At 43.7% G+C, this 53,237-nt stretch carries 48 protein-coding genes and 3 pseudogenes (1 of these 51 only partly in view); 28 read left to right on the plus strand and 23 right to left on the minus strand.

Annotated elements, in window-relative coordinates:
- From AAY47_RS03220 to AAY47_RS03260, 9 genes are all read left to right on the plus strand, one after another.
- Window positions 1-8, plus strand: partial view of a lipoprotein gene (locus tag AAY47_RS03220; RefSeq protein ID WP_047766825.1) — the 3' portion only. 571 nt of this gene lie to the left of the window's left edge; the window shows 8 of its 579 coding nt (coding positions 572-579); the start codon falls outside the window, past its left edge; its stop codon occupies window positions 6-8.
- A 71-nt stretch (window positions 9-79) separates the two neighbouring features.
- Entirely contained in the window at window positions 80-1,609 is a 1,530-nt protein-coding gene (gene ampG / locus AAY47_RS03225) for a muropeptide MFS transporter AmpG (RefSeq protein WP_047766827.1), read from the plus strand.
- Between the two features lie 256 nt (window positions 1,610-1,865).
- Window positions 1,866-2,633, plus strand: a complete 768-nt coding sequence (locus AAY47_RS03230) for an outer membrane protein OmpK (RefSeq protein ID WP_047766828.1) — start codon at window positions 1,866-1,868, stop codon at window positions 2,631-2,633.
- Window positions 2,634-2,983: 350 nt separating this feature from the next.
- A complete protein-coding gene (cyoA, locus tag AAY47_RS03235) occupies window positions 2,984-3,949 on the plus strand; it encodes a cytochrome o ubiquinol oxidase subunit II (RefSeq protein ID WP_047766830.1) in 966 nt (321 codons plus the stop codon).
- A gap of 4 nt (window positions 3,950-3,953) precedes the next feature.
- Entirely contained in the window at window positions 3,954-5,936 is a 1,983-nt protein-coding gene (gene cyoB / locus AAY47_RS03240; protein WP_047766832.1) for a cytochrome o ubiquinol oxidase subunit I, read from the plus strand.
- Complete coding sequence (locus tag AAY47_RS03245) at window positions 5,936-6,547, plus strand: cytochrome o ubiquinol oxidase subunit III (RefSeq protein ID WP_047766834.1); 612 nt, start codon at window positions 5,936-5,938, stop codon at window positions 6,545-6,547. The genes cyoB and AAY47_RS03245 overlap by 1 nt, the downstream gene beginning before the upstream one ends.
- Window positions 6,547-6,879: a cytochrome o ubiquinol oxidase subunit IV gene (locus AAY47_RS03250; RefSeq protein WP_047766836.1), complete on the plus strand. Its 333-nt coding sequence runs from the start codon at window positions 6,547-6,549 to the stop codon at window positions 6,877-6,879. The genes AAY47_RS03245 and AAY47_RS03250 overlap by 1 nt, the downstream gene beginning before the upstream one ends.
- Window positions 6,880-6,891: 12 nt before the next feature.
- Window positions 6,892-7,776: a heme o synthase gene (cyoE, locus tag AAY47_RS03255; RefSeq protein WP_047766838.1), complete on the plus strand. Its 885-nt coding sequence runs from the start codon at window positions 6,892-6,894 to the stop codon at window positions 7,774-7,776.
- Window positions 7,777-7,918: 142 nt separating this feature from the next.
- A complete protein-coding gene (locus AAY47_RS03260; protein ID WP_047766840.1) occupies window positions 7,919-9,286 on the plus strand; it encodes an MFS transporter in 1,368 nt (455 codons plus the stop codon).
- 79 nt (window positions 9,287-9,365) lie between these two features.
- Here AAY47_RS03260 and AAY47_RS03265 read toward each other — a convergent pair whose 3' ends face one another.
- A complete protein-coding gene (locus AAY47_RS03265) occupies window positions 9,366-9,857 on the minus strand; it encodes a YajQ family cyclic di-GMP-binding protein (protein WP_047766842.1) in 492 nt (163 codons plus the stop codon).
- A gap of 126 nt (window positions 9,858-9,983) precedes the next feature.
- Between AAY47_RS03265 and panE the strand changes: the two genes are divergently transcribed.
- Window positions 9,984-10,925 carry a 2-dehydropantoate 2-reductase gene (gene panE, locus AAY47_RS03270; RefSeq protein ID WP_047766844.1) on the plus strand — a complete coding sequence of 314 codons (942 nt, stop codon included), beginning with the start codon at window positions 9,984-9,986 and terminating at the stop codon, window positions 10,923-10,925.
- Window positions 10,876-10,977 (plus strand): annotated as a pseudogene (locus tag AAY47_RS22545) (DJ-1 family protein); the annotation flags it as partial. The gene panE and the pseudogene AAY47_RS22545, both read left to right, overlap by 50 nt.
- 83 nt (window positions 10,978-11,060) lie before the next feature.
- On the opposite strand, the gene thiI reads toward AAY47_RS22545, so the two are convergent.
- Window positions 11,061-12,509 carry a tRNA uracil 4-sulfurtransferase ThiI gene (gene thiI / locus AAY47_RS03275; RefSeq protein ID WP_047766846.1) on the minus strand — a complete coding sequence of 483 codons (1,449 nt, stop codon included), beginning with the start codon at window positions 12,507-12,509 and terminating at the stop codon, window positions 11,061-11,063.
- Between the two features lie 252 nt (window positions 12,510-12,761).
- Here thiI and xseB point away from each other — a divergent pair.
- The 3 genes and pseudogenes from xseB (at window position 12,762) to dxs (ending at window position 15,915) form a co-directional block, all read left to right on the plus strand.
- Window positions 12,762-13,019, plus strand: a pseudogene (gene xseB / locus AAY47_RS23255) (exodeoxyribonuclease VII small subunit).
- A gap of 4 nt (window positions 13,020-13,023) precedes the next feature.
- Window positions 13,024-13,941, plus strand: coding sequence for a (2E,6E)-farnesyl diphosphate synthase (gene ispA, locus AAY47_RS03285; protein ID WP_047766848.1), 918 nt, complete (start codon window positions 13,024-13,026; stop codon window positions 13,939-13,941).
- A 108-nt stretch (window positions 13,942-14,049) separates the two neighbouring features.
- Window positions 14,050-15,915 carry a 1-deoxy-D-xylulose-5-phosphate synthase gene (gene dxs, locus AAY47_RS03290; protein ID WP_047766850.1) on the plus strand — a complete coding sequence of 622 codons (1,866 nt, stop codon included), beginning with the start codon at window positions 14,050-14,052 and terminating at the stop codon, window positions 15,913-15,915.
- Between the two features lie 85 nt (window positions 15,916-16,000).
- Here dxs and AAY47_RS20345 read toward each other — a convergent pair.
- Window positions 16,001-16,093 (minus strand): annotated as a pseudogene (locus tag AAY47_RS20345) (IS1 family transposase); the annotation flags it as partial.
- 314 nt (window positions 16,094-16,407) lie between these two features.
- Here AAY47_RS20345 and AAY47_RS03300 point away from each other — a divergent pair.
- From AAY47_RS03300 to pcp, 3 genes are read left to right on the plus strand one after another with little or no spacing between them, the layout of a single operon-like run.
- Complete coding sequence (locus tag AAY47_RS03300) at window positions 16,408-17,136, plus strand: DUF969 domain-containing protein (RefSeq protein WP_047766854.1); 729 nt, start codon at window positions 16,408-16,410, stop codon at window positions 17,134-17,136.
- On the plus strand, window positions 17,133-18,152 hold the full coding sequence (locus AAY47_RS03305) for a DUF979 domain-containing protein (RefSeq protein ID WP_200897733.1): 1,020 nt from the start codon (window positions 17,133-17,135) through the stop codon (window positions 18,150-18,152). Before AAY47_RS03300 ends, AAY47_RS03305 begins: the two co-directional genes overlap by 4 nt.
- A 20-nt stretch (window positions 18,153-18,172) precedes the next feature.
- On the plus strand, window positions 18,173-18,835 hold the full coding sequence (gene pcp, locus AAY47_RS03310) for a pyroglutamyl-peptidase I (RefSeq protein WP_047766858.1): 663 nt from the start codon (window positions 18,173-18,175) through the stop codon (window positions 18,833-18,835).
- 50 nt (window positions 18,836-18,885) lie between these two features.
- Here pcp and pgpA read toward each other — a convergent pair whose 3' ends face one another.
- The 11 genes from pgpA to queA form a co-directional block, all read right to left on the minus strand.
- Window positions 18,886-19,377 carry a phosphatidylglycerophosphatase A gene (gene pgpA, locus AAY47_RS03315; RefSeq protein ID WP_047766859.1) on the minus strand — a complete coding sequence of 164 codons (492 nt, stop codon included), beginning with the start codon at window positions 19,375-19,377 and terminating at the stop codon, window positions 18,886-18,888.
- The gene (gene thiL / locus AAY47_RS03320) at window positions 19,370-20,416 is read right to left on the minus strand and encodes a thiamine-phosphate kinase (RefSeq protein ID WP_047766860.1); all 1,047 of its coding nucleotides are present in this window, start codon (window positions 20,414-20,416) and stop codon (window positions 19,370-19,372) included. Before thiL ends, pgpA begins: the two co-directional genes overlap by 8 nt.
- Window positions 20,417-20,516: 100 nt before the next feature.
- Window positions 20,517-20,933 (minus strand): transcription antitermination factor NusB, encoded by a 417-nt coding sequence (gene nusB, locus AAY47_RS03325; protein WP_047766861.1) that lies wholly within the window; start codon window positions 20,931-20,933, stop codon window positions 20,517-20,519.
- Window positions 20,934-20,962: 29 nt separating this feature from the next.
- The gene (gene ribE / locus AAY47_RS03330) at window positions 20,963-21,433 is read right to left on the minus strand and encodes a 6,7-dimethyl-8-ribityllumazine synthase (RefSeq protein WP_047766862.1); all 471 of its coding nucleotides are present in this window, start codon (window positions 21,431-21,433) and stop codon (window positions 20,963-20,965) included.
- Window positions 21,434-21,519: 86 nt separating this feature from the next.
- A complete protein-coding gene (gene ribD, locus AAY47_RS03335; RefSeq protein ID WP_047766863.1) occupies window positions 21,520-22,626 on the minus strand; it encodes a bifunctional diaminohydroxyphosphoribosylaminopyrimidine deaminase/5-amino-6-(5-phosphoribosylamino)uracil reductase RibD in 1,107 nt (368 codons plus the stop codon).
- A gap of 43 nt (window positions 22,627-22,669) precedes the next feature.
- The gene (nrdR, locus tag AAY47_RS03340) at window positions 22,670-23,119 is read right to left on the minus strand and encodes a transcriptional regulator NrdR (protein WP_047766864.1); all 450 of its coding nucleotides are present in this window, start codon (window positions 23,117-23,119) and stop codon (window positions 22,670-22,672) included.
- Window positions 23,120-23,240: 121 nt separating this feature from the next.
- Window positions 23,241-24,209, minus strand: coding sequence for a protein translocase subunit SecF (secF, locus tag AAY47_RS03345; protein ID WP_047766866.1), 969 nt, complete (start codon window positions 24,207-24,209; stop codon window positions 23,241-23,243).
- 10 nt (window positions 24,210-24,219) lie between these two features.
- A complete protein-coding gene (secD, locus tag AAY47_RS03350) occupies window positions 24,220-26,067 on the minus strand; it encodes a protein translocase subunit SecD (protein WP_072059731.1) in 1,848 nt (615 codons plus the stop codon).
- A 28-nt stretch (window positions 26,068-26,095) separates the two neighbouring features.
- Window positions 26,096-26,434 carry a preprotein translocase subunit YajC gene (gene yajC, locus AAY47_RS03355; protein ID WP_047766868.1) on the minus strand — a complete coding sequence of 113 codons (339 nt, stop codon included), beginning with the start codon at window positions 26,432-26,434 and terminating at the stop codon, window positions 26,096-26,098.
- Between the two features lie 123 nt (window positions 26,435-26,557).
- Window positions 26,558-27,682, minus strand: a complete 1,125-nt coding sequence (gene tgt, locus AAY47_RS03360) for a tRNA guanosine(34) transglycosylase Tgt (RefSeq protein ID WP_047766871.1) — start codon at window positions 27,680-27,682, stop codon at window positions 26,558-26,560.
- 143 nt (window positions 27,683-27,825) lie between these two features.
- Window positions 27,826-28,899: a tRNA preQ1(34) S-adenosylmethionine ribosyltransferase-isomerase QueA gene (queA, locus tag AAY47_RS03365; RefSeq protein WP_047766873.1), complete on the minus strand. Its 1,074-nt coding sequence runs from the start codon at window positions 28,897-28,899 to the stop codon at window positions 27,826-27,828.
- 104 nt (window positions 28,900-29,003) lie between these two features.
- Here queA and AAY47_RS03370 point away from each other — a divergent pair, with 104 nt between their 5' ends.
- The 3 genes from AAY47_RS03370 to ggt all read left to right on the plus strand — a co-directional run bounded on the left by AAY47_RS03370 (window position 29,004) and on the right by ggt (window position 32,322).
- Window positions 29,004-29,591 carry an ACP phosphodiesterase gene (locus AAY47_RS03370; RefSeq protein ID WP_047766875.1) on the plus strand — a complete coding sequence of 196 codons (588 nt, stop codon included), beginning with the start codon at window positions 29,004-29,006 and terminating at the stop codon, window positions 29,589-29,591.
- Between the two features lie 182 nt (window positions 29,592-29,773).
- On the plus strand, window positions 29,774-30,376 hold the full coding sequence (locus AAY47_RS03375) for a peroxiredoxin C (protein WP_047766878.1): 603 nt from the start codon (window positions 29,774-29,776) through the stop codon (window positions 30,374-30,376).
- 185 nt (window positions 30,377-30,561) lie between these two features.
- Entirely contained in the window at window positions 30,562-32,322 is a 1,761-nt protein-coding gene (gene ggt, locus AAY47_RS03380; RefSeq protein WP_047766880.1) for a gamma-glutamyltransferase, read from the plus strand.
- 100 nt (window positions 32,323-32,422) lie between these two features.
- Here ggt and brnQ read toward each other — a convergent pair whose 3' ends face one another.
- The 3 genes from brnQ to phoB form a co-directional block, all read right to left on the minus strand.
- Entirely contained in the window at window positions 32,423-33,763 is a 1,341-nt protein-coding gene (gene brnQ / locus AAY47_RS03385; RefSeq protein ID WP_047766882.1) for a branched-chain amino acid transport system II carrier protein, read from the minus strand.
- 355 nt (window positions 33,764-34,118) lie between these two features.
- A complete protein-coding gene (phoR, locus tag AAY47_RS03390) occupies window positions 34,119-35,444 on the minus strand; it encodes a phosphate regulon sensor histidine kinase PhoR (RefSeq protein ID WP_047766884.1) in 1,326 nt (441 codons plus the stop codon).
- Window positions 35,445-35,463: 19 nt separating this feature from the next.
- A complete protein-coding gene (gene phoB / locus AAY47_RS03395) occupies window positions 35,464-36,153 on the minus strand; it encodes a phosphate regulon transcriptional regulator PhoB (protein WP_047766886.1) in 690 nt (229 codons plus the stop codon).
- A 269-nt stretch (window positions 36,154-36,422) separates the two neighbouring features.
- Here phoB and sbcD point away from each other — a divergent pair, with 269 nt between their 5' ends.
- Entirely contained in the window at window positions 36,423-37,640 is a 1,218-nt protein-coding gene (gene sbcD, locus AAY47_RS03400) for an exonuclease subunit SbcD (protein ID WP_047766888.1), read from the plus strand.
- A gap of 17 nt (window positions 37,641-37,657) precedes the next feature.
- Window positions 37,658-41,338, plus strand: coding sequence for an AAA family ATPase (locus AAY47_RS03405; protein ID WP_047766889.1), 3,681 nt, complete (start codon window positions 37,658-37,660; stop codon window positions 41,336-41,338).
- 313 nt (window positions 41,339-41,651) lie between these two features.
- Here AAY47_RS03405 and AAY47_RS03410 read toward each other — a convergent pair whose 3' ends face one another.
- Window positions 41,652-43,607, minus strand: a complete 1,956-nt coding sequence (locus tag AAY47_RS03410) for a bifunctional 2',3'-cyclic-nucleotide 2'-phosphodiesterase/3'-nucleotidase (RefSeq protein WP_047766891.1) — start codon at window positions 43,605-43,607, stop codon at window positions 41,652-41,654.
- Window positions 43,608-43,926: 319 nt separating this feature from the next.
- Between AAY47_RS03410 and rdgC the strand changes: the two genes are divergently transcribed.
- Window positions 43,927-44,838, plus strand: coding sequence for a recombination-associated protein RdgC (gene rdgC, locus AAY47_RS03415; protein WP_047766893.1), 912 nt, complete (start codon window positions 43,927-43,929; stop codon window positions 44,836-44,838).
- 45 nt (window positions 44,839-44,883) lie between these two features.
- Here the strand turns inward: rdgC and AAY47_RS03420 are convergent, their stop codons facing one another.
- Window positions 44,884-46,032: a porin gene (locus AAY47_RS03420; protein WP_047766894.1), complete on the minus strand. Its 1,149-nt coding sequence runs from the start codon at window positions 46,030-46,032 to the stop codon at window positions 44,884-44,886.
- A gap of 316 nt (window positions 46,033-46,348) precedes the next feature.
- Between AAY47_RS03420 and AAY47_RS23025 the strand changes: the two genes are divergently transcribed.
- Window positions 46,349-46,471 carry a hypothetical protein gene (locus AAY47_RS23025; RefSeq protein WP_255334747.1) on the plus strand — a complete coding sequence of 41 codons (123 nt, stop codon included), beginning with the start codon at window positions 46,349-46,351 and terminating at the stop codon, window positions 46,469-46,471.
- Window positions 46,472-46,674: 203 nt separating this feature from the next.
- Entirely contained in the window at window positions 46,675-47,301 is a 627-nt protein-coding gene (locus AAY47_RS03430; protein ID WP_047766897.1) for a TetR/AcrR family transcriptional regulator, read from the plus strand.
- Window positions 47,302-47,399: 98 nt separating this feature from the next.
- Here AAY47_RS03430 and AAY47_RS03435 read toward each other — a convergent pair whose 3' ends face one another.
- The gene (locus tag AAY47_RS03435; protein ID WP_235428273.1) at window positions 47,400-47,714 is read right to left on the minus strand and encodes a hypothetical protein; all 315 of its coding nucleotides are present in this window, start codon (window positions 47,712-47,714) and stop codon (window positions 47,400-47,402) included.
- A 71-nt stretch (window positions 47,715-47,785) separates the two neighbouring features.
- Between AAY47_RS03435 and AAY47_RS03440 the strand changes: the two genes are divergently transcribed.
- Complete coding sequence (locus tag AAY47_RS03440; protein WP_369813292.1) at window positions 47,786-48,004, plus strand: hypothetical protein; 219 nt, start codon at window positions 47,786-47,788, stop codon at window positions 48,002-48,004.
- Between the two features lie 156 nt (window positions 48,005-48,160).
- Complete coding sequence (nadS, locus tag AAY47_RS03445; protein WP_047766899.1) at window positions 48,161-48,457, plus strand: NadS family protein; 297 nt, start codon at window positions 48,161-48,163, stop codon at window positions 48,455-48,457.
- A 136-nt stretch (window positions 48,458-48,593) separates the two neighbouring features.
- Here nadS and AAY47_RS03450 read toward each other — a convergent pair whose 3' ends face one another.
- The 3 genes from AAY47_RS03450 to AAY47_RS03460 form a co-directional block, all read right to left on the minus strand.
- The gene (locus AAY47_RS03450) at window positions 48,594-49,637 is read right to left on the minus strand and encodes an acyltransferase (RefSeq protein WP_047766901.1); all 1,044 of its coding nucleotides are present in this window, start codon (window positions 49,635-49,637) and stop codon (window positions 48,594-48,596) included.
- Window positions 49,638-49,649: 12 nt separating this feature from the next.
- The gene (locus AAY47_RS03455) at window positions 49,650-50,306 is read right to left on the minus strand and encodes an SGNH/GDSL hydrolase family protein (protein ID WP_047766903.1); all 657 of its coding nucleotides are present in this window, start codon (window positions 50,304-50,306) and stop codon (window positions 49,650-49,652) included.
- Window positions 50,307-50,765: 459 nt separating this feature from the next.
- Window positions 50,766-52,679: a BglG family transcription antiterminator gene (locus AAY47_RS03460; protein ID WP_047766905.1), complete on the minus strand. Its 1,914-nt coding sequence runs from the start codon at window positions 52,677-52,679 to the stop codon at window positions 50,766-50,768.
- 179 nt (window positions 52,680-52,858) lie between these two features.
- Here AAY47_RS03460 and AAY47_RS03465 point away from each other — a divergent pair, with 179 nt between their 5' ends.
- On the plus strand, window positions 52,859-53,173 hold the full coding sequence (locus AAY47_RS03465; protein WP_047766907.1) for a PTS sugar transporter subunit IIB: 315 nt from the start codon (window positions 52,859-52,861) through the stop codon (window positions 53,171-53,173).
- Window positions 53,174-53,237: the final 64 nt, after the last annotated feature.

Raw genomic sequence — 53,237 nt, forward strand, 5'->3', positions numbered from 1 at the left:
TCCACTAACAGGATAATAAACAAACTTTCTGCCTAATTCTGACAAAATTAGATTGTATGCGGAAAGTTTTGGGAGGCCCATGACTAACCACCGTTATTTAAACCTATCTGCGTTACGCAACTATCGAACCCTTCTGTTACTGGGCTTTGCCTCAGGTCTGCCTCTTGCGCTCACGGCTGGAACGTTACAAGCATGGATGACTGTCGAAAATGTCGATATCCGAACTATCGGTTTTTTCACTTTGGTTGGTCAAGCCTATGTTTTTAAGTTTCTTTGGGCACCCGCAATGGATCGGTATACCCCGTCCTTTTTAGGACGCCGACGGGGGTGGATGCTCACAACTCAACTTTTATTGATAGTCAGTATTGCCGCAATGGGATTTCTTCAACCTTCCCAACACTTATGGTGGCTTGCTGCATTAGCTGTTGCTGTCGCATTCTTCTCCGCTTCTCAAGATACTATTTTTGACGCCTATAAAACCGACTTATTGTCACAAGAAGAACGCGGATCAGGTGCCGCCGTTTCCGTACTGGGTTATCGGTTGGCTATGCTGGCTTCTGGTGGATTTGCCTTACTGCTTGCCACCTATATCGGCTGGCAAAATATGTATTGGGTTATGGCAGGCCTGATGCTGATTGGTGTTTATGCCACGTTTACCGCCAAAGAACCGGAAATTAATACAGCACCGCCAAAAACATTACGTCAGGCAGTACTCGAACCCTTGTTTGACTTTTTCGGCCGCAACAATGCCTGGATTATCCTGCTGCTGATTGTACTGTACAAACTGACAGATGCTTTTGCTCTCTCACTCAGCACCCCTTTCCTGATTCGGGGTGTTGGTTTCAATCCAGTCGAAGTCGGCATGATCAATAAAACCCTCGGACTCACCGCAACCATTATCGGCGCATTGTACGGTGGTTATTTGATGCATAGGATGAGCCTGTTCCGTGCCCTGATGATCTTTGGCATTCTTCAAACCATTTCAAATTTGGGTTATTGGATACTTGCTGTTACACCTAAAGACATCTATGTAATGGGAGCGGCGATTTTTCTGGAAAATATCTGTGGTGGCATGGGAACAGCCGCTTTTGTTGCCCTGCTAATGACCTTGTGTAACAAATCATTTTCGGCAACACAGTTCGCGTTACTTTCTGCATTATCAGCAGTTGGCCGCGTTTATGTTGGCCCTGTAGCGGGATGGTTTGCCGAAGCCTATGGCTGGTCAACGTTCTACTTATTTTCTGTTGTTATCGGGTTACCGGGGCTTGTGTTGTTGTTCGCTTGTCGTAAGACACTGGCTTATTCTGAGAAAAATGATAGTTTTATTCCCCGAACACTATTCAAGAATACTTATAAACTTACTTTTATTATCATGGCATTATCTGCTCTGATGTTTGTAACTTGGTTAATTATCAGCAGCATACTGTTTATCATCATTCATTTAGTGTCTCTGATATACACTATATCGCCGGAATATATTCTATATCTGCATAAAATCAGTGAGTGGATATCCCCACTGTTATCCTGGAGCATAATCATAGGAATTTTAGGCCTTCTTTCAGGAGGAATATTGGATTATTTGGCATTAAAGAAAAGTAAGCTCACCTAATCTACTGTCACCACTTAATACCTTTTTTACATCTACCAGCAACGGCAGATTGACAAAATTCAGCCGGCTGTTGCTGGTTTACATAGTGACAAACTTCACAAGACGAGTAAAAACTCACAATTATGTGGCCTGAACAACATCTTTTTCAGGGTGAAATTATTTATATTTGAACTAACAAATATTATTATTTGGGCGCATATTATTTCGAACTATTCGAAATATCGTTCACCATCTTAAAACCATATAAAGGGAATTTATGAAAAGACGTATTTTGACACTCACCGCAATTGCCGCAACCTTAGTTTCTGCTTCAGCCTGCGCGGAATACCAGTGGGGGTTTGGCAATGTCAGCATGAACTACCTTGACTGGAGCAAACATACTACTCATAAAACCGGACAAACCTCGCATAAGGATGATTTTGCTTATTTAGAACTGGAAGGTGGAGCAGGATTTAGCTGGGGCGAACTCTATGGTTTCACTGATTTAGAAAATCCTTTCAACAGTAAAACAGCCCAATCAGGTGATAACCAACGTTACACTTTCAAGACAACGGGTCGTTTCTATCTAGGCGATACGGGTTTCAACCTTTATGGTCATGTGTATGGAACCTATTCTTTACCAGGTAAAGCGAACGGTGGAAACTTCCATGAAGTTAATACCCTCTATGGATTAGGCTATAATGCTAATATTGCTGGCCTATGGTTCAAACCTTTTGTTGCACTGCACTATGTTGACCAAACTTTCTATTCAGGCAATAACGGTTATGTTGTGGGCTGGGTTGCAGGATACGATTTCAACCTTTGGGAACAAAAATTCAGCGTGACAAACTGGAATGAAATTGAATTGAACCGCAATGAACGCTACGGTAACGGCGGACGCGAGGGTATCAATGGCGCTGTTGCGTTATGGTGGACTCCACATCCTTCTTTTACAACTGGGGTTCAATATCGCTATGCGGATAACAAACTGGGAGAAGATTTCTTGCAGGATGGTATTGTTTATAGTGTGAAATATAACTTCTAATAATTAGTTTAATCGATGAGCAGCCTGGTGTTGCTCATCGAAATCAATAAATCATAGTTATCTCTCCGATAACAAGGCATATTTCCGAATTTTTTCTTTGGTTTTTATCACGGCTTTTTCTTTTAAAATAGAGAGTTATTTGAAATTAATTGTCTATTTTGATTTCTTAATTAAGATAACTAACCGAAATTAACGTTTTGTTAAATTTAGAATCACATGTGATCCCTCTAACATAAAAAGCCTACAAGCCAACCTGCTTCTATTACAATTGTTTACACTCCGGTAACCTTACCGTAGAATGCCCGCACTGATGAAACGACAATAAAGCTTTTGTTATCTGGGGTCGATCAATGAGACTTATGAAATACAAAAAAACTATTGGGTTATCGTCATTACTCGCAGCCACCTTAATGCTAAGTGGTTGTGATATGGTATTGATGAATCCCAAAGGGGCGATCGGCGTCGAACAAAAAACGCTGATACTAACAGCGTTTGGTTTGATGCTGATCGTTGTTATACCGGCTATTGTAATGGCAATTATTTTTGCCTTACGTTACCGGGAAGCCAATAAATCTGCAACTTATCGTCCAAACTGGGCACACTCAAATAAAATTGAGCTTGTCGTTTGGACTGTGCCTATCCTGATTATCATCACTCTGGCGACGATTACATGGAAAACAACACATGAACTCGATCCCTATAAGCCATTGGACAGTGATGTCAAACCGGTGACGATTGAAGTTATTTCCCTTGACTGGAAATGGCTGTTCATCTACCCAGATCAGGGTATCGCAACTGTAAACGAAATCGTATTCCCTAAAGATGTTCCAGTTAACTTCAAAATCACCTCAGACTCTGTGATGAACTCTTTCTTCATCCCACAGTTAGGTGGGCAGATTTATGCAATGGCGGGCATGCAGACAAAATTGCACCTGATTGCTAACTCAGCGGGTAAATACGATGGATTCTCAGCAAGTTACAGTGGTCATGGCTTCTCAGGTATGAAATTCACTGCAACCGCGACTGATGATCGTGCAGGTTTTGAAGAGTGGGTACAGAAAGTGAAAGCATCACCGAAAACCCTGGATACCGTACAAGCGTTCAATGAGTTGGCTAAACCTAGCCAAAACAATCCCGTTGAATACTTCTCAAGCGTGAAACCAAAACTGTTCCAAGAGACTATCGCCAAATTCATGGGTGACATGGGTCATGGTGGCATGCATGGTATGGCTGCTCACGGCAAAACAGAACATGGTGAAGCTGCGGGTCATAATATGAATATGAGTCAGCCGGCTCATTCAGGTGTTGAGGAATAAAAGCATGTGGGGAAAATTAACACTGGATGCGGTCCCATTACATGAACCCATTATTGTGGTGACATTACTTGGGATCTTGCTTGGGGGACTGGCAGTTGTTGGTTCCTTGACTTATTTCCGTAAATGGAAATGGCTTTGGAGTGAATGGTTAACCAGCGTTGACCATAAAAAAATTGGTGTCATGTACATCGTCGTTGCCATGGTGATGATGCTCCGTGGTTTCGCTGACGCCATCATGATGCGTGGACAGCAAGCCTTAGCTTCCGCTGGTGAAGCCGGTTTCCTGCCCCCGCACCATTATGATCAGATCTTCACCGCTCACGGCGTTATCATGATCTTCTTTATGGCGATGCCTTTCGTTGTCGGTCTGATGAACATTGTTGTTCCTCTGCAAATCGGCGCACGCGACGTTGCATTCCCATTCTTGAACTCTTTGAGCTTCTGGTTATTTGTTGTCGGTGTCGTATTGATCAACCTCTCTCTGGGAGTCGGCGAGTTTGCACAAACCGGTTGGTTGGCATACCCGCCTCTATCTGGTCTGGAGTACAACCCGGGAGTCGGTGTTGATTACTGGATATGGAGCCTTCAGCTCTCTGGTGTCGGTACATTGCTGACCGGTGTCAACTTCTTTGTGACCATCCTGCGTATGCGTGCACCAGGTATGTCCATGATGAAAATGCCCGTCTTCACTTGGGCTTCACTGTGCACCAACATCCTGATTATTGCTGCGTTCCCAATCCTGACAGTCACCATCGCGTTGCTAACCCTGGATCGTTATCTGGGCACCCATTTCTTTACCAACGATATGGGCGGCAACATGATGATGTACATCAACCTGATCTGGGCTTGGGGCCATCCTGAAGTTTACATACTGGTTCTACCTGTCTTCGGTATTTTCTCCGAAGTCACTGCAACCTTCTCGAAAAAACGCCTGTTTGGTTATACCTCACTGGTGTGGGCAACAATCGTTATTACCATCCTGTCGTTCATCGTATGGTTGCACCACTTCTTTACCATGGGTTCCGGCGCGAACGTTAACGCCTTCTTTGGTATCGCCACAATGATTATCTCCATCCCAACCGGGGTTAAGATCTTCAACTGGCTGTTCACTATGTACCGTGGTCGTATTGAATTCAAAACCCCAATGCTGTGGACTGTTGGCTTCCTGGTCACCTTCTCTATTGGTGGTATGACAGGTGTTCTGCTGGCCGTACCTGGTGCAAACTTCGTACTGCATAACAGCCTGTTCCTAATCGCTCACTTCCATAACGTTATCATCGGTGGTGTGGTATTCGGCTGCTTCGCCGGTACAACTTACTGGTTCCCGAAAGCATTTGGTTTCACGCTGAATGAAAAATGGGGTGTCCGTGCATTCTGGTTCTGGATCACGGGTTTCTTCGTTGCCTTTATGCCTCTGTATGCACTGGGCTTCATGGGCATGACCCGTCGCCTGAGCCAAGATATCAACCCAGAATTCCATCCTTTGCTGGTGGTTGCAGCAGGCGGTGTTGTTCTTATCGCTCTTGGTATTCTGTGTCAGGTTATCCAGTTCTACGTCAGTATCCGTGACCGTGAGCAGAACCGTGATCTGACCGGTGATCCATGGGGTGCTCGTACCCTGGAATGGTCAACTTCATCTCCGCCGCCGTTCTATAACTTTGCGGAAGTTCCACACATCCAGACTCGTGATGCGTGGTGGGATATGAAAGAAAAAGGAACTGAATATAAGCGTCCTGCTAAATATGAAGAAATTCATATGCCTAAAAATACCGGTGCAGGTGTGATCATCAGTGCTTTCTGTCTGACCTTAGGCTTTGCTTTGATCTGGCATATCTGGTGGATGGCTATTGCAAGTTTCGCGGGCATCATCATCAGTTGCATCGTGAAAAGCTTTGACGAAGACGTTGATTATTACGTTCCTGTAGCTGAAATCGAAAAAGTTGAAAATCAGCGTTATGAAGATCTGAGAAAGGCAGGTGTGAAATAATGTCGACTCAAACCCTTAACAACACAGCCGCCCATGATACTCATGGGCACCACGATACAGGAGCCAACAAAATATTTGGCTTCTGGGTCTACCTGATGAGTGACTTGATTCTGTTTGCAAGTCTGTTCGCTACCTATGCCGTGTTAGTTAACGGCACTGCGGGTGGCCCATCTGGTAAAGATATTTTTGAACTGCCATTTGTACTGGTAGAAACCTTCTTGCTGCTATTTAGTAGTATCACTTATGGTTTCGCCATGCTGGGCGTGAACAAAGGTAAAGCGGGTCAGGCTAATTTGTGGCTATTCATTACCTTCCTGTTTGGCCTTGGCTTCGTTTCAATGGAAGTTTATGAATTCCATAAACTGATCACAGAAGGCTTTGGCCCTGATCGTAGTGCGTTCCTGTCTGCCTTCTTCGCACTGGTTGCCACTCACGGTCTGCACGTGACCATCGGTCTGATTTGGATCGTTATCATGATGGTTCAAGTTTCACGCCGCGGCCTGACTGATGTGAACCGTGTGCGTCTGAACTGCCTGAGTCTGTTCTGGCACTTCCTTGACGTTGTCTGGATTTGTGTATTCACTGTCGTTTATCTGATGGGAGCTATGTAATGAGTCATCCAAATACTTCTCATTCCGGCGCAAGCCACGGTAGCTTCAAAACCTATCTAATGGGTTTTGTTCTGTCAGTCATACTGACCGTGATCCCATTCTGGATGGTAATGGATGGCACTACTTCACACAGCACAATTCTGGTGACAGTAGTCGCTATGGCTGTTATTCAGATTTTTGTTCATTTCATCTGCTTCCTGCACATGAACACATCATCTGAAGAGCGTTGGAACCTCGTTGCCTTAATATTCACATTACTGGTCATCGCTATCGTTGTTGTTGGCTCTCTGTGGATTATGTACAACCTGAACATCAATATGATGGTTGATTAAGGGTTGATTTGAATGATTAAGCAATACCTGCAAGTGACCAAACCAGGAATTATTTTCGGAAATCTAATTTCTGCGATTGGTGGTTTTCTACTCGCTTCCAAGGGCGTAATAGATTACCCCTTGTTCTTTGCAACGATGGTCGGGGTATCGCTGGTGGTAGCATCAGGTTGTGTATTCAACAACTATATCGACCGCGATATTGACCGTATCATGGAAAGAACGAAAGAAAGAGTCCTTGTGAAAGGGCTTATCGATCCGAAAATCAGCCTGATTTACGCCTCAGTGTTAGGTATTGTTGGCATAGTGCTGCTTTATGTAGCAACCAATGTCTTAGCAATGCAGTTAGCTCTCATCGGGTTTATCGTTTATGTTGGGATTTATAGCCTCTACATGAAGAGAAAATCTGTTTATGGCACGCTGGTTGGTAGCTTGTCAGGCGCAGCACCTCCCGTGATTGGTTACTGTGCAGTAACAGGGCATTTTGATACAGGCGCGTTGATCTTATTGCTGATCTTCAGCCTGTGGCAAATGCCCCACTCTTATGCCATTGCTATTTTTCGGTTCAAAGATTATCAGTCGGCCAACATTCCAGTATTACCCGTGATTAAAGGGATTTCCGTCGCGAAAAACCACATCACGCTGTATATTCTGGCCTTTATGGTTGCCACTTTGATGCTGACCATCAGTGGTTATGCGGGTTATAAATACCTTATCGTCGCTGCCGCAGTGAGCATCTGGTGGTTGGGTATGGCATTATCAGGGTATAAAACCTCTAATGACCGTATTTGGGCCCGTAAGTTATTTCTGTTTTCTATCGTCGCTATCATGTCATTAAGCGTCATGATGTCTGTAGATTCAACAGCATCTCCAGAAAACCTACTGACTTACGTCTGGTAATATTTAAGATGGCAGGGTAAGCCCTGCCATCTTTTTCCTTTCTTTTATCTCTATTCAATGACAACTTATTCGGTGACAAACGCTTTTTTTTCGTTTGCTCTCACCTAATTGAAATGTCATACCAGATTTTTTTGAGGTATCCGTGAACGATAATAAAATGACTCCGCTTGAACTTCGGGCAACATGGGGCTTAGGTTCTGTTTTCTCCCTGCGCATGTTAGGCATGTTCATGGTTCTGCCTGTTCTGACGACCTATGGTTTAGCGTTACGTGATGCGACTGAAGCGCTTATTGGAATTGCCATTGGCATCTACGGCTTAACACAGGCAATATTTCAGATCCCATTCGGGCTTTTTTCAGACAAAATTGGCAGAAAACCTTTAATCATCGGTGGACTTCTTATCTTCGCATTAGGCAGTGTTATTGCCGCTTTAAGCGACTCTATTTGGGGAATTATTATCGGGCGAGCTTTACAAGGTACGGGAGCAATCTCTGCTGCTATCATGGCATTAATTTCAGACCTGACTCGTGAGCAGAACAGAACAAAAGCAATGGCATTTATCGGCATTAGCTTTGGCATTACATTCGCTTTTGCCATTGTCGTCGGCCCTATTATCACCCACCAAATCGGTTTAAATGGTCTCTTTGGAGCAATTGCAATCTTGGCTTGCTGCGGGATACTTATCACACTATTTGCTGTACCAAATACACATAAGCATTTATTAAATCGTGAGTCAGGTATCGCTCGCGGCAGCTTCAAACGTGTACTTTTCGATCCCCAACTCATCAAACTCAATTTTGGTATTCTCTGCCTGCATACCTTATTGATGTCGAGCTTTGTTGCCCTTCCCCTTATTATGGAAAAAGCAGGTTTTCCGCCACAACAACACTGGAAAGTCTATTTAATTACTACACTTATCTCTTTTGTCGCCGTTTTACCTTTCATTATTTACGCAGAAACAAAACGTCGCATGAAGCAGGTATTTTTGCTGTGTATCGCTATGCTATTCATCGCTGAAGCTGTTTTATGGTTTCAGGGATCGCATCTTTGGGGGATCTTTGCAGGCATTCAAATTTTCTTCCTTGCATTTAATATCATGGAAGCTATCTTGCCTTCACTCATCAGCAAAGAAGCCCCTGCGGGTTACAAAGGCACGGCCATGGGCGTTTACTCGACCAGTCAATTCCTTGGCGTGGCTTTGGGCGGTTTCCTTGGAGGAATACTTTACGAATGGCAAGGTGCATCACTCGTCTTTATGGGAGGCATCGCGCTGACCGCACTCTGGTTTATTATCAGCCTGACCTTACAGCAACCCCCCTATGTCAGCAGCATCAGGCTCATTTTGCCAGAACAACTCAGCAACCCTGGGGTTTTGGAGAAAAAGATATTGGCGCAAGCGGGTGTAAAAGAGATTGTCATCGCACCAGAAGAACACAGTGCGTATATCAAAGTCGATACTAAACTAACCAATCGCAACCAGTTAGAACAACTTGTATTATCCCATCAATAGCTAGGGTATTTATAACAAGTACGGTGTTGCCAAACACCGTACTATGATTAATTGTTCACGATTAGGATAATGACGGAAACTAATCGCGGAAATTAGTAAACTGGAAAGGCTGCCCCAATTCTGCACCACGAACCAATGCCATGACACTTTGCAAATCATCACGAGCCTTACCTGTTACCCGCACTTGCTCACCCTGAATTTGGGCCTGTACCTTCAACTTACTGTCTTTAATCATCTTCACAATCTTTTTCGCTAACGGCGTATCAATACCTTGCTGTAAGGTCGCTTCTACACTGTACGTTTTGCCGCTATGAACCATATTTTCAGGAATATTGATGACAGAACCATCAATTCCGCGTTTAGCAAACTTTTCACGCAGAATATCAACGAGTTGGTTCACCTGAAAATCAGACTCACTGGCAATTTTGATCGATTCATTCTTTTCGTTTAATTCAAAACTCGCGGGGACGTTACGAAAATCCCAACGATTGCTTAATTCACGCTGTGCGTTTTCTACTGCATTACGCACTTCTTGCATATCAACTTCAGAAACAATATCAAATGATGGCATTACCCGTCACCTCCAGCTAATCAATAAATCGGCATGATAACCGCTTTCCATTATTGGCAAAAGCTCTATACTCGGGAAGCTCAACGAGCTTTTTGCGATTATCCTATGTTCAGATCAGGAAGAAATATGAAAATAACTGTTCTTGGCTGTGGTGCTATAGGTAAACTTTGGCTTGCCGCCTTATCCCAACAGAACCATAGTGTTCAGGGATGGCTAAGGGTCCCACAGCCTGTTATTTCCGTCCAGATCGAAAACTTTAATGGTCAGGCTTTTAATCAACAGTTTCCTGCCAATGACGAGAAACACCTTGCTGAAAGCAAACTACTTCTCGTTTGTTTAAAAGCGTGGCAAGTCTCTGACGCGGTCAATCACCTTGCTGACAAACTGTCTCCCCATTGCCCAATCCTGTTATTGCATAATGGCATGGGAACCCAGGAAGAATTTACACCTCTGCCCAACCCCATTTTACTTGGCGTAACGACACATGGAGCCTATCGAAAAAATAACATCGTGTACTATAAGTCACATGGGATGACTCATATTGGTGCCATCACAGCCAATACCACCAAACTTAGCGCTCTGGCCGATATTTTACACAGCGCCCTGCCCGATGTAGCATGGCACAATGAAATACAGGCTATCAGTTGGATGAAACTTGCCGTCAACTGTGTCATTAATCCTCTCACCGTCATCTATGACTGTAAAAATGGTGACTTGCAGCATCACCGGGCACAAATACAGGCATTATGTGACGAAATTTATCAGGTTATGAAACATGACAATATTCATACCACCAAACAAACCCTGATCGATTACGTCATGAACGTGATCGAGCAAACCGCTGAGAATTATTCATCCATGCTGCAAGATATACGGGCACAGCGACATACAGAAATAGACTACATCACCGGTTATTTAATACGTCGAGCCCGTACTCACGGTTTGTCTGTCACCGAAAATACCACTGTTTATCATTATATTAAGCGCAAGGAGGAAGAATATGAACACCTCAGCCCTTATTTGTCTCGCTCACGGCAGCGAAGAGATCGAAGCTGTTACGACGATTGATTTACTCGTTCGGGCGGGAATTCATGTTACCGTAGCCAGTGCAGAAACTGATTGAATTGTTGAAAGGGAAAGAAGATACGACATAGGCTGCTTATCGGATCGATTCCGTAAGCAGCCTTGGGCCTTAAAGGCAAATTAAGGTCGATACACCTTAACATTGCCGAAGCCTTGTTCACGCAGATAAAGTGCCTGTAAACGGCTCATCACACCACGCTCACAATACAGCAGATAAGTTTTTTCTTTCGGCAAATCACCAAACTGGGTGCCCAGTTTATAGAAAGGCAATGACTGAATTTCAATACCTTCTATATTTAACGGACGATTATCCTGTTCATCGGGAGAACGGATATCCAATAACACATCATTAGGGGAAAGTGCAGATACCATTTCCACTTCCACCACTTGCTCACTGGATTGCTCTGCAATCTGGCGGATATCCAGATTCTGGGCTTCACTCACCACGCGTTCTAAGATGTCAAAGTCAAAATTGTTTTCTTCTGCTTCAATTTTGGCTTTAACGGCTTTCACTGTCGGGCTTTTCGAGATAACCCCACAAAATTCCGGCATCGTACGGGCAAAATCTTCGGTGCCAATCTCACGAGCCAGCTTAATAATGTGCTCTTTATCATGGGAAATCAGGGGGCGGAGGATCAACGTATCTGAAACATTGTCAATCAATCTTAAATTCGTCAAAGTCTGGCTGGATACCTGCCCCAGGGCTTCACCGGTTACAATTGCCTGCACACCGTAGCGTTCTGCAACTTTGGAAGCCGCTCTGACCATCATTCTTTTCAGCACAACCCCCATCTGTCCGTCATCAACTTTTTCCAGAATTTCAGCCACGACAGGTTCAAAATTCACAGCAACGAAACGGACCTTATGTGAGCTGCCAAACCGGTTCCACAAATAATGGGCAACCTGCTTTACGCCAATTTCATGGGCTGCGCCACCAAGATTAAAGAAACAGTAATGCACACGGCAGCCACGACGCATCAACATATAGCTGGAAACGCCGGAATCAAATCCACCGGAAATCAATGACAGTACATCTTCCTGCGTACCGATAGGAAATCCACCAATCCCTTCATGACGGGCTTTCACCAGAATCAGCTTATCCTGATCAATTTCCAGATTCACGGTGACATCAGGCTTGGTCAGTTTCACCTTGGCTGATTCAATATGCTGGTTCAAGCCGCCACCAACATAGCGCTCAACTTCATTGGAAGTAAAACTGTGTTTACCACGGCGCTTTACGCGAACACAAAATGTTTTACCATTCAGTAAATGCCCGTAAGTTTCGTAGGTTTGTTCAAAGATATGATGCAGATCACGAAAATCCCGCTCTTCTACTTGCAGGATATGGTGAATGCCTGGAATGCGTGTCAGTGCGTCACAAATTTCCGCACCGAGGTTATCATCCTTAACCCGAACTTCGATATTATCCCAATGGCGAACCACAGCAATGCCTTCTCCGAAGGTTTTCAGCACATTGCGGATATTGCTGGCAAGAATTTTAATAAAGCGCAACCGGACAGTTTGGCTCTTAATCGTAATTTCTGGGAATAATTTAATGATAAACTTCATAGTAAGATATAGTAGTCATTCAATGTTGAACTATCATCAACAATAGCAATGATTGTTCTTAAGTGTTCAGTTGGATAGGGCGCAGAGTATAACACCATCTGGCTTATCACCTGTAAAAAATCGACTGCAAAAACCGACTATAAAAAAATAGTGGTAACACATGATTTATTTTTCTTGGTGTAGTAGGGTACTCTGCAATTCTGTAACGAACTCGCTTTGCTAATTCGTTAAATAACCATATGTTAAGTCATTATGTCTAAAGCAAATCAAACATCAACAACCGAACACATGCCAACATTCGAGACCTCTCTTAAAGAGCTGGAGGACATTGTTATTCGGCTGGAATCCGGGGAACTCCCATTAGAAGATGCGTTGAATGAATTTGAACGTGGTATTCAACTTGCAAGACAAGGATAGAAAACGCTTCAACAGGCAGAACAACGAGTGCAAATTTTACTGAACCATGATGCACAGTCGCCTCTTGATGAATTTTCGTCCGAAGCTGAGTAAATTTATGTCTGAACAATATAATGTTCCTTTTGAAGAAAGATTGCGCACTTGTCAGCAACATATTAATGACAAATTGATGGCAATATTTTCTTCATTGCCCTTTTTAAACAGCCCATTAGGTACAGCAATGCAATATGGTGCAGTACTGGGTGGAAAACGGCTACGGCCATTTTTAATTTACAGCGTGGGAGAAATGTTTGGTCTCCCTAAAAAGAGTCTGGATGCCGCCGCCCTCTCGATAGAGTGCATTCATGCCTATTCATTGATCCATGATGATTTACCCGCAATGGATAACGACGATTTACGCCGTGGGCAACCTACCTGTCATCTCAAATTTGGTGAAAGTCAGGCGATTTTAGCGGGTGATGCATTACAATCACTGGCCTTTGAAATTCTGGCAAAACAGGATATGCCCAGTGTGTCCCTATCCGATCGCCTTGCGATGATCGCTGAACTGGCAAGTGCCAGTGGCTTTGCCGGCATGTGTGGTGGGCAGTCGCTGGATTTGGCGGCAGAAGGTAAACAGATCGATCTTGCTTCACTGGAACAGATCCACCAACATAAAACCGGTGCATTAATACGTTCAGCCGTCCGATTAGGCGCTTATAGTGCGGGACAACGTGGCCGTGAAGTGCTGCCGTTACTGGAGCAATATGCCCAAGCCATCGGCCTGGCATTTCAGGTACATGACGATATTTTGGATGTCATTGGCAATACTGAAATTATTGGCAAGCGTCAGGGCAACGATCAGCAACTCGGCAAAAATACTTACCCTGTATTATTGGGTTTAGCACAAGCCCAACAAAAAGCCAGAGATCTGTATGAAGAAGCGCTCGACGCCCTTACAGAACTGGAAAAACGGTCATATGACACCGCAACCTTAAAGCAACTGGCTGGTTTTATCATTGAGAGAAACAGCTAAAGAAACCGGTAAAGCGTCTTACGGGGTGAACCTAGAAATTACACACGGATAATAACAGGGTTCTTACTATTTAACTTTTACGGATATAGCATTTTACACAGGCATAGCATGAGCATTGATATAGCGAAATATCCAACATTGGCATTGGCTGAGACTCCAGAAGAGCTTCGCCTGCTACCCAAAGAAACCTTGCCAAAGTTATGCGATGAACTGCGTCAATTTTTGCTGAACAGTGTCAGTCGCTCCAGTGGTCACTTTGCTTCCGGCCTTGGCGCTATCGAATTAACCGTCGCACTCCACTATGTTTATAAAACCCCCTTTGACAATTTAGTCTGGGATGTTGGTCACCAAGCCTACCCGCACAAAATTTTGACTGGACGCCGTGATCGCATTGATACCATTCGGCAAAAAAATGGCCTTCATCCCTTCCCGTGGCGGGAAGAAAGTGAATATGACACCTTGTGTGTCGGTCACTCATCCACCTCAATCAGCGCTGGCTTAGGTATGGCGACGGCTGCCAAACACGAGGGCAAAGGCCGCAAGACAGTATGTGTTATTGGGGATGGTGCCATTACGGCGGGCATGGCTTTCGAAGCGATGAACCATGCTGGCGATATCGATCCCGACATGCTGGTTATTCTCAATGACAATGAAATGTCTATCTCTGAAAACGTGGGAGCATTGAATAACCATCTGGCACAGATTCTGTCAGGCAAACTGTATACCACCCTGCGTGAAAGTGGCAAAAAAGTGTTTTCCAACCTGCCTCCAATCAAAGAATTATTGAAAAAAACGGAAGAACATCTGAAAGGCATGGTGGTTCCCGGAACGCTGTTTGAAGAACTTGGGTTCAACTATATCGGGCCGGTTGATGGTCATGACGTACTGGCGCTAACCCAGACTTTGAAAAACATGCGCGAACTGAAAGGGCCACAATTCCTGCATATCATGACAAAAAAAGGTCGTGGTTATGCCCCAGCGGAAAAAGATCCTATCAGTTGGCATGCCGTCCCCAAATTTGATCCCTCAACGGGTTCTTTGCCCAAAAGCACAGAGACTCGCCCGACATTTTCCAAGATCTTCGGTGACTGGCTGTGTGAACAAGCCGCTCATGATAAAAAACTGATGGCGATCACCCCAGCCATGCGCGAAGGTTCCGGTATGGTGCGCTTCTCCCGCGAATATCCTGAACAATATTTTGATGTCGCAATTGCCGAGCAGCATTCTGTCACCTTTGCTGCGGGTCTGGCTATTGGCGGCTACAAGCCTATCGTCGCCATTTATTCCACCTTCCTGCAACGCGCTTATGATCAGGTGATCCACGACGTCGCCATCCAAAACCTGCCTGTCTTATTTGCCATCGACCGTGGCGGCATTGTCGGTGCAGATGGTCAAACCCATCAAGGGGCTTTTGATCTTTCTTTCCTGCGCTGTATCCCGAATATGGTGATTATGGCTCCCAGCGATGAAAACGAATGCCGCCAGATGCTGCATACCGGATATCATTATCAAGCAGGTCCTGCTGCTGTTCGTTATCCTCGCGGTACAGGGACAGGCGCTGAACTCCAACCGCTGGAAACATTGCCAATAGGCAAGGGCGTAATCCGCCGTCAGGGAGAGCGCATTGCGATCCTTAACTTTGGCACATTATTAACCTATGCGCTGCAAGCGGCTGACGCCCTGAATGCAACCGTTGTGGATATGCGTTTTGTCAAACCGCTGGACAAAGATCTGGTGCTGGAAATGGCAGCCAGCCACGAACTGCTGGTGACCTTGGAAGAAAACGCCATCATGGGTGGTGCAGGCAGTGGGATTAACGAATTGCTGATGCAAGAAAAGGTGCCAGTTCCCGTATTAAATCTGGGTTTACCCGATGACTTTATCCCGCAAGGAACACAACAAGAGCTGCACACTGATTTAGGGCTGGATGCGGCAGGTATTCAAAATAAGATCGAGAAATATCTGGCTAAATAACCTCTAATTATGGATGGGGGTTTAATAAAAACCCCATCCATTTTACTGCCTATTTTGGGTCACATATGCGAAATATTAATTTGTCTTAAATATAATATTCCCTTTCGATAAAAGTCCCGATGACTTTGTCATGCATTTCCGGTGACTTAGAATAACCCAATGTTTTACGGTTCAGACGAGGCTCCCAAGCATACCATAACCAACGCTGTTGCTCGGTATTTCACCTCTGCCGTTGTCATCTTATTTCCTGAAAAAGTGAGGGGGATACATGAGAAACAACAAATTGAATGCGTGACCTTCTCATCCAATAAACGCTTTTTCATCCAAGAAGTGATCTACATTCCACTTTTACAATCCATTGCGAATTTTATTTGCTTATTTGTTAATCGAAGTTTATTTATTGTTCAACAACGCGCAAACAATGCATTAACAATAAACACAACCTAAACCCACAATAAAACAACAATACATTTATTCACGGGGAAATAAAATATGCAGCAAACCATCAACTTTTGGCCCCTAATCGGGATCGCCATCATCATCATCGGTTTTGTCATCAGATTTAATCCGGTTCTGGTCGTCACCATTGCTGGACTTGTCACGGGATTGGCTGCTCACATGCCGATAGCTGATATTTTGGAGAAGCTAGGTTCTGGGTTTGTTAATACCCTAAATTTGACACTGACCATCCTGCTTCCTTTAGTCATCATTGGCCTATTGGAAAGACACGGTTTAAAAGAACGGGCCCAGAAATCCATTGCTCATATCAAAATGGCGACAACCGGGCGTCTATTGATTGTCTATCTGTTTATACGGGAAATCTCCGCCGCATTAGGTTTAACCAGTTTAGGCGGGCATCCGCAAATGGTTCGTCCCCTGTTAGCGCCTATGGCAGAAGGGGCGGCTGAAAATCAATATGGAGAATTGCCGGATTCAGTTCGTCATCGCATTCGCGCGATGTCTGCAGCAACGGATAATACCGGTCTGTTCTTTGGGGAGGATATTTTTGTCGCCTTCGGGGCCATTATCTTTATGCACAACTTCATGCTGGAATCAGGGGGCATTCACACCGAACCGTTACATATCGCCCTTTGGGGGATCCCTACCGCCATTTGTGCTTTTCTCATCCATTCAGTTCGGTTATATCGCCTTGATTACCGTATTGCCAACGAATTGAATGCCTTGAATCACACCAAATTGCACAACCAGGAGGAGAAATAATGTTTCAATTACAGTATCTCTACGTGCTGGCTGGAGTGCTCTTGCTGGCTGTCGCTATCATGTCATGGCGGGATATTGCTAACCCTCGCCGTTTAACGACCGGTCTATTCTGGGCACTTTACGGTTTGATCTTCATGATGGGGAAATGGAGTCATCATATAATAGCTATCTGGATTAGCGATGAAGCCCATGCTCAAAGAATTGCCCATATTAGTATCGGGGTGCTGGTCGTTCTTATGGCACTATTGGCAGGGTTTGGTGGAGTTCAGCTGGGAAATTATCATCAACGCACCCCAGAACAACGGCGGGAAGGCGCTGAGCGTCTTGGCAATCAACTATTTTTTCCCGTCTTGCTGATCCCCGTTGTCACAATGATTGGCGTATTGATGTTTAACCACATTCCAGGCTTACAACAAGCCGTCTTTGGTGAGGGAAATCATGCAACTCTGGTGACTCTCTTTTCAATTACTCTCGGCTGTCTGATAGGATTAATTATGGCATTACGCATAAGCCGTGATGTCATAACACAGCCAATACAGGAGACTCGCCGCCTGCTGGACTCCATTGGTTGCGTATTCATCCTGCCACAACTTCTGGCTACGCTCGGATTGCTGTTTACGACTGCCGGTATCGGCACGGTGATTGCCCACCTGACCGAAAGTTATATCGCTGTCGATAATCGCTTTATCGCCGTGGCAGCTTACGTATTGGGTATAGCTCTGCTGACTATAGTTATGGGTAATGCTTTCGCGGCTTTTCCCATCGTGACTGCCGGTATTGGCATTCCCATTTTGATCTTACAGCACGGTGGCAATCCTGCCGTTATGGCTGCCATTGGTATGTTCTCCGGCTATTGCGGTACGTTGATGACCCCCATGGCGGCAAATTTTAATCTCGTCCCTGCTGCCCTGTTAGAGTTGCCTGACCGCAATGCGGTCATCAAGGCACAAATCCCCACAGGATGTGTCTTATTACTTACCAATGTATTCCTGCTCTATTTTCTACTCTTCTTATAAAACAACAACAAGGAACCGTCATGAAAGTTATCGCCACAAAAACCATTCTCGTCACTGCTTTTGAGCCTTTCGCTGGTGAAACCGTCAATCCATCATGGGAAGCTGTTAGGCTATTGCAGGGATGTCAAATCGCGGGTGCAAATATTGAAGTTCGCCAACTGCCTTGCGTTTTCGATACTTCTCTGGAACAGCTTTATGCGGCAATTGAACACGTTAAACCAGAAGTAGTGATTTCAGTCGGGGAAGCTGGAAACAGATCAAATATCAGCGTAGAACGTGTCGCAATCAATGTTAACGATGCCCGTATTCCTGATAATGCAGGCCAACAACCCATTGATACCCCTGTCATTGTCGACAGCCCTACAGCTTATTTTTCTACCCTACCCATCAAGGCGATAGTCAGTGAATTAAATAATGCAGGAATTCCTGCAACACTATCCCAAACTGCGGGAACCTTCGTTTGCAATCATGTTATGTACGGTTTGCTGCATTATTTAAACCAACGTACTCCTGCTGTGCGTGGTGGTTTTATCCATGTTCCTTATTTACCTGAGCAGGCAATAAAGCATTCTGGTGCGCCAAGTATGGCTGTAGAGATGATGACAACAGCCTTGAAAATCGCTATTGAGTCAACATTGAAGCATGAAAAAGACATTACCATTTCTGGCGGAACAACAAGCTGAAAAAACATCCTGAAAAATAATAGCCACCTGAATTCCAGTGGCTATTTAACTTAGAAAGGTAACAGTTGGTAGAAATTCAGTAACCAGATGACTATAACCGCAAAGATTGCCGCGATAATGTCATCCAGCATGATGCCAATACCCCCTTTCACATAACGGTCAAACCAGCGAATCGGCCACGGTTTCCACATATCAAAAATGCGGAATACCACAAAGCCAACCAAAACCCATTGCCAATTGAGCACAGGGATCGCCATCAGTGTGATCCACATTCCGATGAATTCATCCCAAACGACACAACCGGGATCTTCCACTTTCATGGCATCGGCCGCTTTCTGGCAAATCACACAACCAATGACAGTGCCCAACACAATAACCAACCAAATTCCCCATGTCGGTAGCTGCGCCAGCAGCAACCAGAAAGGGATCGCCGCCACTGAACCCATTGTGCCCGGGATAATCGGCGATAAGCCACTACCGAATCCCGTAGCCAATAAGTGCCACGGATTACTCATTTTTAAGTGGCGTTTTGCGTCATCCATGCGTTCCCTCCGTTTGATCGTTTTCTTCCTTGTGTGCAGCTGGACAAGGTACTATCCGTTTTTTATCCGTTTTAAAGTGGTCAAAGCCGTTCAGATCCAACTCAATTTCTTCGTTATTGTTAAAATAGCGGATGCCTTCTGATTCTGGCCTGATTTGCCCAATACAACAGAAACTTGCCCCCGAATGGGCCAATGCCATATTTAACGCACCACGGTTAAGCTCAGGTACAGTAAAGCACAACTCATAATCTTCCCCACCACTCAGTGCCCATTTCAACGCCTGTTCCGCAGGAACATATTGCTGCGTCGCTTCTGAATAAGGCAGCGCCTCCAGATTAATACGCGCACCACATTGGCTAGCTGTCAGAATATGGTTGAGATCAGAAATCAGTCCATCGGACAGATCAATTGCGGCAGAAGCAAGATCACGCAGAGCCTGCCCTTGTAAAACACGTGGTTGTGGACGGAGATGGCGCTTAACCAACCAATTGTGGATCGCAGGATCTTCTACGGTCAGATGCTCTTGCAACAAGGCAAGCCCTGCGGCGCTGTCACCCAGAGTTCCGGTGACATAAATCCAATCACCGTTCTTCGCACCAGCACGACGCAACGCCCTGCCAACCGGCACCAATCCATGTACGGTTAAGGTCAAACTCATGGGACCTTTTGTCGTATCGCCACCAATCAATTGCATACCGTAATAGTTCAATTGTTCAAACAGGCTATCACTAAATCGTTTTAACCAATCCTCATTGACGTCAGGCAACGTTAACGCCAACGATGCCCAAGCAGGATCTGCCCCAACGGCAGCCAAATCACTGATGTTGACAGCCAGTGCCTTATAAGCCAAATCTTCCGGTGAAATATCAGGAAGGAAATGGACACCTGCGACCAACGTATCCGTTGTTACCGCTAATTCCTGCTTATCTGCGACAGTCATCAGTGCACAATCATCACCAATCCCTAGGCTTACATCACGTCGGCGGCTGAGAGGGCGATTGAAATAACGTGCAATGAGGTCAAATTCACCACATGCCATAATAGAATTCCAAAAGTGACCAACGATGAGTACATGAGGCCGGAAATCCGGCCTCATGTGTAAAATCATCGAGTTATAATGGGGAACTCCTGGCAAGCAATCACTTTTTCTTACGTGCTGCTGGGCCAGCTTTATCCAAAACCCCATTCACGAATTTATGACTATCTTCAGCACCAAATGTTTTTGCCAGTTCAATGCCTTCATTAATAGCCACTTTGTAGGGAACATCATCACGAAAGCTTAGTTCAAACATCGCAACGCGCAAGATGGCTTTTTCTACCTGACCTAACTCTTCGAGCTGGCGGGAAAGATAAGGCGCCATCAAGGCATCCAATTTTGTAGCATTGACTGCTACCCCGGACAGCAATTCACGAAAATAGGTGACATCAACACCGGTTACATCCTGCTCTGACAAAAACTGCAATTCAACATCAGCAATGCTGTTTTTGGATAATTGCCACGAATAAATTGCCTGAACAGCACATTCACGAGCACGACGACGAGCAGCAGGTTTCACAAAATTCCCCTTAATTAAAACTAAAAAATTCAGCCTTTAATGGCTTTGATTACATTGATCATTTCCAACGCGGTCAAGGCGGCTTCCGCCCCTTTATTGCCCGCTTTAGTCCCGGCGCGTTCAATCGCCTGTTCAATATTTTCTGTTGTCAGAACACCTAATGTGACAGGAATGTTGCTGGACATTGCCACGCTGGACAGACCTGAACTACATTCGCCGGCAACATATTCGAAATGGGCTGTTCCGCCACGGATAACCGTACCCAAAGCGATAACCGCATCATATTTCTGGGACTCCGCCAGCACCTTGACCGCCAATGGCAGTTCATAAGCCCCCGGCACCCATACTACGGTGATATTGTCTGAAGAAACCTGCCCGATGCGTTCTAACGCATCAACGGCCCCTTCCAGCAGGCTGTCATTAATGAAGTTGTTAAAGCGAGCAACTGCAATAGCAATGCGGGCTTCAGGAGCTGCAACAACACCTTTGATTACGTTCATAGCCTTCCTTATATTTATTCATATCCGCAGGGGCGCGGATCTTATCACATTATTTTTGATTTAGGGCTATCCCAAAATCAAAACACTTAACACGGCCGTAAGCGAAGACGCACATCAGAACCAATCTGTTGAACATCAAACAGAGAAAATTCAGGCGCATCCGATAATTTTTGCAATTCAGGGATATCGAACAAGCCACGGGCACCATTTCCCAATATTTTCGGTGCGATATAAAGGATCAATTCATCGACCAATCCTAGCGATAATAAAGCCCCGGCCAAAGCAGGGCCGCATTCTGCCCACACAGAATTTACCTGACGCTTTCCAAGTTGCATCATCAGCAACACTAAATCAGCACCGACACCATGTTCTGGCAATAAAATCTGTTCGGTATTATCAGGCCATTTTTGCTGATCTTGCTTAGTACGTGCTAACCAACATTCCCCGGGTTGCCGGACAACTTGATGCTGTGGCGTCACACGATTTTGGCTATCCATAATGATACGGATGGGCTGGCGAAGCCATGCTTGCGGATAAACTGCTTGGGTTTCCGCATCCAGTTCATTCCAACGGACAGTCAGGGAAGGATCATCCGCCAATACCGTTGCGCTGGAACTCAAAATGGCGCTGCACTGCGCCCGTAATTTCTGCACATCCTGACGGGCTTCCGGTGAGGTAATCCACTTGCTTTCCCCTGATACCAACGCAGTTCGGCCATCCAATGATGCGCCCAGTTTCAATTGCAGGTACGGGAACCCTGTACGCATACGTTTAAGAAACCCCTTATTCAAGGATTCCGCCTGTTCCATCATCAAACCATGTTCAACGGCAATTCCGGCCTGCTGCAATTGATACAAACCACGCCCAGCCACCTGAGGGTTGGGATCTTGCATCGCTACCACAACACGGCTTATGCCTGCGGCAATTAAAGCATCAGCACAAGGGGGGGTTTTACCGTGATGGCTGCATGGTTCAAGGGTAACGTAAGCTGTCGCGCCTTTCGCTTTTTCACCGGCCATACGCAAGGCATGAACTTCTGCGTGAGGCCCGCCCGCCCGGGCATGAAAACCTTCCCCGATGATCTGCCCATCCTTAACGATGACGCAACCTACATTCGGATTTGGGGATGTTGTAAAACGGCCCTGATACGCCAGCTCCAGCGCTCTGGACATATATATTTCATCAAGTGTCATAGCGTTTAATCAATGTTCTGGTTTTTAGTAAGAGTTACAACGTTTAATCTTGTAGTCTGGCAATCTCTTCACCGAATTCGCGAATATCTTCAAAGCTGCGATAAACAGAGGCAAAACGGATATAGCCCACTTTATCCAGTTTTTTCAGCGCATCCATGACAAAGTTTCCGATCATTTTGGACGGAATTTCACGCTCTCCTGTTGCCCGTACCTGTGACTTAATGTGACTAATTGCGGTTTCCACATCATCAGAGCTGACAGGGCGCTTTTCCAGTGCTTTCTGCATTCCACGACGCAATTTTTCTTCGTCGAAAGGCTCTCGAATGTCATCACTTTTAATCACTCGCGGCATCACCAGTTCCGCAACTTCAAATGTAGTGAAACGTTCATGACATTCCAGGCACTGACGGCGACGGCGCACTTGTGAGCCATCCCCTACCAGACGGGAATCAATAACTTTAGTATCAACGGCTGCGCAAAATGGGCAATGCATATCGTTTCCTGACAGTTAACCGAAGGGATAACAGTGTACCTTGAAGTGATGACGAAAAACACCCTGTCAGTAAGTACTCACAGGGTGTTTAAGCAATACCCGTGCTCGATCATGCAAATAATTAAGGAAGAATAGAGGGCTGATCTGCCCCTTCTTTCTCAACTTTCTGCTGGATCAAATGCTCACGCTTCATGCCCAATTTCAAAGCCAGTGCAGAAGCAACATAGATAGAAGAGATTGTACCGATAGAAACACCGATTAACATGACAAGTGAGAAACCTTTCAGCATTTCACCCCCGAAAATGTACAGCATCAATACAACCAACAAGGTGGTTGCAGAAGTCATGATGGTACGGCTCAAGGTCTGAGTCAGGGAAATGTTGGTGATTTCATACGACGTACCACGGCGTATCTTACGGAAGTTCTCACGGATACGATCTGACACCACGATGCTATCGTTCAATGAGTAGCCGATAACGGACATCAACGATGCAACAATAGTCAGGTCAATTTCGATGTGGAACAACGACAGAATACCCAATGTAATAATCACGTCATGCGCCAGTGCAATAACGGCCCCCAATGCCAGACGCCACTCAAAGCGGAAACCGACATAAATCAGGATACAGATCAGTGCAACCAGTAATGCCATCGCTCCGGTTTGTGCCAGTTCGTTCCCGACACTAGGGCCAACGAATTCGACACGTTTAACTTTGGCATCTTTATCAATATCCTGGTTAATCACCGAGATAATCTTATTGCCAAGCTCTTGCCCTGCATTACCTTCCACCGGTGGCATACGTACTATCACATCACGGCTGCTACCAAAATTTTGCAACAGTGGATCAGCAAAACCATTCTGGCTCAGACTCTCACGCATCTTGTCCAGATCCGCAGGTTGACTCAGCTTCACCTCAATGACCGTACCACCGGTAAAATCAAGCCCCCAGTTAAACCCACGAACCCCCATCATAATGATGGAAGCGATCAACAGCAGGAACGAAATCCCAAAGGCAACGTTGTCCCAGCGCATAAAGTCGATAACTTTACGCCCATAGTTTAATTGTTCAACACTATAATCCTGCGCCACAACGTGCTCCTTAAATTGACAACTTATTGATACGCTTACCACCGTACAGCAAGTTCACGATTGCACGTGTTCCCACAATAGCAGTGAACATTGAAGTCGCCACACCAATACTGGTGGTGATCGCGAAGCCCTTGATAGAGCCAGTACCTACTGCATACAAAATAATAGCTGTAATCAGCGTAGTCAGGTTTGCATCGATGATACTGGAGAACGCCCCTTTATAGCCTTCGTGAATTGCCTGCTGCACCGTACGGCCATTGCGCAATTCTTCTTTGATACGTTCGTTGATCAATACGTTCGCATCCACGGCGACGGCAAGCGTCAAGACGATACCCGCAATCCCCGGCATGGTCAGGGTCGCCCCCGGCAGCAGGGACATAATACCCACGATCAGCACCAGGTTAGCCAGCAGCGCAGAACTCGCAATCAGACCAAACTTGCGGTAGTAAATCACCATAAATACGACAGATGCAATCAGGCCCCACAAACACGCTTCAAGGCCCTGCTCAATATTCTGCAAGCCCAGAGTTGGCCCAATCGTACGCTCTTCCACAATCTGGATTGGTGCAATCAACGCCCCTGCCCGCAGTAATAGTGATAACTGACGAGCTTCGGCCGGATTGCTAATACCGGTAATACGGAAACTGTTACCTAAGCGTGACTGAATCGTGGCAATGTTGATAACTTCTTCTTGCTTAACCAAAACCGCACGACCATTGGCATCTTTCTTGCCACTGTCCTTATATTCCACAAACAGCGTTGCCATTGGCTTTTGCAGATTATCTTTGGTGAAATTAGACATTGCTGTGCCGCCCGCGCTATCCAGGGAAATATTCACCTGTGGATAACCGTTCTCATCAGTACTGGAGGTCGAATCGGTGATATGGTCGCCCGTCAGGATAACGCGCTTATACAGTACAACCGGGTTACCATCACGAGTGTCTTTCACTTCTGAATCAGCCGGAATGCGGCCATACTGCACGACATTTTGATCAACACTGGTATTGACCAGACGGAATTCCAGAGTTGCAGTTGCCCCCAGGATTTCTTTCGCGCGGGCAGTATCCTGAATACCAGGCAGTTCAACCACAATGCGGTCTGCACCTTGACGTTGAACCAGAGGTTCTGCAACCCCTAATTGGTTGACACGATTACGCAAGATAGTGATGTTCTGCTGTACTGCATAAGAACGAGCTTCACGCAGACGTTCATCACTCATCACCACTTTCAGCGTGCTGTTGGCTTCACTGGAGAACACCAAATCACGGTGACGAGGTTCAAGATAGCTTTCTGCTTTAGAACGTGCATCGTTATCACGGAAACGAACTTCGACGCCATAATTATCCGTTTTGCGGATAGTCGAATAAGGGATGCCTTGATCACGCAGTTCAGAACGCAGGCCATCAATATTCTGTTCCTGCAATTTACTCAGCGCGGTTTCCATATCCACTTCCATCAAGAAGTGGACACCGCCACGCAGGTCAAGACCCAGTTTCATCGGTTCAGCACCGACTGCCCTTAACCAGACAGGTGTTGCAGGCGCGAGGTTCAATGCGACAACATACTGTTCACCTAGCGCAGAAACTAACGCTTCACGCGCACGAAGCTGCACATCAGTGTTATTGAAACGAGCAAGAATTGCGCCATTTTCCAATGCAATGGACTTGCTCTTGATTTGATCTTTTTCTAAAACATTACGGACTTGGTCCAGCGTTTTTTCACTGGCGGCGATGCCTCGCACGCCAGTAATTTGTACAGCCGGATCCTCACCATAAAGGTTGGGAAGTGCATAAAGCAAACCGATGAGGATCGCAGCGATCAGCATCAGATACTTCCACAAAGGATAACGGTTCAACACGGCAGTTCCCTTCGGGAAAATCGGAAAATTAAATAGCCTTCATTGTACCTTTCGGCAAAATGGCAGCAACGAAGTCACGTTTGACAGTTATTTCTGTGGTGTCATTCAAGGCAATAACTACATAGCCGGTATCAGACACTTTAGAGACACGACCCACCAAACCACCAGAAGTCAGCACTTCATCCCCTTTGGAGATGGAATCCATCAGTTTTTTATGTTCTTTGGTGCGTTTTTGTTGTGGACGCAGGATCATGAAATAGAAAATCAAACCGAAAACAACCAGCATGATAATCAGAGAATATGGGCTTCCCTGAGTTTGCACTGGTGCGCCAGCAGCTGCCGCAGCTTCAGAAATAAAAAAACTCATCAAATTTCCCTCATTGTTATCGAAAATGTGACTGTCGAAAACATTGCTATTAAAATCGACAGTGGCTCGATCAAAAACCAGCCCAATATGCTACACATATTGAGACTGATTAGTCACGATAAATTATATATTTAACGGCGGAACGGGTTTACCGATCTGCTGATAAAACGCTTCAACAAACTGTTCCAGTTTGCCTTCTTCAATGGCCTGACGAATTCCAGCCATCAAGCGCTGATAATACCTTAAATTATGTATCGTATTCAGCCTTGCACCAAGAATTTCGTTACAACGATCAAGGTGATGGAGGTATGCCCGGCTATAATTGCGGCAAGTATAGCAGTCACAATGCTCATCCAAGGGAGATGTATCTTCTTTATGTTTGGCATTGCGGATTTTGATAACCCCTTCGGTCACAAACAGGTGACCATTGCGGGCATTACGAGTTGGCATCACACAGTCAAACATATCGATACCACGACGAACGCCTTCAACCAAATCCTCTGGCTTGCCGACGCCCATCAAATAGCGAGGCTTATCCTGTGGGATCTGAGGGCAAACATATTCCAGAATACGGTGCATATCTTCTTTCGGCTCACCGACGGCCAGTCCCCCTACAGCGTAGCCATCAAAGCCGATTTCCACCAGCCCTTTTATGGAGATATCACGCAAATCTTCGTAAACACTCCCCTGAATAATACCAAACAAGGCATTTTTATTATCCAGCTCATCAAAACGTTGACGACTGCGGGCAGCCCAGCGCAATGACATTTCCATGGAACGCTTCGCATAATCCCAATCAGCAGGATAAGGCGTACATTCATCAAAAATCATGACAATGTCAGAACCCAAGTCATATTGGATTTCCATGGATTTTTCTGGGCTGAGGAACACAGGCGTTCCATTAATTGGGTTACGGAAGTGAACGCCTTCTTCCTTGATTTTACGCATGGCACCGAGACTGAAAACCTGAAAACCGCCAGAGTCAGTCAGAATGGGGCCTTGCCACTGCATAAAATCATGCAGGTCACCATGCAATTTCATGATTTCCTGTCCCGGACGCAACCAAAGGTGGAAAGTATTCCCCAACAGGATTTGCGCTCCTGTTTCTTTCACCTCTTCTGGTGTCATACCTTTTACCGTGCCATAAGTTCCCACTGGCATAAATGCCGGTGTTTCCACCACGCCACGATCAAAAATCAAACGACCACGACGGGCATTTCCATCCGTCTTTTGTAACTCAAATTTCACTTAACCTCCAGACATCAGAAAAACAGTCTGATGCTATGTTTAGATATCATTCAAATCAGCGGGGCTGAAATGAAGAATATTTTGATTTTAAACTCTTTTATTACAAAACATTAAATTGATTTCAGCACCGTTTCTTCTGGTACTCACTCTTTTAATACCCGTTCTTTTGCCGCCATTTTATTGCGATTAATAAACATTGCATCGCCATAACTAAAAAAGCGATATTCTTTTGCTACCGCTTCTTTGTAGGCATTCATGGTATTCTTATACCCGGCGAACGCAGAAACCAGCATGATAAGGGTGGATTCTGGCAGATGGAAATTGGTGATCAGGGCATCGACAACCTGATATTCAAATCCAGGATAGATAAAAATTTGGGTATCATCAAAAAATGGCGCGATAATCCCATCCTGACAAGCTCTTGCGGCACTTTCCAGCGAACGGACCGATGTTGTCCCTACAGCAATAACCCGATTACCACGCGCTTTACATGCCAGCACCGCATCCACGACATCCTGTGGTACTTCCGCATATTCGGCATGCATCACATGATCTTCGATGGTTTCCACTCGCACAGGCTGGAAAGTACCGGCACCAACGTGCAAGGTGACAAAGGCCATCTCAATGCCTTTTGCACGCAAGGCAGCCAAAAGGGGTTCATCAAAATGCAATCCGGCAGTTGGTGCCGCCACCGCACCTGGGCGTTCACTATAGACTGTCTGGTACAACTCACGATCCGCATCTTCATCAGGACGAGCGATATAAGGCGGCAGAGGCATATGACCAATTTGATCCAAAATGGTCAATACATCACGCTCATCATCAAAACGGATTTCAAACAAAGTATCATGACGCGCCAGCATCGTTGCCTTAATGCTCTGCGCTTCACCAAGGATAAGTTCAGCACCTTCTTTCGGTGCTTTGGAAGCACGAACGTGAGCAAGCACTCGCTTACTGTCCAGCATCCTTTCGACTAAAACTTCCAACTTTCCCCCCGTCGCTTTGCGGCCAAACAGGCGCGCAGGGATAACGCGGGTGTTATTGAAAACCAATAAATCTCCGGCTTCCAGCTTCTCCAGCACATCAGTAAAAACACCGTGTGCCAGCTTGCCTGTTTCACCATCGAGGGAAAGCAGGCGGCAGGCACTTCGCTGTGGCTGGGGATAGTGAGCAATCAGCTCTTCTGGCAGTTCAAATGTAAAATCAGCGACACGCATTTTATCTGTATCATTCAAAAAAACAGGCGGACTAGTCTAGTGCTGCAAGCGCAAGGGTGCAACAAAGAAGCACCGGGTTTAACTATTTACGGTATACTCTCGCTATGAATTTTCTCGCACACCTTCATTTAGCTGCATTAGCGGAAAGTTCCTTACTGGGGAATTTGATGGCAGATTTCGTCCGTGGTTCTCCAGAAGGCGCATTCTGTTCTGATATTGTAGCCGGTATCCGTATGCACCGTCGGGTAGACAGCCTGACGGACAAGCATCCACTTGTCCTGGAAGCGCGCAAATTATTTCGCCCCGAATATCGGCGCGTTGCCCCCATTACCCTTGATATCATTTGGGATCACTTTCTTTCTCGCCATTGGGACAAATATGAAAAAAATTACTCCTTGCCCGAATTTGTCAATCTTGCCCGCAACAATATAGAACCTCATCTCGCGTCAACCCCTGAAAAATTTCGGGAATTGAATAACTACCTCTGGTCACAAAACTTATTCATCCGTTATGCCGATATGTCATGCATCGCCAATGTCTTACAGAGCATGGCACGCAGGCGCCCCAAATTATCCGCATTGGCAGGATCGTATCAGGATATTGAAAATCATTACCTTGATTTTGAAACACTATTTTGCCAGTTCTATCCAGAAATGATGTCACTAGCAACAAATAAGCATCTGTTTGAGTAGCCACTATCTTGAACTTTTCACAAATAGTTTTATCTTATGCAGTCTAAAAGGAATTAAAAACTGTTTATTGATAGGTAAAAACTATTATATTGATTGGTATTTTATTCTTTATTGCTATAACCTAATTCCTTATGCTGTAACCCGTTTTTACATAACACCTTTTAAAATCACAGGAGTCAATTATGGTTTTAGTCACCCGCCAAGCCCCTGACTTTACAGCTGCCGCAGTTCTCGGTAACGGTGAAATTGTTAATAACTTCAATCTGAAAAAACACCTGAATGGCCGTGCTGCTGTTATTTTCTTCTGGCCAATGGATTTCACTTTCGTTTGTCCTTCTGAGCTGATTGCTTTCGACCATCGCTATGAAGAGTTCCAGAAACGTGGTGTTGAAGTTGTTGGTGTATCCTTCGACTCTGAATTCGTCCACAACGCATGGCGTAAAACTTCAATCAACGAAGGTGGCATCGGCGAAGTCAAATATCCAATGGTAGCTGACATCAAACGTGACATCATGAAAGCTTACGGCATTGAGCACCCGGAAGCCGGCGTTGCTCTGCGGGGTTCTTTCTTGATTGACAAAAATGGTGTTGTTCGCCATCAGGTGGTTAACGATCTGCCACTGGGTCGTAACATCGATGAAATGCTGCGTATGGTTGACGCTATGCAATTCCATGAAGAGCACGGCGAAGTTTGCCCTGCACAATGGGAGAAAGGCCAGGAAGGTATGGGCGCTTCACCGGAAGGCGTAGCAAAATACCTGACCAAAAACGCTGATAAGCTGTAATCCCGTTAGGATTCAATCTGTTCATAACTTTACGTTATGAAGCATTCCAAACCAGCCGCCCAATCGGCTGGTTTTTTACTTTCCAAAATCCTGAGCTTTCGATAAGGTAAATTACTTAATAGCAACAAAAGCACCACAAACACTCAAATCAGTTAACAGTTGACCTATCCTCAGGAGAACAACACATGTTCAAGACATGGAAAATATCACTTATCGCTGTATCCCTGCTCATTTCTACCCCTCTTTATTCTGCCACTGAGCCTGCTGTTGAAGCCAAACAAGGCATGGTTGTCAGCTCACAACGCCTTGCTTCACAAGCTGGCATAGATATTCTAAAAATGGGCGGGAACGCCATTGATGCGGCGGTTGCCGTTGGATATGCCGAGGCAGTGGTTAATCCCTGCTGTGGCAATATTGGTGGTGGTGGATTTATGACCATCCATCTTGCCAATGGAAAAGATACTTTCATTAATTTCCGTGAAACAGCCCCTGCCGCAGCCAGCGCTGATATGTATCAGGATAAAGATGGAAACGTTATCAAAAGTGCCAGCCTGTATGGTTATAAATCAATTGCTGTACCGGGTACAGTAATGGGATTTGAAGAGGCATTGAAAAAGTATGGCACATTAACTCGTGAACAAGTCATGGCACCCGCCATCAAACTGGCGCGCGAAGGCTATATTCTGACCCGTGGAGATACCAATATTCTGGACACCACAGTTAAGCGTTTTGCTCAAGATCCAGAAGCTGCCCGTATTTTTCTGCGTGAAAATGGTAAGCCATTCGAACCCGGGGACCGGCTCATTCAAACCGATTTAGCCAACACGCTGGAAATGATTGCCAAACACGGGCCTGATGCTTTTTATCACGGCAAAATTCCCCAATTAGTTGCAGAAGCGTCAAAAAAATCAGGCGGAATTATTACCGCAGCGGATTTCGCCAATTATCACATTACAGAAACCGCTCCTGTCACCTGTAGTTACCGAGGCTATAAATTCATCTCTTCTCCGCCGCCCAGCTCTGGTGGTGTTACGTTATGTGAGATATTAAACGTCATTGAAGGCTACGATCTTAAATCCATGGGATTCAACTCTGCTGCTTATATTCACACATTGACAGAAGCCATGCGCCACGCCTATATGGATAGAAATACCTATCTGGGCGATCCAGTCTTTATCAATAATCCGCTTGATCGACTGTTGAGTAAAAGCTACGCCGAATCAATCAGAAAAGACATTCAACCCAATAAAGCCACCCCATCAGTGAATGTTCAACCGGATATGGGTCCCCATGAAAAACCAGAGACTACCCACTATTCCGTGGTAGATAAAGAAGGGAACGCAGTATCAACCACTTACACCATCAATGGACGTTTTGGTGCTGTCGTGATTGCCCCAGGAACCGGCTTCTTCCTCAACGATGAAATGGACGACTTCACAACTAAAGTCGGTGAGAAAAACCTGTATGGGTTAGTACAAGGTGCAACCAACTCGATCGCCCCCGGTAAGCGCCCACTATCATCAATGAGTCCAACTCTCGTGACCAAAGATAATAAAATCTTCCTGGTCTTGGGTTCTCCGGGAGGCTCACGCATTATCTCCATTACGCTACAAGCTGCCCTGAATATCCTCGAATTCAACATGCCACCACAAGAAGCTGTCGATAGCCCACGGTTCCACCATCAATGGCTACCAGACGAGGTCTATTATGAGCAACGTGGGCTGTCGAAAGATACCCTGAATTTACTGGAAAAAATGGGTTACAAAATGGTGGAACAGACACCGTGGGGAGCAACAGAGTTAATTATGATTGGATTGCCGGGTGCTGCCGGCGTTGCCCCGGAATCATCAGGTAACGATTCAGCCGTATCAGGTATTGTCCATGAAGGTTACATCTACGGTGCTAACGATGCACGGCGACCTGCCGGTGCCGCTATTGGTTATTAATTCAGCATAAATAAACGAAAAAGGTGGGCTGATTTCAACAGCGCACCTTTACCATCTTATAACATCACTTATCCATGTTTATCATAAATAGACTTCATTCCTACTTCTCTTCAGGCTGCACTTCATACTTTGGGAGCTTTACGCCGCCGACAATGCGGTCATAGATAGCGCACACAACCATCGTCAGTAAAGTAGGCAGTAACCAAGCCAAACCTTGATCCGATAATGGCAGATGCTTCGCCCACTCAGGCAGTAAATGAGTGAGGTACTCAGAAACTTTTATGGCATCCAAAACCCCAAACAGCAAACTGACAGACATGGCAGGAGCCAAAATACGGGTGCAGTTATGCCACCAACGGGTTGTAAAGCTCAGTAATATCAGCACGATACAGGGAGGATAAATGGCCGTCAGTACGGGAAGTGAGAACTTAATCAAGTGACTTAAGCCCATGTTAGAAACCAACATGGAGAATGTGCCTAAAATCAGTACCAGAGTACGGTAGGATAATGGCAAATAACGGCTGAAAAATTCAGAACAAGCACACGTCAAGCCAACAGCAGTCACCATACAAGCAACGAAAATCAGTACCGCGAGGAAGAAACTGCCATAGTTACCAAAAATGCTTTGGACATAGGCGTGCAAAATCGCAGCCCCATTATCTGCGGTAGGCACTAATGTGCCACTGCCTTCCCCAAGTTTGAACAAAGAGAGGTATACCAGCGTCAAGCCAAGACCGGCAATCACGCCAGCCCACATAGCATAGCGCGTCAACAGGGAAGAAGCCGCAACCCCTCTGGAACGAACAGCGTTAACAATAACAATCCCGAATACCATTGCAGCCAGTGTGTCCATGGTCAAATAGCCATTGACAAAGCCATTTGAGAACGGAGTTTCCCGATAAGTTTCAATAGCAGGAACAGGGCCACCTGCCGGCCACAACACAGCCGCAATTCCTAAAATGGCTAACGCCACGATTTTGATTGGGGCCAATATATGGCCAACACTATCCAGTAGTTTGCCCGGATACAATGAAATCAGCACCACGAGTGCAAAATAGATCACACTATAGATAAATAGAGGAAGATCACCTGTTCCGGTAAGTGATGCCATACCCACTTCAAAAGAAACCGTTGCAGTCCTGGGGGTTGCAAACAGGGGGCCGACAGCTAAATAGCAAACAGTTGCCAGAATCAGACCTGCCGTTTTCCCAATCGGTGCACTGAGTGCTTCAATGCCCCCACCCACTTTTGCCAACGCAATGACAGTAATGACCGGCATGCCAACAGCAGTTAGCAAAAAGCCAGCGGCTGAGATCCAAACATTCTCTCCTGCCTGCAAGCCAACCATAGGCGGAAAAATAATATTTCCCGCACCAACAAACAAGGCAAAGGTCATAAAACCTAATGCCCAAATATCCTTAGATGATAAACGGTATGCCATAATGATTGCTAATGTATTATTGCCAAAAGAGATGCATTTGCGACAGTAACTATCGCAACTACTTGAATTTTCACTGGCGAGACCGAATTCTGATTTAACAGTCAGTGATCAACATAATATTCACTGATAATCGCAAGATACAGAATGATAGTAGTAATAACAGCTAGAATCGCCAACAACTGCCCCCAAGTAAAACTTTTATAGCGCTAAAAGGCAAGTGTAAAACCAAAAACCAGAATAATGTACTGAACTGGTTTTTAAAATCAGTTATTATTGTTATCTATCATTGAATACACACTATATGATTTGTTCATTTTCTGCTCGCGCACATTTTTTGTTCATGCTAACGCATAAATTATTTTGTCGTAAAACGGTTTTTGGCAGAGGCAATAAGCCGAGATGCCAATAAAAAGCTAAACACTGAGCCTTTCCCTAAAGTACTCGCAATATCAAGATGAGTATTATAGTGATGCAATGCATGTTTCACTATCGATAAACCTAACCCATTCCCCCCAGTTTGACGTGAGCGGGCCAGATCGACGCGATAAAAACGTTCTGTCAGACGTGGTAAATGTTCCGCGCTAATTCCACCGCCATTGTCTTCCACTTTGAACTGTGCGCCTTGGGAAACATCTCGCCAGCTCACCTCAATCCTTGTGCCCGGAGGGGTATGTGTAATGGCGTTATAAACAAGGTTGGACATTGCACTGCGTAATTGCTCTTCATTACCAAACACTTTCAGCCTTTCATCAATATCAAACACAATATCGTGCTGCTCATTTCCCAAGGCCAATACTTTTCGTTGCAATACTTCCCGTTGCAATACTTTCAATATGTTGGGAACATCCACGACTTCATTCATGTTCACTTGTGGTCCCCCTTCAATTTTGGAAAGATGCAGCAGTTGTTGCACCAAACCATCCATTCTTCGTATTTGTTCCCGCATTGTACCGATGACTTTCTGGTTTACGTTAGTGTCGAACGCCTGATCCTCCATCATTTCCAGATAACCTTGCAGTACAGTGAGAGGGGTTTTGAGTTCATGACTTACATTGGCAAAAAAATCCCGTCTGGCATTTTCCAACTGTCGTTTTTGGGTGATGTCGCGCGCGACCATCAATAATTGCTTCTCAGAATAAGGCATAATGCGGAACTCTATCATATTGCCATTATTCAATTCGATGGACAGAGGGTGGGAAAAATCATTCGCTGTAATATAACGGCTAAAATCAGGATAGCGAAGCAGGTTGAAAATATGCTGACCGTTATCCTCAGGCCAGCGGAATCCAAGTAAATGCTGAGCCAGACGATTACACCAAAAAATATTGCCCTCCGTGGTCATTATCACAATGGCATCCGGCAATGATTCCGCCCCATTGCGAAAGCGCTTGATGAGTAATGCGAGTTCACGACGTCGTTTGCGATTGCGTTGCTGCAACTGATAAATACCATAAAAGATAGGTTCCCAGCCGCCACAACCGGCGGGCGGTAACATATTGCGATCCAGCCATAACCAATCGGATAATTTCAGTAAATTATAGCCATGCCATATCAGAGCCAAAAATAGTGCAATAACCAGCAACCATGCTAACTGACCGATGAAAAGAGACAAAATGACAGCGGGCAAGCAAAAAAGCACAAGCCCCCATACCAACTTTTTCCAGGATAAACGCTCAAGCACGCGACTTTACTCCGAACAATCAATAGCGGGTAGAAAAGCGATAACCCGTACCACGCACCGTCTGTACCATCCTTGCGTGATCCCCTATCTCCAGCGCCCTACGCAAACGGCGAATATGTACATCAACCGTACGATCTTCCACATAAACATTTGTTCCCCACACATAGTTGAGTAGCTGCTCACGACTATAAACACGCTCAGGATGAGTCATAAAAAAGTGGAGAAGTTTGAATTCAGTTGGTCCCATTTCCACATCTTGTCCATGACTGGAAACGCGGTGGGATGACGGATCCAGCGCTAATCCACCCATATCAATAATCTCTTCCGACTCTATAGGTGAAAGGCGGCGCAAAACAGCCTTAACCCGGGCAATCAATTCCTTGGGTGAAAAAGGCTTTGTTATATAGTCATCGGCACCGACATCTAAGCCATGTACCCTATCTTCTTCTTCCACCCGAGCCGTGACCATAATAATAGGGATCGCCTTAACGTTATTATCCCGTTTCATTTGCCGGATAAGTTGTATTCCCGAACCTCCCGGCAGCATCCAGTCCAATAATACCAAATCAGGATAAGGCTCAGACAAACGTCTTATCGCCGTATCGTAATCTTCCGCTTCAATGGCCTGATAACCGTTTTGTTCCAGAGCAAAACAGACCATTTCACGAATCGGCACTTCATCTTCAACTACCAAAATGCGTTTAACCATGGCTAATTCCGTTAATGTCATTAAGGTCAGTGAGTTCACTACAAAACATTATGAGTCAATTTTATGACACTTTGATGAAACCTCTTACTCCTCAATTAGCAAGAGACAAACTGGCTCTCAAAGAAAATTTTGCAACTTTGTCATATTTCACTGTGGATGCGAAGTAGCTCGAAAATTCAGTAAAGAATGTCGAATTGCACAGGACATCCCTCAAACTGCCATTATAATTAACTCCTGCAACAAGCAAGGAAGTAACGGGCGGGAAAATCATGCGAATTATTCACACATCTGACTGGCATCTTGGCCAATATTTTTTTACTAAAAGCCGCGCTGCTGAACATAAGCATTTTTTGCAGTGGCTGATTGAAAAAATCATTCAATATCAAGTTGATGCACTAATTATTGCCGGCGATATTTTTGATACTGGTTCGCCCCCCAGCTACGCACGTGAACTTTATAACAAATTCATTGTGGCATTACAGCCTACAGGCTGCCAGCTTGTCATTCTTGGTGGAAACCACGATTCTGTTGCCACACTTAACGAATCAAAATCCCTCCTCTCTTACCTGAATACCCTTGTGATTGCCAATGCTGAAACTGAAGATATCACACAGCAGATAAAGCTTCTGAATAACAGAGATGGCAATGCAGGGGCCATTCTCTGTGCCATTCCCTATCTGCGGCCACGGGATATTATGACCAGTCAGGCGGGGCAATCGGGCGTACAAAAGCAACAGGCACTACAGGATGCCATCTCCGGGCATTATCACAAGCTCTACCAACAAGCCTGTGCATTACGAGAACAGCTCGGCCAGCCATTACCGATTATCGCCACGGGTCACCTCACTACGGTGGGCGCTTCCACTACAGATTCCGTTCGAGATATTTACATCGGCACATTAGAGGCCTTCCCCGCACAGTCATTCCCTCCTGCTGACTATATTGCACTAGGGCATATCCACCGCCCGCAAGTCATCGGTAAATCAGCGCATATCCGCTACAGCGGTTCTCCTATTCCACTCAGCTTTGATGAAGTGGGACAGGAAAAAAGTGTCTGCTTAGTGGACTTTACATCAGGCAAACTCGATAACATCACACTGTTACCAATCCCACATTATCAGCCTATGCAGCTTATTCGTGGTAATTTGAAACAAATCGAAGAACAATTACACGTTTTCAAGGAACATCAGGGAGAGCGCCCGGTTTGGCTGGATATTGAAGTCGCAACCCAGGATTATCTGCACGACATCCAAAAACGCATTCAGGCCCTAAGTGAAGGGTTGCCTGTTGAGATTATCCTGCTACGCCGCAGCAAAAGCGCTCGCCAACGGTCACTGTCAGAACAACATAAAGAAACGCTTACCGAGCTAAGTGTAGATGAAGTCTTTGAGCGGCGTTTAACGCTGGCAGAAATCGATGATCTTGCCCAAAAACAACGCCTGACCACTCTATTTAAACAGACGCTGGATGATATTTCTCAGCAATAACCTGAAGAGAACATGCCATGAAAATTCTTAGCTTACGGCTGAAAAATATCAATTCCCTGCAAGGTGAGTGGAAAATTGACTTTACGGCAGAACCCTTTGCCAGCAATGGATTATTTGCCATTATCGGCCCAACGGGTGCAGGGAAAACATCTTTATTGGATGCCATTTGCCTCGCCCTTTATCATGAAACACCAAGGCTCAACACTATTTCTGCCTCGCAAAATGAACTTATGACCCGTCATACCGCAGAGTGTCTTGCTGAAGTAGAATTTGAAGTCAAAGGCGTCGCTTATCGGGCATTTTGGAGTCAGCGTCGTGCTCGTAACCAGGTAAATGGCAAACTCCAGCCCCCAAAAGGAGAATTAGCCCTCAAAAAAGAGGGAAAAATCCTGTCTGATAAAATTCCAGAGAAAAAAGAAAAAATAGCCGAAATAACTGGGCTGGATTTTAGCCGTTTTACCAAATCCATGCTTTTGTCACAGGGGAATTTTGCCGCATTTTTGAATGCACAGGATAAAGACAGAGCCGATCTACTGGAAGAGCTAACCGGTACAGAAATTTACGGCATGCTGTCCCAGGAAATTTATCAACGCCATAAAGAGGTGCAATCTGAGCTGAATATCCAACAAGCCAAAGCCGCTTCCATTGAGTTACTCACGCCAGAACAACAACAGACATACCAAAACCAACAACAGCAGCTCATTACAGAAGAAACCCAACTCAGCCAACAAATGAAAGCCTTGCAAACAGCTGAACAGTGGCTTTTGCGACAGGATGAGCTACAGCAATCACTGGTCAGCAGTGCTTCACTTTTACAACAAACTGAACAAGACATTCAGGAAGCACAACCTCAATTGCAACAACTTGCTGCTGGCGAACCCGCAGAGAAAATCCGTCCATTATGGGATGCCCAAAACCGAGCCATCCATGAAAAACAGCGGATCATAGAACAACGCACAAAAATAGAGTATGAGCGCCAACAACAACTGGCAATGCTGCAACCTGCCGAACAGCAACTGACACAACTGGAAAAACAGCGGGAAGAACATCAACAGCATCAAAACCAACAAGAAACGCTCATCTCAGCGCAAATTATGCCGCTCGATCATAAAATTGATATCCAATCCAAAGATCTGCTGAAACTTGAGCAAGAGATTGCAGGACAAAACCGTGACCTCACAGACATCTTATCCCAACACCAAGCGACACAGGACCGAACAGCAGCTTTAAATAGCGAACAAAAGGCGTTGGAATCCTATGATGAGCAGCACCCTTATTACCGCAGTTTGGACAGCAAACTGCCTGAATGGAAACAACTATTCACCCGCCAGAAAGAGCGACAAGAAAAAATAGATCAGCTTACCCAAAGCACCCAACAAATTGCCTCAGAGCTTGCCCGCACAACCGATGATTTACATACCTTGAATGCAGAGTTAGCCAAACAACAAGAACAGAGCCAAATACTGCGCAACAGCCTTGCCACTGCGGCAAGCCAACTCACAACTTTGCAGCAAAAGCATCCACTAGAACAATTACAAAAAAATTTAGAAAATTATCAGAAACAATTAGTATCACAAAACCAACTGGAGATCTTACTTCCCCAGATCCAGCAGTTACATACCACGATCTCAGCCGATCAAAACCAATTGATCCAATCTCAAGCATTGGTAAAAGCCTTACCTGATCAGATCGCAATCCTCAATCAACAATTGGCAGATAAGCAGCAACATTATGACGATCTCACCAATCGAATTCGTTTAGAACAACAAATAGTTAGCCTGGAAAAAGAACGGGCACAATTAAAAGCAGGTGAATCTTGCCCGCTGTGTGGTTCAACTCATCATCCTTTAATCAATGAATACCAGAATATTGCCCTACCACATTCAGAAGAGCGTTTGAAAACGCTGCGCCAACAGATTGAGCAATTGCAAGAAAATCGTGCAACCCTACAGCAAAAACAACAGATTCAACAGCAGCACTGCGAGCAATTGCAGCAAAATATTGCACAATACAATATTAAATTAGCAGCATTGGTTAAACAGTGGGAACACCATTGCCAGCAGTTACAAGCTACAGAATTACCGATGAAAGCAGAGACGGTTAATCACTTTATCAGTCAGCGACAATCTACTTATCACCAATACCAGGCTCAACAAGAAGCACTTTCACAGGCAGAGAAAAACTATCAAGCAGCCGAAAAAGCACTTGCTGCCAATCGGGAGCAATACCAGGCTTGTGAAAAGAATATTGAATTGGAAAAATTCAAACAGGATTCAGCCCAAAAACAATTGGCAGAAAAGGCGGAAGAAGTTCAACTAATAGAAGCTCACTACGCAGCGACAGCACAACAGTTAAACACACAATTACAGCCAACACCTTTCACACTCCCTGCCCCCTATGAAACAGAAAACTGGCTGCAACAGCGTGAACAGGAATTAAAAAACTACCACAATTCACGAGAAAAGTGGCAGCAGCTACAAAAAGAGCAAGCAGCCTTGCAAAGCAAACTGGGTGAACTAGACAAACAAAAAAATAAGCTCTCCACTCATCTTCATGCTTTGAATGAACAGCAGAAACAACAAATACAGTTATTGGAACAAACACGCCAGGAACGTCATCGTTTATTTGGCGAACAATCCATCATTGCCGTTCGTCAGGCTTTGCAACAAAAAACCAATGAACTGGAAACGAGCCACAAACAAGCAACTTTCCATCTGCAAACACTGCAAAATAAAATGAGTCAATTAATCGGTGCTGCCAGTGAAATAGAAAAAAGCCACCTCGCCGCCGAAGCAAACTACAAACGTGCTGCCAGCCATTTCCAAACAGGCTTAGAACAGCAAGGCTTTCCTGATCAATCATCCTTTGAACGTGCTTTATTGGAACCGGAACAGCGGGAAAAATTACAACAATTACAAGAAAAACTTGAACAGCAACAATTGCAGGCCAAAACACGCCACCATGAATCAGAAGTGGCCTTACAACGACATACAAAAACACAGCCGCAATTACTTAACCAGTATGAACCTCAACAATTAGCCGCCCTATTGACCGACGTTATGGCTCAGTTGAAACACAACAACCAACAACAAGGTGAAGTCAGAACCCTATTGAGCAGTGATGCAACTCGCCGCCAACACCAACAGGAGTTACTGGCACAGATCGCACTTTTACAGCAAACATATGATGACTGGAGCTATCTCAATAATCTTATTGGCTCCGCCGATGGCGCTAAATTCCGCCGTTTTGCTCAAGGCCTGACATTGGATCATCTCGTGCATCTGGCTAATATTCGATTGGAAAAATTACATGGCCGCTACTACTTGCAACGCAAGGATGACGGTGGGCTGGAATTACAAGTCGTTGACACCTGGCAAGCGGAAGCCATGAGGGATACCAAAACGCTTTCTGGAGGTGAAAGTTTCCTTGTCAGCCTGGCTCTTGCCCTCGCCTTGTCTGATCTAGTGAGTAACAAAACACAAATAGAATCCCTGTTCCTTGATGAAGGCTTTGGCACGCTTGATCCTGAAACCCTGGATATCGCTTTGGATGCACTGGATCACCTTAATGCATCAGGAAAAACTATCGGGGTAATTAGCCATGTAGAAGCCTTAAAAGAGCGAATTCCTGTTCAGATCAAAGTGGAAAAAAAGAATGGATTGGGCTTCAGCCAATTAGCCGCAGAATTTCGGGTTTAAACATGGAAATCAAATAGTGACAACCGCCTGAGCAATGTGTGTGATGTGTATATATTGAATAATACCTTCGCGTAATTTGACATTTATTCTCATACCAAAGTGCAACGCATAATAACTCGCGTTACACTATCTTTGATCTATGGGTTTTATCTACGCTTATCTGCGTTATCTTTTATCTCTGTCACACTATCTCTTAATATTCTGGCCCTAAGCAACCCATCACTGCAAAATTCTTGCTATCACACATAAATAACTTACCTGCCCTTTTGCCAGGCAGAAGAGCAGGCATTAAGACGACAAAATTCAGTCAGTTTTATTTTTTCTCTGTTAAATCAATTTGATAGATAGCAAAACCAGTATCATCATTTTTTAAGTACTTCATCGGGTATTGGGCGTGTTCCTTAACGAATGTCGCCGCTTTTTCTGTTGGGGAAGTTTCGAAACGGATATCTAATTTTTTATCTGTTTTGATTGGCAAGAATGACCAGTTGTTTTCAGCCTGAGTTGATACTACCCCCTTCTCTTTGGTTATTCTGGCAATGTAAGAAGCCAAAATGGTGCGGTTTTCATCCGGTGACGCAAATGCAATGTGATTTTCTCCGGTTCCGGCGAATTTGCTACCGTAACCACGGTAGTTATTGGTGGCGATCAGGAAAGTGGCTGTTGGATCAATTGGCTTACCCTGATAAGTAACATCTTTGATGCGGTTCGCCCCTTTATTGATAAGCTGGCAATCAGTGTCGTATTTAGCAGGTTGAGTCAGGTCTATCTTATAGTTAACCCCTGTGATGGTATCGAAGTTATACGTGCGGAAACCCTCCCAGTTCAGCAATTCTTGTGGTTTGGTGGAGTTTGCATCAATCTGGTTAAACATGCCCGCCGCGCATTCCAGCCACTCAACCACATCCGCCCCCGTTGCTTTTACCACCACCAGTGTATTTGGATAGAGATATAAATCTGCGGCGTTACGGAAAGTCAGATCACCTTTTTCCACTTCCACAAAGTCAGCCGGTGAATTTTTACGCCCGCCGGCTTTGAAAGGGGCCGCCGCCGCTAAAACAGGAAGGCCATCCAGATTAGGATCACCCTGAATAAAGCGTTTGGTGTAATCTACCTGCGCATCATTGACGATCTGCACAGTGGGATCACTCTGGATCAGCGCCAGATAGCTGTACATGTTGTCAGAGGCTTTACCGATAAATTTACCGACGAACTCACGGGTTCCCTTGTGATCTTTTTCGATGATGGCAGCCAGCTGATTATCGCGTTCAACCAGGGCTTTTTTATGGGCTTTATCATAGATAGGGCGGGCTTGTGCTTTGGCAGATTCGACTTTCCACTCACCACTGTTGTTATTGATCACCATATCAACAACCCCCAGATGATCCCCCCACTGCCCCGGCATAACGGCAGGAATGCCATTAATCGTGCCATCAGCGACATTAACACCTTTGATACCCGCATATTCTTTGCCCGGGAATACACCGTGAGCATGACCAAACATAATGGCATTAATGCCGGGGACGTCACTCAGATAGTAAACCGAGTTTTCTGCCATCGCTTTATAAGGATCTTGAGAAAAACCGGAATGAGGAATGGCGATAACCAGCTCTGCACCCTCTTTCTTCATCTGAGGGACGAATTTTTTTGCGGTCTCAGTGATGTCATTAACAACCACTTTGCCATTGAGATTGGCTTTATCCCAAATGGTGATTTGAGGTGGCACAAAACCGATATAACCGATCTTAATCGAATGCGCTTTGCCTTCGCGATCTTTCACTGGCGTCTCAACGATAATATAAGGCGTAAAGTAGTTTTTACCGGTTTTGGCATCGATGATATTCGCATTGATATAAGGAAATTTGGCACCGGCAATAGCCTGTTTCAGATAATCCAAGCCAAAGTTGAATTCATGGTTACCAAAGTTACCGACGGTATAATCCAGCGTATTCATCAGTTTATAGGCTGGATGAACCTCCCCTTGTTTCAATCCTTTTGCCACCACATAATCCGCAAGCGGGCTGCCTTGAATCAAGTCACCGTTATCGACCAAGATCGCATTGGTTGCTTCCGCTTGGGCCGCCTTAATTAAGTTCACAGTACGAATCAGACCAAATTGCTCCGTGGATTTATCTTTAAAGTAATCGAAATCCATCAGATTGCCGTGAATATCCGAGGTTTCCATCACCCGTAAATCAACGGTTGCTGCGTTCACATTGAATGCCACCAGCATTGCCAGGGTAGATATTTTCACCATGTTCTTCATCATGCTATTCCCCTTTATAGAATAATACGGGAGAACTCAAACCCGCTTCTCCCTATGAAATTTTACTTAAAAAGACAAACGTGCTCCGGTTAGGGTGGTGAGTAGCCACCTGGCTGCACTTTTAACATTGCCTGCTCTCGTTGGCGATGCACATAGCCCACTTTTCCTATTGAGCAGGGCGACGCTGTTTATTATATGAAAATGAGGAAGTGATTATAGGAAACTCTAGAAGTTCTAGGGCTTCGTCACAGGATTCGTTATCATGCCCCCTTATATTTTAAGATGACCTTTGTCACGACGCGCAACAATATGGGGTAACTATATGTTATGGTTCAAAAATTTAATGATTTACCGTTTAAACCGAGAGATTTCCCTTTCGGCGGATGAACTGGAAAAACAATTAAGCCCATTGGCATTCACCCCATGCGGCAGCCAGGATATGATGAAAACTGGCTGGGTTTCGCCAATGGGTTCCCACGGTGAAGCATTAACCCATGCTTCCGGCAATCAAATTCTGATCTGCGCACGCAAAGAAGAAAAAATACTGCCTTCTCCAGTGATTAAGCAGGAATTACAGGACAAAATAGCCCGTCTGGAAGGTGAACAACACCGCAAGCTGAAAAAGACGGAGAAAGATTCACTGAAAGATGAAGTCATTCATACGCTACTGCCAAGAGCATTCAGCCGTTTCAGCCAAACCTATATTTGGATCGATACCGTCAATCATGTGATCATCGTTGATGCCGCCAGCGCAAAACGGGCTGAAGATAATCTAGCATTGCTGAGAAAGACATTAGGATCACTGCCCGTTGTGCCTCTTACTTTCACCAATCCCATTGAATTGACGCTAACCGAGTGGGTACGTTCAGGTGATCTTCCTGCCGGTTATGCCCTGATGGATGAGGCCGAGCTAAAAGCCATTCTGGAAGAAGGCGGGGTGATCCGCTGTAAGAAACAGGATTTGGTCTCAGACGAAATTGCGGCGCATATTGAATCCGGCAAATATGTCACTAAGTTGGCCCTGGATTGGGAAGAGCGCATTCAGTTTATGCTGTCAGACGATGGCGCTTTCAAGCGCATTAAATTCAGCGAAACTTTACGTGATCAAAATGATGATATCGATCGTGAAGATGTGGCCCAACGATTCGATGCTGATTTTACCTTAATGACAGGGGAACTTGGTGCACTAATCAAAAATACGATTGATGCGCTGGGTGGCGAAGCCGAAAGGTAATCACAAAAGAACTGCCTCAATGGGTTTGAGGCAGTTCGATAACCATTAAAATCGATAAACCAAACCAACACCAAAGACATCGTCAGTACTGATCTTCGCTTTCTTGGTGAAATCATTGTCTTTCAATAAGTTGAATTGATATTCAGCATACGTGCCCATGTTTTTGTTGAAATTATAGAAGGCACCGACTGAAACATATTTCACCAAATCTTCAGATCCCTTGTCTGTCAATATGCCCCTGTCAGCCAGGTCATTACCCAGATCTTTACCTTTGGAATAAACAAAAGCGACAGAGGGGCGCAAACCAGAATCAAACTGATACTGAGCCGTCAACTCAATATTTTGGGTTTTATTGGCAAACATCGTGTAGTTATTCACAGAGCTGCCAAACCGGGTCATATTACGGGTTTCACCATACATGGCGGCCAGATAGACGTTATCTTTGTCATACTTGGCAGAAACGATCCACGCTTCGGCTTTATTGCCTTTTGCCAGAACTTTAGCGGCATCAGCCCCCCGTTTCTGTACCGAAGTACGGTCAGAGTTGCCGTATGACGCCCCAATATTGAAACCATTACCAAAGTCATAGGTGCTGGAAAGGCCAAAACCATCGCCATTTTGCCTTGCAACATCGCTACGGCTATTTTTAGTACCCTCATCATTTTTAGCCTGATACTGCAAGGCAAAATTCAGGCCATTGACCAAACCAAAAAAGTCAGTGTTACGATAAGTTAATAACCCTGTTGAACGCCCCATCAGGAAGTTATCGGTTGCGGCCATGGAATCACCACCAAATACCGGCAATACATCTGTCCATGCGTTGGCATCATAAACCACACCATAATTACGCCCATAATCCAGCGACCCGTATTCACCAAATTTCAACCCAGCAAAAGCTAAACGTGTTCTGGTATTTGCCCCACTTTCGACTTCTGTACCATTGGCACCCATATTGAATTCCCAGCGCCCGAAACCAGTGAGTGTCTCCGTAATTTGGGTTGAGCCTTTAATACCGATACGACCGACAGAACCGTCACCCGACTGGCTATCTGATTTGGAGAAAGTTCTCTGCACATCGGCTTTTCCATATAAATCTATTTTATTGCCATCTTTATTATAAATTTCAGCCGCATTTGCGCCCCCTGTAATGAGAAGTACCGGAATTGCCATTGCTAGTGCGTTGCGTTTTATCATTGTCATAATCCTCATTCGTCTTGTTATTATTTAGCCACCGCCAAAAGATCGCTATCCCAAGAACACGTTGCTCTGGAATAGTCAATAATCAGATGGGCGGAGTATTTCACCTGCTTTAGTTAATTTAATGTTAAATTTGTAACAAACAATGACGATACTAAGATCTAAACAACCCTTTTGCTAACAAAAATTAGCAAAAAGTGCCATCTTGTGAAGAATGTCACATTGTAGGGATATTTTCTATAATTCACCCGATCAATTATGATAATAGTTTTTTAAAAACAGCAAGTTATAAATAATAACCGGGTAATAAAAAATGCCAGAAGAGCAGCCCAAACGCAAATTAGGCTTCCTTAAAGGCAAGGGTAGCATTCCCGCCAATTTTGACGATATGAACAACGCCGAAATTATTGATATGTTCGAAGGGAAATATTCATAGTGAAATTCCTGTCAGATACCAACATATTACTGTTTTTTATGAATGGGTAATCACGTTTTGATAGGGTTGACAAGCCTCTGCGAATTCTGTAATTGATGAAATGTAATTTAATTCTTCCATTTAAACTTAAATCAAGCGGTTCTGTTTATTAATGGGATCACGCCAGCGCGATACAAATATTAATAACTTATTAAGGTGCTAAAATGGCAGAAAATCATCCGCGTCCACGAGGCCGCCCCACCATTCCAGAGCAAGTCATACGCCAAAAAATTCACGACGTCACTTTTCTACTTCTGATTAATCAAGGTTATAACAAAACAACCTTGGATGAGGTTGCCAAAAAAGCCGGCATTGCTAAGAAAACGCTCTACCGTTTTGTCAAAAACCGAGAAGATCTGCTTGAACAGGTAGTGATGAGTTGGGAAGATAATTTTATTCCCGATTTTAAGAAGGAAGCCAATAATTTTCAGCAATTGATGAAGTCATTGAAAATATTTCTAACTGAAATAGCGGAAAAATCTTTATCTATGGAAGCGGTAGGATTATTTAAATTATTACAATCTGATTTTCCTTATCGTGAAATATTATTGAGTAAATATCAACAAAGTGAAATTGAAAAAAGCAGAAATATATTGACTAACTGGCTTGAAAGCCAGTATCAAAAAGGATTACTGAAAAAAATGGATTTTTATATTATCAGTGAACTTGTCATCTCGATGGTAATTGCAGAACCACTCAGACAAATGGCGCTGGGAATTCTTCCATCTTTGCCAGAAACAGATATTACACCTCGTATTAGTGCAGCGGTTAGTTTGCTTGAGCGTGAGTAATGTTTATTATTAAGGCTGAGAAATAAATTTCCAGCCTTTTATTTATTAGAATATCCATTTTAATATATTACACAACCTTATTATCATTCTATATGTTACTAACACCATAAGGTTGAAATAAATAGATAAAATATGATGATGCCATATTTCACAGCATAATTGTTGGGTACTCTACTCCACATACTCTGGTATAACGTGCCAACGTATTTATCGTTTGATTCCATTACGCTTACTGTAGAAGGGTTAACTCCCATAATTTTGGCGATCTCTTGATGTGTTAAGCCAGCATATTCCTGCCATTTTTGCAAAGTTTCTTGCAAACGTTCTTTTCTTGTTTCTTCTTTGTAATCCACTCTATATTCTGGATCTTTCATCCATTTTTCGTGCAGTTCTTTATGAGTTGTTAATTTCATTAAGCACCTCTTGTAACAACTGGATACACAGTACCCCATCATGCTTGTATGGATAACAATCAGAGGTTCAGATGAATTATTTGGAGTTTATCGAAACCACTGCATTCAGTAAGAGGCGAGCCAAATTCATGGAAGATGATGAGTTTCAGGAACTCCAGAGCTATTTACTGAAACACCATGATAGTGGCGATACGATTAGTCAAACTGGTGGATGTAAAAAAATTCGCTGGAGTCGCAAGGGAATGGGAAAACATGGTGGGGTACGGTTATCTATTATGTTAGAACATTAAGTGGTCGACTGTATTTACTGATAGTTTATCCCCAAAATGCACAAGCAGACTTAACACAAGAGCAAAAAGCTCAGCTCAAAAATGCTATTCAATACATGAAATAAACAGCAAACACCGCTTTCTAGCGGTTAACCTCTCCATAACGAGGGTAAATTTATGGATAAAGAATTATTTGCAGATCTTCTAAATAGTGTTCATGAAATGGTTGATATTGAGAATGGTGAAATTCAACCTAAACCTGAACATATTCACCGCCACGCTATTCCTGACGTAAAATCTATCCGCGAGAGTGTCGGTATGGGACGACAAGAGTTTGTGGAAATGATAGGCGCAAGCTTTTGGTCATTGAAAAGTTGGGAGCAAAAGCGCCGTATTCCATCGGGAACAGCGTTAAAAATGTTATGTTTGATAGAGAAAAATCCTAATATAATAGAGACATTAAAATCTATTTAACCTATTTTTGACATCTTCACCATTCTAAAGAGGGTGTCGCAAAAAACTAATATTATCCATTAAGATCTGTATTTTTCCTTTAAATGCAGATCTTTTATAGTCTTATTCATTCGAAAATGGGAACCGTCTATTCACATTAAATAGTGATAATTGACGAAGTTATCTTAAATTTTCGTAATAAAACACATAACATATATGATAGGAGAAAAGCCAGTAATGAATACACTATTATATAAATATATATATTGACATAATGAAATTTTCTTAACAAAAACTCATGGATGAATCCATTATGGATCTCAACAACAAAAATATTGTGAACGAGATATATCCCCAGTATATTTTTGCTTATGTCTGCTGTTATACCTGATATTTTACTGACATTTAAATTAACCAAGAATAAAAATAAGCATACGGAAGAAACCTGAAGGAGGACATTATAAAATTTCCCATAAAAAAAGGCCATCCCTGTTCTGACTGATATCAATGATAAAAGTATCAATGAGATAATAGATAATACCAATAAAGTTATGTGGTTAAAGGAGAAAGCTTTTATTTTAGGGTTTGTAAGTCCTATATACCCTCCTATCAGAAAACTAAGAAGCCCTTGAACCTGAAACGGGAGTAAAATATTAAAGGGAACAATGGAAAAGTTATATTTATAGTCTGTCAATGCATTCAATAAGGTAAAATTAGAAATAATAAACATTATGATTATTATCTTTATCAACCCATTGGCATTCCCTAAATTAAATGAACCCCGTATTAATGGAGTTAGTATATAAAGAGCAATTATTGCAAATATAAACCATAAATGAGTGGCATCGGATATCATCCTGCTAACATTAACATAGTTTAAAAAACTGACAGGAGAAATTGTTGTGAATTTACTAATAAAGAAATTATCATAACAATAATAAAAGACCAACCAAAACAATAATACAATTAGAATTCTCTTTACTTTATTAACTGCATAAGCTGTTTGGTTTTCATGTTTGTTATTTAGCAAAAAATAACCACTGCACATAAAAAATAACGAAACACCTAACTGGCCTGCCTGCCGATACAAATACAAAATCACGTCATTATCATGACGTAACAAGAAGAATAATGTGACGTGGGATACGACGACGAAAAATATAGACATTATCTTTAATAAATCTATGGTCAGAACTCTCATTCAAAATCCCTCTTAAATTGATAACATAAAATTTGCAATTTTAGGCGCTATTTTTGCCATGCCTATTTTTGATGGATGTAACCCGTCGGACTCTGTCCCTGCGCTATTACTCGTCATGATATCTATATTTCCTTCATTAAAACCGGAGTTTTTCAATAAATCCAGATACGGAATGGAATATCTTTCGCAAACTTCCCGACAAACATGGCAATAATCAGATAAATAGTATCCTTTCAGATTTTTTTCGTTCATACCTCTTTTTATTGAAATGGGCGTTGTTATGATGAACCCTATCCTTGATAATGGGTATTGCTTTGTCACTCCTGCCAGCAATAAATTCATCGCGCTAATAAATGTTAATGGGGTTTTGTCTTTACTGTCACCTATTTCTATTCCCCCATGAGAACCAAAATCATAGCCAAAATCGTTAACCCCTCCCCATAGGGTAATGATGTCTGGATTGTTTCCCATTTCTTTATAGCGTAAACAAATCGCAGAACTATCATCTTTATCTTTTTGAGCTATACATGTTCCTCCAATGCCGTAATTAACAAATTTTCTTAAGCCTAACATCTCAGTCACGATGGGTTGATACCCCCCTCTTTCTGTTATGCTGTCTCCGAGTGAGAACCAAACCTGCCCCGCTAAATGAGATTGAATATAAGACATTTCTTTTCCTCTGCTTTTTCTGGAATGATAATCTGGTCGTTTCTGGAGGTGTCCTTCTCAGGGAAAACAACCCAGAACCATTAAAGAAATTAACAGTTAAATCCGTAAAATATTGTGTGCAACCTATCATTCTGTCATTTTTTATAAAGATTACCGATGAAAATAACGATTACTAATTAATCGAAACGAGAGGGGAATACACATTACAATTATCGCCATACTTTTAATCAGTGAGGGAGGAATAGCACGCTTTAAAGCTGTTACCACATATCCTGATGGCTCAAGTACCGATACCGGAAAAATTACCGGTGTTGTTGATGAAATTTTAGCTAAAGCCATCGATATTTTAGATCCTTATTGAACTGATTGTAAAAGAACCCCTGCCAGTATGGTTTTTTCGTTTATCCCAGTCACATAGTCACTATGCTTCTGGGAATTCGCTTCTGGGAACTCGCGTCTTTAATGATGTTTATATTCGATTAAAATATCTCGAAACTTTTCGAAATCAGTGAGTTTACCAAGAGCACCAATAACGCTATCGCAATTGAAGATATCCAACAACGCATCATAACTCTGCGCAAAACATGTTCTGTCTATCCGATTTATTGCACTCAAAAACACTACATGTACCCGTTCATCGCTTCCCCAACGTATCCCTTTCGGGCTGATAACAACGGCGATACAGGTTTTCACCGCATCCAGTTTTATAGAGTGAGGTAACGCTAAGAGACCAAAAGCCGTCGAAGAGGCATGCTCACGTTCATACACGCAGTCGATGAAATCAGCTTCAACATATCCCTTCATTAACATTTTCTGGCAAACACTTTCGATAAGTTCATCCCGATTGCGAAAATGGGGATTAAAGAGAAAAAGTTCAGGATCAAAAAATAAGTCAATATTTCGTATTAACGTCACCCATTTCCGATTAGACTTGGCTGTATCAATTTTGTCCATCAATTCAGAATGTTTATCTCTTAAATGGAAAGGGGAAATATAGATAGTTTCATAATATCGTCGTGGAGAAAAATTTATCGTCGTAATCAATAATTCAAACTCTATGCCCTCCAATTGAGCAGGCTGAGAAATGATTTTAATAAGATTGATCTCATCACCAAAATCACGCAATAATTGATGGTAAATTTTATTTTCAATGCCACGATAGCTTGGACACAAAAGCACGGCTCTCACTTTAGTAATGCTTCTTTTTTGCCGTTCAAATTCTGCCCCAACATGCAAGGCAATAAAAGAGATTTCATCTTCATTCAATTTATTGTTGAAAAACGCATTTAATTGCAAAGAGATAAATATCGCAATATCAAAGATAATTCTGCATTCCTTTTTGATGATTTCCAGCATGGGGTTTTTAGTCCAGATTTTATGTTTTAGTCTGGTTTGTAATCCGGATAAGTGTAATGACAATAAAGAAATAAAATCATCGGAAGACACATTAATCAGATAGTTTTCTTGTACGGACTCAGCAAGCTGCCGGGTAAATTGATAGAGTTTAGCACCAACGGAATCAATGATTTCACTATCTGCCTTATTGGAATTTATGTTGGTTTTCAAAAAAAGGTAGCAGGATCTTCTTTCACTTTCAGGCACAACAATTCCAAAACAACATTGAAGTTTGTCGCATAATTCATCTGAGATCAATTTTAGGCTGCTATTTTCTATCGGTAATCTCTGATTATCCAGAAATCTGCCTTTCTTCAATCGTTCAATCAATATCAGGAAATGCAAAATAAGGTTGGTGGATGAAAAATCACTAAGATACAGTTCCCACTTATCAAAAACGCTTGTCATTATGTCAATAACAACTTTAATTTGGTTACTGTCAAATATTTTCTCCAATGCTTTTGCATCAATGAAATGATAATTGGTTTGTTCAAAGATTGCATAATAAACTAATTTTCTTAAATCATGTTCTGCGCCTAATATTTCAACATGACTGTTTTTACATAAAAATTTCACATTAAAACGTTGAAATGATGTATTCATTTTATAAATCAATGCTTTTAATGTAGAATCACTTATACATAAATCACTACTGAGGTTATATATGTTACTGCTTTTCTTAAATAATAAGATCGCTTTGATAACAAAGTGTGCTCTTTCTTGATACGTTTTAGGCAGATTATTTTTCTGATAATGTAATTTATTTACGATATCGAGTGATAATAAATTGTGTGATAACAAATAGCCTTTCCGGCTGGAAATAATAATTTTTTGTTCATGCCACTCATTAATCTCTGCAACATGATTTTTTACAGTTCTTATTGATACCGCTAAAGTTTGAGATAATTTTAATGCTGAGACAGGTGCATTTTTAGTTAATAGATAATCTAATAACTCTTTCTGTTTAATTCTTAGCATAATAATACCTATAAGTTTAAAACAATGGCTTAATATTACGTTTTATGTTGTCATTTAAAAGTAGAGACTTGCCCTCTGTGAGTGCAAATATTAATTTGAATATATAAGAAAAAGAGTAGAAATTGTATCTTCATAGAAGAATAGAAATCAATAAACGACTCAATAAGTAAGAGGATGACATGAAGAAGATATTTATTATGTTATGCTGTGGAGCCGGTATTTCCAGCGGAATGCTGGCAACCAGAACCCGCAATGCAGCAAAAGACCAGGCCATTCCTGTCACGGTTGAAGCCAGAAGTGAAAGTGAAGTTGCAGAATATTTTTCTGTAATCGATATTTTATTCCTTGGGCCACACTATGCTTCACAGCAAAAAGAGTTTCAGAAACATGCCGATCGTTATCATATTCCTGTCATGGTTGTTCCACAAGAAATCTATGGAAGATTAGATGGTAAAGCATTACTTGAGTTAGCCATAAATACCCTGAAAAACTAACTTAACGCGATGCTCGACTTTTATGATGAGTTGAAATGACATAGCCGCTCCTTTATAACTTTAA

The sequence above is a fragment of the Xenorhabdus griffiniae genome (genome assembly GCF_001028135.1).
Taxonomy (GTDB): Bacteria; Pseudomonadota; Gammaproteobacteria; order Enterobacterales; family Enterobacteriaceae; genus Xenorhabdus; species Xenorhabdus bakwenae.

Excerpts from the sequence above, each read along its gene's own strand:
- ampG (WP_047766827.1), top strand. The coding sequence starts at position 80 with ATGACTAACCACCGTTATTTAAACCTATCTGCGTTACGCAACTATCGA.
- AAY47_RS03230 (WP_047766828.1), top strand. The coding sequence starts at position 1,866 with ATGAAAAGACGTATTTTGACACTCACCGCAATTGCCGCAACCTTAGTT.
- cyoA (WP_047766830.1), top strand. The coding sequence starts at position 2,984 with ATGAGACTTATGAAATACAAAAAAACTATTGGGTTATCGTCATTACTC.
- cyoB (WP_047766832.1), top strand. The coding sequence starts at position 3,954 with ATGTGGGGAAAATTAACACTGGATGCGGTCCCATTACATGAACCCATT.
- AAY47_RS03245 (WP_047766834.1), top strand. The coding sequence starts at position 5,936 with ATGTCGACTCAAACCCTTAACAACACAGCCGCCCATGATACTCATGGG.
- AAY47_RS03250 (WP_047766836.1), top strand. The coding sequence starts at position 6,547 with ATGAGTCATCCAAATACTTCTCATTCCGGCGCAAGCCACGGTAGCTTC.
- cyoE (WP_047766838.1), top strand. The coding sequence starts at position 6,892 with ATGATTAAGCAATACCTGCAAGTGACCAAACCAGGAATTATTTTCGGA.
- AAY47_RS03265 (WP_047766842.1), bottom strand. The coding sequence starts at position 9,857 with ATGCCATCATTTGATATTGTTTCTGAAGTTGATATGCAAGAAGTGCGT.
- panE (WP_047766844.1), top strand. The coding sequence starts at position 9,984 with ATGAAAATAACTGTTCTTGGCTGTGGTGCTATAGGTAAACTTTGGCTT.
- thiI (WP_047766846.1), bottom strand. The coding sequence starts at position 12,509 with ATGAAGTTTATCATTAAATTATTCCCAGAAATTACGATTAAGAGCCAA.
- ispA (WP_047766848.1), top strand. The coding sequence starts at position 13,024 with ATGTCTGAACAATATAATGTTCCTTTTGAAGAAAGATTGCGCACTTGT.
- dxs (WP_047766850.1), top strand. The coding sequence starts at position 14,050 with ATGAGCATTGATATAGCGAAATATCCAACATTGGCATTGGCTGAGACT.
- AAY47_RS03300 (WP_047766854.1), top strand. The coding sequence starts at position 16,408 with ATGCAGCAAACCATCAACTTTTGGCCCCTAATCGGGATCGCCATCATC.
- pcp (WP_047766858.1), top strand. The coding sequence starts at position 18,173 with ATGAAAGTTATCGCCACAAAAACCATTCTCGTCACTGCTTTTGAGCCT.
- pgpA (WP_047766859.1), bottom strand. The coding sequence starts at position 19,377 with ATGGATGACGCAAAACGCCACTTAAAAATGAGTAATCCGTGGCACTTA.
- thiL (WP_047766860.1), bottom strand. The coding sequence starts at position 20,416 with ATGGCATGTGGTGAATTTGACCTCATTGCACGTTATTTCAATCGCCCT.
- ribE (WP_047766862.1), bottom strand. The coding sequence starts at position 21,433 with ATGAACGTAATCAAAGGTGTTGTTGCAGCTCCTGAAGCCCGCATTGCT.
- ribD (WP_047766863.1), bottom strand. The coding sequence starts at position 22,626 with ATGACACTTGATGAAATATATATGTCCAGAGCGCTGGAGCTGGCGTAT.
- nrdR (WP_047766864.1), bottom strand. The coding sequence starts at position 23,119 with ATGCATTGCCCATTTTGCGCAGCCGTTGATACTAAAGTTATTGATTCC.
- yajC (WP_047766868.1), bottom strand. The coding sequence starts at position 26,434 with ATGAGTTTTTTTATTTCTGAAGCTGCGGCAGCTGCTGGCGCACCAGTG.
- queA (WP_047766873.1), bottom strand. The coding sequence starts at position 28,899 with ATGCGTGTCGCTGATTTTACATTTGAACTGCCAGAAGAGCTGATTGCT.
- AAY47_RS03370 (WP_047766875.1), top strand. The coding sequence starts at position 29,004 with ATGAATTTTCTCGCACACCTTCATTTAGCTGCATTAGCGGAAAGTTCC.
- AAY47_RS03375 (WP_047766878.1), top strand. The coding sequence starts at position 29,774 with ATGGTTTTAGTCACCCGCCAAGCCCCTGACTTTACAGCTGCCGCAGTT.
- ggt (WP_047766880.1), top strand. The coding sequence starts at position 30,562 with ATGTTCAAGACATGGAAAATATCACTTATCGCTGTATCCCTGCTCATT.
- brnQ (WP_047766882.1), bottom strand. The coding sequence starts at position 33,763 with ATGGCATACCGTTTATCATCTAAGGATATTTGGGCATTAGGTTTTATG.
- phoB (WP_047766886.1), bottom strand. The coding sequence starts at position 36,153 with ATGGTTAAACGCATTTTGGTAGTTGAAGATGAAGTGCCGATTCGTGAA.
- sbcD (WP_047766888.1), top strand. The coding sequence starts at position 36,423 with ATGCGAATTATTCACACATCTGACTGGCATCTTGGCCAATATTTTTTT.
- AAY47_RS03405 (WP_047766889.1), top strand. The coding sequence starts at position 37,658 with ATGAAAATTCTTAGCTTACGGCTGAAAAATATCAATTCCCTGCAAGGT.
- AAY47_RS03410 (WP_047766891.1), bottom strand. The coding sequence starts at position 43,607 with ATGATGAAGAACATGGTGAAAATATCTACCCTGGCAATGCTGGTGGCA.
- rdgC (WP_047766893.1), top strand. The coding sequence starts at position 43,927 with ATGTTATGGTTCAAAAATTTAATGATTTACCGTTTAAACCGAGAGATT.
- AAY47_RS03420 (WP_047766894.1), bottom strand. The coding sequence starts at position 46,032 with ATGATAAAACGCAACGCACTAGCAATGGCAATTCCGGTACTTCTCATT.
- AAY47_RS23025 (WP_255334747.1), top strand. The coding sequence starts at position 46,349 with ATGCCAGAAGAGCAGCCCAAACGCAAATTAGGCTTCCTTAAAGGCAAG.
- AAY47_RS03430 (WP_047766897.1), top strand. The coding sequence starts at position 46,675 with ATGGCAGAAAATCATCCGCGTCCACGAGGCCGCCCCACCATTCCAGAG.
- AAY47_RS03435 (WP_235428273.1), bottom strand. The coding sequence starts at position 47,714 with ATGAAATTAACAACTCATAAAGAACTGCACGAAAAATGGATGAAAGAT.
- AAY47_RS03440 (WP_369813292.1), top strand. The coding sequence starts at position 47,786 with ATGAATTATTTGGAGTTTATCGAAACCACTGCATTCAGTAAGAGGCGA.
- nadS (WP_047766899.1), top strand. The coding sequence starts at position 48,161 with ATGGATAAAGAATTATTTGCAGATCTTCTAAATAGTGTTCATGAAATG.
- AAY47_RS03450 (WP_047766901.1), bottom strand. The coding sequence starts at position 49,637 with ATGAGAGTTCTGACCATAGATTTATTAAAGATAATGTCTATATTTTTC.
- AAY47_RS03455 (WP_047766903.1), bottom strand. The coding sequence starts at position 50,306 with ATGTCTTATATTCAATCTCATTTAGCGGGGCAGGTTTGGTTCTCACTC.
- AAY47_RS03460 (WP_047766905.1), bottom strand. The coding sequence starts at position 52,679 with ATGCTAAGAATTAAACAGAAAGAGTTATTAGATTATCTATTAACTAAA.
- AAY47_RS03465 (WP_047766907.1), top strand. The coding sequence starts at position 52,859 with ATGAAGAAGATATTTATTATGTTATGCTGTGGAGCCGGTATTTCCAGC.